Source organism: Bacillus sp. FSL K6-3431 (genome assembly GCF_038002605.1).
GTDB lineage: Bacteria > Bacillota > Bacilli > Bacillales > Bacillaceae_C > Lederbergia.
In genome coordinates, this window is sequence record NZ_JBBOCT010000001.1 from 2,246,714 (window position 1) to 2,304,384 (window position 57,671).

Annotated in this window: 56 protein-coding genes and 5 pseudogenes (2 of these 61 running past the window's edge); 17 read left to right on the forward strand and 44 right to left on the reverse strand. The window is 36.1% G+C overall.

Annotated elements, in window-relative coordinates:
* The 5 genes from MHB53_RS11550 to MHB53_RS11570 all read right to left on the reverse strand — a co-directional run.
* Positions 1–75 carry the start of a DegV family protein gene (locus tag MHB53_RS11550; protein WP_340918346.1) on the reverse strand. Its footprint begins 771 nt before the window's first position, so only the first 75 of its 846 coding nucleotides appear in the window; its start codon is at positions 73–75; its stop codon lies off the left edge, out of view.
* Positions 76–596: 521 nt separating this feature from the next.
* Entirely contained in the window at positions 597–1,277 is a 681-nt protein-coding gene (locus MHB53_RS11555) for a response regulator transcription factor (RefSeq protein WP_340918349.1), read from the reverse strand.
* 252 nt (positions 1,278–1,529) lie between these two features.
* A complete protein-coding gene (locus MHB53_RS11560; RefSeq protein WP_340918352.1) occupies positions 1,530–2,678 on the reverse strand; it encodes a sensor histidine kinase in 1,149 nt (382 codons plus the stop codon).
* A 659-nt stretch (positions 2,679–3,337) separates the two neighbouring features.
* Complete coding sequence (locus tag MHB53_RS11565) at positions 3,338–3,673, reverse strand: YolD-like family protein (RefSeq protein ID WP_340918354.1); 336 nt, start codon at positions 3,671–3,673, stop codon at positions 3,338–3,340.
* 1,518 nt (positions 3,674–5,191) lie between these two features.
* Positions 5,192–5,698 carry a GNAT family N-acetyltransferase gene (locus MHB53_RS11570; RefSeq protein WP_445661512.1) on the reverse strand — a complete coding sequence of 169 codons (507 nt, stop codon included), beginning with the start codon at positions 5,696–5,698 and terminating at the stop codon, positions 5,192–5,194.
* Positions 5,699–5,994: 296 nt separating this feature from the next.
* On the opposite strand from MHB53_RS11570, the gene MHB53_RS11575 reads away from it, so the two are divergent.
* The 8 genes and pseudogenes from MHB53_RS11575 to MHB53_RS11610 all read left to right on the forward strand — a co-directional run bounded on the left by MHB53_RS11575 (position 5,995) and on the right by MHB53_RS11610 (position 11,782).
* Complete coding sequence (locus tag MHB53_RS11575) at positions 5,995–6,501, forward strand: hypothetical protein (protein ID WP_340918356.1); 507 nt, start codon at positions 5,995–5,997, stop codon at positions 6,499–6,501.
* Between the two features lie 243 nt (positions 6,502–6,744).
* Positions 6,745–7,248, forward strand: coding sequence for a GNAT family N-acetyltransferase (locus MHB53_RS11580; protein ID WP_340918358.1), 504 nt, complete (start codon positions 6,745–6,747; stop codon positions 7,246–7,248).
* A gap of 406 nt (positions 7,249–7,654) precedes the next feature.
* Entirely contained in the window at positions 7,655–8,200 is a 546-nt protein-coding gene (locus tag MHB53_RS11585; protein ID WP_340918361.1) for a GNAT family N-acetyltransferase, read from the forward strand.
* Positions 8,201–8,628: 428 nt separating this feature from the next.
* Entirely contained in the window at positions 8,629–9,156 is a 528-nt protein-coding gene (locus MHB53_RS11590) for a nucleotidyltransferase family protein (protein ID WP_340924448.1), read from the forward strand.
* Between the two features lie 122 nt (positions 9,157–9,278).
* Positions 9,279–9,734, forward strand: a complete 456-nt coding sequence (locus tag MHB53_RS11595; RefSeq protein ID WP_340918363.1) for a GNAT family N-acetyltransferase — start codon at positions 9,279–9,281, stop codon at positions 9,732–9,734.
* Positions 9,735–9,940: 206 nt separating this feature from the next.
* Complete coding sequence (locus MHB53_RS11600; protein WP_340924643.1) at positions 9,941–10,222, forward strand: HAD-IIIA family hydrolase; 282 nt, start codon at positions 9,941–9,943, stop codon at positions 10,220–10,222.
* A pseudogene (locus MHB53_RS11605) lies at positions 10,207–10,302 on the forward strand (HAD hydrolase-like protein); the annotation flags it as partial. The gene MHB53_RS11600 and the pseudogene MHB53_RS11605, both read left to right, overlap by 16 nt.
* Positions 10,303–10,617: 315 nt before the next feature.
* A pseudogene (locus MHB53_RS11610) lies at positions 10,618–11,782 on the forward strand (IS3 family transposase).
* Between the two features lie 102 nt (positions 11,783–11,884).
* Here MHB53_RS11610 and MHB53_RS11615 read toward each other — a convergent pair.
* Positions 11,885–12,073, reverse strand: coding sequence for a hypothetical protein (locus tag MHB53_RS11615; protein ID WP_340918365.1), 189 nt, complete (start codon positions 12,071–12,073; stop codon positions 11,885–11,887).
* Positions 12,074–12,471: 398 nt separating this feature from the next.
* On the opposite strand from MHB53_RS11615, the gene MHB53_RS11620 reads away from it, so the two are divergent.
* Positions 12,472–13,158: a hypothetical protein gene (locus MHB53_RS11620; protein WP_340918371.1), complete on the forward strand. Its 687-nt coding sequence runs from the start codon at positions 12,472–12,474 to the stop codon at positions 13,156–13,158.
* Positions 13,159–13,364: 206 nt separating this feature from the next.
* Here the strand turns inward: MHB53_RS11620 and MHB53_RS11625 are convergent, their stop codons facing one another.
* Positions 13,365–13,751: a hypothetical protein gene (locus MHB53_RS11625; protein ID WP_340918373.1), complete on the reverse strand. Its 387-nt coding sequence runs from the start codon at positions 13,749–13,751 to the stop codon at positions 13,365–13,367.
* Positions 13,752–14,436: 685 nt separating this feature from the next.
* Positions 14,437–14,993 (reverse strand): annotated as a pseudogene (locus MHB53_RS11630) (histidine phosphatase family protein).
* 386 nt (positions 14,994–15,379) lie between these two features.
* Between MHB53_RS11630 and map the strand changes: the two are divergent.
* From map to MHB53_RS11645, 3 genes and pseudogenes are all read left to right on the forward strand, one after another.
* Complete coding sequence (gene map / locus MHB53_RS11635; protein ID WP_340918376.1) at positions 15,380–16,120, forward strand: type I methionyl aminopeptidase; 741 nt, start codon at positions 15,380–15,382, stop codon at positions 16,118–16,120.
* A gap of 254 nt (positions 16,121–16,374) precedes the next feature.
* Positions 16,375–17,004 carry a DUF1349 domain-containing protein gene (locus MHB53_RS11640; protein ID WP_340918379.1) on the forward strand — a complete coding sequence of 210 codons (630 nt, stop codon included), beginning with the start codon at positions 16,375–16,377 and terminating at the stop codon, positions 17,002–17,004.
* Positions 17,005–17,279: 275 nt separating this feature from the next.
* Positions 17,280–18,483 (forward strand): annotated as a pseudogene (locus MHB53_RS11645) (IS110 family transposase).
* 388 nt (positions 18,484–18,871) lie between these two features.
* On the opposite strand, the gene MHB53_RS11650 reads toward MHB53_RS11645, so the two are convergent.
* From MHB53_RS11650 to MHB53_RS11715, 13 genes are all read right to left on the reverse strand, one after another.
* Positions 18,872–19,105 (reverse strand): hypothetical protein, encoded by a 234-nt coding sequence (locus MHB53_RS11650; RefSeq protein ID WP_340918380.1) that lies wholly within the window; start codon positions 19,103–19,105, stop codon positions 18,872–18,874.
* A gap of 127 nt (positions 19,106–19,232) precedes the next feature.
* Positions 19,233–19,499: a hypothetical protein gene (locus MHB53_RS11655; RefSeq protein ID WP_340918383.1), complete on the reverse strand. Its 267-nt coding sequence runs from the start codon at positions 19,497–19,499 to the stop codon at positions 19,233–19,235.
* A 204-nt stretch (positions 19,500–19,703) separates the two neighbouring features.
* Entirely contained in the window at positions 19,704–20,000 is a 297-nt protein-coding gene (locus tag MHB53_RS11660; protein WP_340918386.1) for a hypothetical protein, read from the reverse strand.
* Positions 20,001–20,841: 841 nt separating this feature from the next.
* Entirely contained in the window at positions 20,842–22,398 is a 1,557-nt protein-coding gene (locus MHB53_RS11665; RefSeq protein ID WP_340918388.1) for a multicopper oxidase family protein, read from the reverse strand.
* A gap of 139 nt (positions 22,399–22,537) precedes the next feature.
* On the reverse strand, positions 22,538–22,912 hold the full coding sequence (locus tag MHB53_RS11670; protein ID WP_340925023.1) for a hypothetical protein: 375 nt from the start codon (positions 22,910–22,912) through the stop codon (positions 22,538–22,540).
* A gap of 194 nt (positions 22,913–23,106) precedes the next feature.
* Positions 23,107–23,715 carry a peptidoglycan recognition protein family protein gene (locus MHB53_RS11680; protein WP_340918392.1) on the reverse strand — a complete coding sequence of 203 codons (609 nt, stop codon included), beginning with the start codon at positions 23,713–23,715 and terminating at the stop codon, positions 23,107–23,109.
* A gap of 43 nt (positions 23,716–23,758) precedes the next feature.
* On the reverse strand, positions 23,759–24,241 hold the full coding sequence (locus MHB53_RS11685) for a phage holin family protein (protein ID WP_340918395.1): 483 nt from the start codon (positions 24,239–24,241) through the stop codon (positions 23,759–23,761).
* A gap of 201 nt (positions 24,242–24,442) precedes the next feature.
* Positions 24,443–24,577: a hypothetical protein gene (locus MHB53_RS11690; protein ID WP_340918397.1), complete on the reverse strand. Its 135-nt coding sequence runs from the start codon at positions 24,575–24,577 to the stop codon at positions 24,443–24,445.
* Positions 24,577–25,131, reverse strand: coding sequence for a hypothetical protein (locus tag MHB53_RS11695; RefSeq protein WP_340918400.1), 555 nt, complete (start codon positions 25,129–25,131; stop codon positions 24,577–24,579). Before MHB53_RS11695 ends, MHB53_RS11690 begins: the two co-directional genes overlap by 1 nt.
* 32 nt (positions 25,132–25,163) lie before the next feature.
* Positions 25,164–25,391, reverse strand: coding sequence for a hypothetical protein (locus MHB53_RS11700; protein ID WP_340918403.1), 228 nt, complete (start codon positions 25,389–25,391; stop codon positions 25,164–25,166).
* 310 nt (positions 25,392–25,701) lie between these two features.
* Positions 25,702–25,866, reverse strand: coding sequence for a hypothetical protein (locus MHB53_RS11705; protein WP_340918406.1), 165 nt, complete (start codon positions 25,864–25,866; stop codon positions 25,702–25,704).
* Between the two features lie 89 nt (positions 25,867–25,955).
* Positions 25,956–26,168 (reverse strand): hypothetical protein, encoded by a 213-nt coding sequence (locus MHB53_RS11710; protein WP_340918408.1) that lies wholly within the window; start codon positions 26,166–26,168, stop codon positions 25,956–25,958.
* 17 nt (positions 26,169–26,185) lie between these two features.
* Positions 26,186–26,437 (reverse strand): hypothetical protein, encoded by a 252-nt coding sequence (locus MHB53_RS11715; RefSeq protein WP_340918410.1) that lies wholly within the window; start codon positions 26,435–26,437, stop codon positions 26,186–26,188.
* Between the two features lie 106 nt (positions 26,438–26,543).
* Between MHB53_RS11715 and MHB53_RS11720 the strand changes: the two genes are divergently transcribed.
* Positions 26,544–27,275 (forward strand): ATP-dependent DNA ligase, encoded by a 732-nt coding sequence (locus MHB53_RS11720; RefSeq protein ID WP_340918413.1) that lies wholly within the window; start codon positions 26,544–26,546, stop codon positions 27,273–27,275.
* Positions 27,276–27,544: 269 nt separating this feature from the next.
* Here the strand turns inward: MHB53_RS11720 and MHB53_RS11725 are convergent, their stop codons facing one another.
* Positions 27,545–27,736, reverse strand: a complete 192-nt coding sequence (locus MHB53_RS11725; RefSeq protein WP_340918415.1) for a hypothetical protein — start codon at positions 27,734–27,736, stop codon at positions 27,545–27,547.
* Positions 27,737–28,049: 313 nt separating this feature from the next.
* On the reverse strand, positions 28,050–28,208 hold the full coding sequence (locus MHB53_RS11730) for a hypothetical protein (RefSeq protein WP_340918417.1): 159 nt from the start codon (positions 28,206–28,208) through the stop codon (positions 28,050–28,052).
* Positions 28,209–28,337: 129 nt separating this feature from the next.
* Between MHB53_RS11730 and MHB53_RS11735 the strand changes: the two genes are divergently transcribed.
* The gene (locus tag MHB53_RS11735; RefSeq protein ID WP_340918420.1) at positions 28,338–28,619 is read left to right on the forward strand and encodes a hydrolase; all 282 of its coding nucleotides are present in this window, start codon (positions 28,338–28,340) and stop codon (positions 28,617–28,619) included.
* Between the two features lie 75 nt (positions 28,620–28,694).
* Here MHB53_RS11735 and MHB53_RS11740 read toward each other — a convergent pair whose 3' ends face one another.
* Positions 28,695–29,138, reverse strand: a complete 444-nt coding sequence (locus tag MHB53_RS11740) for a DUF1064 domain-containing protein (RefSeq protein ID WP_340918422.1) — start codon at positions 29,136–29,138, stop codon at positions 28,695–28,697.
* Positions 29,139–29,248: 110 nt separating this feature from the next.
* On the opposite strand from MHB53_RS11740, the gene MHB53_RS11745 reads away from it, so the two are divergent.
* A complete protein-coding gene (locus MHB53_RS11745) occupies positions 29,249–29,377 on the forward strand; it encodes a YjcZ family sporulation protein (RefSeq protein WP_340918425.1) in 129 nt (42 codons plus the stop codon).
* Between the two features lie 100 nt (positions 29,378–29,477).
* Here the strand turns inward: MHB53_RS11745 and MHB53_RS26380 are convergent.
* Together MHB53_RS26380 and MHB53_RS26385 are read right to left on the reverse strand one after the other, a co-directional pair.
* Positions 29,478–29,957 (reverse strand): annotated as a pseudogene (locus MHB53_RS26380) (dUTP diphosphatase).
* 154 nt (positions 29,958–30,111) lie between these two features.
* On the reverse strand, positions 30,112–30,420 hold the full coding sequence (locus MHB53_RS26385) for a DNA methyltransferase (protein WP_445661430.1): 309 nt from the start codon (positions 30,418–30,420) through the stop codon (positions 30,112–30,114).
* 69 nt (positions 30,421–30,489) lie between these two features.
* Here MHB53_RS26385 and MHB53_RS11765 point away from each other — a divergent pair, with 69 nt between their 5' ends.
* Together MHB53_RS11765 and MHB53_RS11770 are read left to right on the forward strand one after the other, a co-directional pair.
* A complete protein-coding gene (locus MHB53_RS11765; RefSeq protein WP_340918429.1) occupies positions 30,490–31,383 on the forward strand; it encodes a tyrosine-type recombinase/integrase in 894 nt (297 codons plus the stop codon).
* Between the two features lie 221 nt (positions 31,384–31,604).
* Positions 31,605–32,237 (forward strand): YigZ family protein, encoded by a 633-nt coding sequence (locus MHB53_RS11770; RefSeq protein WP_340918432.1) that lies wholly within the window; start codon positions 31,605–31,607, stop codon positions 32,235–32,237.
* 129 nt (positions 32,238–32,366) lie between these two features.
* On the opposite strand, the gene MHB53_RS11775 is transcribed toward MHB53_RS11770, so the two are convergent.
* The 18 genes from MHB53_RS11775 to MHB53_RS11860 all read right to left on the reverse strand — a co-directional run.
* Positions 32,367–33,245, reverse strand: a complete 879-nt coding sequence (locus MHB53_RS11775; protein WP_340918435.1) for an ROK family protein — start codon at positions 33,243–33,245, stop codon at positions 32,367–32,369.
* Positions 33,246–33,845: 600 nt separating this feature from the next.
* Positions 33,846–34,736, reverse strand: coding sequence for an ROK family protein (locus MHB53_RS11780; protein ID WP_340918437.1), 891 nt, complete (start codon positions 34,734–34,736; stop codon positions 33,846–33,848).
* A complete protein-coding gene (locus MHB53_RS11785; RefSeq protein ID WP_340918440.1) occupies positions 34,733–36,148 on the reverse strand; it encodes a glycoside hydrolase family 1 protein in 1,416 nt (471 codons plus the stop codon). Before MHB53_RS11785 ends, MHB53_RS11780 begins: the two co-directional genes overlap by 4 nt.
* A 464-nt stretch (positions 36,149–36,612) precedes the next feature.
* Complete coding sequence (locus MHB53_RS11790; protein WP_340918443.1) at positions 36,613–38,118, reverse strand: response regulator transcription factor; 1,506 nt, start codon at positions 38,116–38,118, stop codon at positions 36,613–36,615.
* Positions 38,111–39,913, reverse strand: a complete 1,803-nt coding sequence (locus MHB53_RS11795) for a sensor histidine kinase (RefSeq protein WP_340918446.1) — start codon at positions 39,911–39,913, stop codon at positions 38,111–38,113. Before MHB53_RS11795 ends, MHB53_RS11790 begins: the two co-directional genes overlap by 8 nt.
* A gap of 211 nt (positions 39,914–40,124) precedes the next feature.
* Positions 40,125–41,573 (reverse strand): ABC transporter substrate-binding protein, encoded by a 1,449-nt coding sequence (locus MHB53_RS11800; protein ID WP_340918449.1) that lies wholly within the window; start codon positions 41,571–41,573, stop codon positions 40,125–40,127.
* A gap of 30 nt (positions 41,574–41,603) precedes the next feature.
* A complete protein-coding gene (locus MHB53_RS11805; protein ID WP_445661513.1) occupies positions 41,604–42,521 on the reverse strand; it encodes a carbohydrate ABC transporter permease in 918 nt (305 codons plus the stop codon).
* A gap of 122 nt (positions 42,522–42,643) precedes the next feature.
* Positions 42,644–43,573, reverse strand: a complete 930-nt coding sequence (locus MHB53_RS11810; protein WP_340918454.1) for an ABC transporter permease — start codon at positions 43,571–43,573, stop codon at positions 42,644–42,646.
* A gap of 229 nt (positions 43,574–43,802) precedes the next feature.
* Positions 43,803–45,023: an MFS transporter gene (locus MHB53_RS11815; protein ID WP_340918457.1), complete on the reverse strand. Its 1,221-nt coding sequence runs from the start codon at positions 45,021–45,023 to the stop codon at positions 43,803–43,805.
* Between the two features lie 370 nt (positions 45,024–45,393).
* Entirely contained in the window at positions 45,394–46,179 is a 786-nt protein-coding gene (locus MHB53_RS11820; RefSeq protein WP_340918460.1) for a DeoR/GlpR family DNA-binding transcription regulator, read from the reverse strand.
* A gap of 281 nt (positions 46,180–46,460) precedes the next feature.
* A complete protein-coding gene (locus MHB53_RS11825) occupies positions 46,461–47,483 on the reverse strand; it encodes a histidinol phosphate phosphatase domain-containing protein (protein WP_340918461.1) in 1,023 nt (340 codons plus the stop codon).
* Positions 47,484–47,519: 36 nt separating this feature from the next.
* Positions 47,520–48,440, reverse strand: a complete 921-nt coding sequence (locus MHB53_RS11830; protein WP_340918463.1) for a metallophosphoesterase family protein — start codon at positions 48,438–48,440, stop codon at positions 47,520–47,522.
* A gap of 14 nt (positions 48,441–48,454) precedes the next feature.
* Positions 48,455–49,363 (reverse strand): carbohydrate ABC transporter permease, encoded by a 909-nt coding sequence (locus MHB53_RS11835; RefSeq protein ID WP_340918466.1) that lies wholly within the window; start codon positions 49,361–49,363, stop codon positions 48,455–48,457.
* Between the two features lie 246 nt (positions 49,364–49,609).
* Complete coding sequence (locus MHB53_RS11840) at positions 49,610–51,322, reverse strand: extracellular solute-binding protein (protein ID WP_340918468.1); 1,713 nt, start codon at positions 51,320–51,322, stop codon at positions 49,610–49,612.
* Between the two features lie 22 nt (positions 51,323–51,344).
* The gene (locus tag MHB53_RS11845) at positions 51,345–52,310 is read right to left on the reverse strand and encodes an ABC transporter permease (RefSeq protein ID WP_340924646.1); all 966 of its coding nucleotides are present in this window, start codon (positions 52,308–52,310) and stop codon (positions 51,345–51,347) included.
* 697 nt (positions 52,311–53,007) lie between these two features.
* Entirely contained in the window at positions 53,008–53,997 is a 990-nt protein-coding gene (locus tag MHB53_RS11850; protein WP_340918470.1) for a CehA/McbA family metallohydrolase, read from the reverse strand.
* Positions 53,990–54,439: a hypothetical protein gene (locus tag MHB53_RS11855; protein WP_340918472.1), complete on the reverse strand. Its 450-nt coding sequence runs from the start codon at positions 54,437–54,439 to the stop codon at positions 53,990–53,992. The genes MHB53_RS11850 and MHB53_RS11855 overlap by 8 nt, the downstream gene beginning before the upstream one ends.
* Before the next feature lie 313 nt (positions 54,440–54,752).
* Positions 54,753–57,671 carry the 3' portion of an alpha-mannosidase gene (locus MHB53_RS11860; RefSeq protein ID WP_340918474.1) on the reverse strand. 195 nt of this gene lie beyond the right edge of the window, so only the last 2,919 of its 3,114 coding nucleotides appear in the window; its start codon lies beyond the right edge, outside the window — the gene reads right to left on this strand; it ends in the stop codon at positions 54,753–54,755.

Consider the following 57,671-nt stretch of genomic DNA (forward strand, 5'->3'; position numbering starts at 1 on the left):
CATATGTATATTTAATTCTTCCCGTATATGCTTCGGTATATATGAAGTGCTATCTGTTACAATTGCAGTCTTCATTCACTATCATCCTTACTCATTATTTAATATGTTCGACCTTATCATTCTATCTAATAAACAAAGTTTTGAAAAGGGGGACTAATAACACGGGTGTTACGAAGTTTGTCGAATGATGCGAGTGGTGGTATTAAGTAAGATAAAGAACTTTCTGAACTAATTGTGAAAATGTCCACGTTCCACAGGACAAATGTTTTTAACAAAAAGAGGGAGAGGATTTTTTCATTGTCGAAAAATGGATCAAATCTTTTTTCACCACCATTTCCCTTCAAGCTTCCTAAAGTAATGTTTCCTTCTATAAACTAATCATACATGATTTTCAATGTTCTCACAAAAAAGAGATTATTATTTTTCCTGGCTTTCACTCGTCTGACCCTCCCAATATTTTCAAGGACAAAAGAGCGGTTAACTTTATCGTGATTTACTGTTAAGTATTGAATCGCGTAATCTTAGTTTTGTCTGGAAATTTTGCAATCAAAAAAGCGTTCCAAGATGGTTTCTCTTGGGACGCTTTTAATATATTATTATCGTACTTCCACCCAGCCATTTTTAATTGCGGTAATGACTGCCTGCGTGCGATCTTTGACGTTCATTTTTTGTAAAATATTGCTGACATGGTTTTTGACTGTTTTTTCACTAATAAAAAGAGAGTCGCCAATTCCTCGATTACTTTTTCCGTCAGCTAGTAATTGTAATACTTCACATTCTCTGCTTGTTAGCAAATGAAGCGGAACATGTACTTCAGGCTGTTGATATCCGCGACCTTGATTGCTTTGGTTCGCTAGACGACGATACTCGTTCACAAGTTTATCTGTAACTTTTGGATGAATATATGAACCGCCATCTGCAACACTCTTAACCGCTTCAATCAATTCACTTGAATCCATTTCCTTTAACATATATCCCGATGCACCTGTTTTTAGAGCATGTGTTACATATGCTTCATCATCATGAATGGACAGGATCATCACTTTTATTGTTGGAAATGCATCAATTAGTTGCCGTGTTGCTTCAATTCCATTTGTTTTCTTCATATTTATATCAAGTAAAACTACATCTGGTGAAAATTCTTCTACAAGACGAAGAGCATCCTCTCCATCTTCCCCTTCCGCTACAATCGTAAAAGATTGTTCAAATTCGAGAATTCGCTTCACACCTTCTCGAAAAAGCTGGTGGTCATCTATTATTACAATCTTGGTTTTCACGAACCATTCCCCCTTAAAATCTCTATCTGCTATTTTTAGTGCATGTTCAAAAAGGTGCCAAATTAGAAACAAGAGGTTCGAGGCAGAAGGTTTTGAGGATCGGACTTGCACAGGATGTGCTGTCTTCTGTGTTGCTCATAGGGTGAGCGAACTTAACAGAAGAGCCTTCCTATACTAAGTAAGAACCTGAAAAACCGAGCAACGAAGAAATTCGCCGTTTATCATTTGGTGACCTTTTGAACATCCTTTTTGCTATTCTTTATCAAGCAACGGTATTTTTATCGTAATAACAGTACCGGAACCTGGATTAGAGTCAATAGTTATTTCTCCCTCTAAAATCACAACTCGTTCTTTCATACCTAAAAGGCCAAATGAATCATTTTTCCTATCCGTAAGATCAAAACCTATACCATTATCTTTAATAATCAAAAAAACACTATCTTCTCGTATTTCAATTTTAACTTGTATTTGTTCTGCTTGTGCATGTTTAAGTGCATTTTGGACAGCTTCCTGGATAAGTCGAAAGAGCGCCACTTCATATTTTGAAGAAAGTCTTTTATCTTTTCCAAGATGAACAAACCGAATAACAATATTCTTATTATAATCTTCGGTCGATGCTAGGTATTTTTTGAGGGTCGGGATCAATCCTAGATCATCAAGTGCCATAGGTCGTAAATCATAAATGATTCTACGTACATCATACAATGCCGATCGGATCATTTCCTTTAGGCTTCTAATTTCTAGAAGTGATTGCTCCGGTCCTTGTTCCTTATGTACTCTTTCTGCCAAATCTGATCGAATCAACACGTTGGCTAATAGTTGTGCAGGCCCATCATGGATTTCTCGAGATAAGCGCCGTCTTTCTTCTTCCTGCGCTTCAATGATCCTTAGACCAAAGTCCTGTTTCATTTTGGCATCTTCCAACACTTCGCCAATTTCTTTAATATCACTCACTAAATAATTAGCAACAATGGTAACCTGTGATACTAGTGTTTCTGCACGCACAATTGTTTCTTGCAACGCCACCAGCTGTCTTTCCAACTCATCACGTCGTAATCTCAATTGTTTTTCAGATTGTTGACTAACTAACAATCTAGCATGTAACGCATGTGCATTTTCATATACCTCACGGACCTGAGATTCTGTAAAGTTGTTAAAATTCTTACTCACTTGCGATAAACGCTTCCGTGCCAACCTCGTCTTAATTTCTAAACTATCACCCTCATCAATATGCTTATTCACTTGTTCCTTAATTACCTTTAATTCAGCAACTAATGATTGATGGTCTGCGCGGCATTGCTCACCAATTCGAAAGATCTCATCTTTACTTTGATCGACAGTTGTGATCATTGTATCCACTATATAATCTAATGTTTTTACGTCGATTTTTCTTAAAGGCATCTTTTCCTCCTAGGATACCCTATTTTTGGATTCATTTTATTTTATAATATAATGAAAAGTATATACGATATTTAATTATATCTTCAACCAATCGCATCCTTTTATACTAAATAAACTTATAAGTTATATCCGCACTAACTTTATACCCATAAACACGAATGTAAATCCTCATTTTTAAACAATTAATCTTAAAGGATGAGATTTTCACAGTATAGAGTCCATTTTGATTCTGTATAGTAATTATATCATGTATAGTAATGAGTGTTGATAAACATTGAGCTTTCGTATTGTTTTGTATATTGTTGTTCATTACCGGCAAATTGGCATACGATCGAATGGAACGTTTGTGCACTTAATTAGCTGTATGGTTTATTATATATCTAGATTTGAAAATAAAAAAGTCTAGTCTCAAAAACGAGATATGATTGAAATCAAATAGTAATAATAGATATACTATTTGATTTCATTTCAAAGGTATTTATTTTGTACCCGTTAGAAATACCTAGTGTACAATTAACATTAAAATCCCCGCTCTTTTTGAACGGGGGGGTTTCTAATTCACATTAACAATTATATTAACGCAAATTTTAACACGATCAATCTCTCCTATATCAAGATCAATCATTTTTATCCTAGCGTTCATCCTTCTTGAAGGGGTTTTAATCCGTTATAAAGTCTAAATTACTTATGCTTTGGTATTTGATCTTGTGTAAATCATTTGTCCTGTCCCTGATCCACAATAATTTATTTATTTCATCAACCCTTTCGAGCATGCCTTCTACCTCTTCAAAAAAGCCATCAAACCAGAGTTTAAATTTTAAAGGTAAATGAAATTCTAGTGCAGTGTGAATCTTCTCATCGATCTCCTCTAGCTGATATTCATCAAGTGAAAGCATACTCATTTTATAGTAGTCGTTATTCATTTCTTTTAACATGGCTACATGCTCAGGCAGCATCAAGCCTTGCCATTTTTTGTTTCCGCGATCTTTAATCATCATGCACCCTTCTTTTGTCGTAGAGGTCCGACTGAAAGGGTGTTATCCAACTTAAACGTGCGGAATTTCTTCCTGTAGTAGCAATATGCTTTAAAAGATACTTCATTAACATCGAGTACATTGATGATCCTTTGTGAAATAATTCCTTCATTATTAATATAAATCATTTCAACTTGTTATTTATTAGCTGCAGCACCATTAAGCAATCCTTCCATGTCAAAACTTCCCGAACGTTCGTTTGTATTATATATATAGCATAAGGTAACGTGTGTTTTATCACAACTGGGGAATTATTCAAATAAACAAACAAAAAAAGCCCTTCTCGAAGGGTTTAAAATGAATACAAAATATAAATATGTGTTAGGCCTACTTACTGCAAATGTGTTACTCAACTCCCCATTAATTGATCCGTTGTCCAGTTCAATAGAGAATTTTTGCTGACCTATGTTATTTATTTTTATATAAAAACTATATTTAATAAACTTTTCATCTATCTTAGTGACTAATGGATTTATTAATATATACTCATATTTCCCAGCATAGTTTTTTCCAAATTGACGTTAAGAGGATACAAATATTTCCCATTTAGTATCCGTCTTCAGCTTAATGTCAGGTACTGCTGTAATTGGGACTGAAGAGGTAACGAACAAAAAAAGCGTCCCTATTAACTATCACTTTACTCTCGGAGAATATCGACATTTGTATTGTGTTTATGCCATTTCCTTTAAGCATTGTTAATGCTTTAACTTTACTTTTAGCTTTTTCCTCGGTGCTATTATCAAATTTTAGAATCAAATCGCTATCTTCAGTTATAATAATGCGTGTCTTTGAATAAAAACTATACTGTGTTTCTGTAGTTGTCATAGCATCATTCTGAAATGTAGTATCAAAATAATTACCTAGGTTTACAAGATCAGTACCATACGCTTCCAATACTTCTATACCGTTTCTATTTTCAAAAACTGGATTTAAGAAGTCCCACTGATCCTTCCATCAGTACCAATTGTAGCAACTTTCTCACTCATGGCTCTTCTGACTTCTTCTAATTTCAATTTATGCCCCTCACTCACCACATCCGCATAAGGTCTGTCTAGTATCTCATACGTCAAACCACCAAACGCACTAAGACGCTGTTTTACTTTACTGGCTGCAGCTCATTTTGTACGTTCTCCAAGTTCTAGAGGCTGCCGCTAATCATTTAGTCCGGTCAACACGCCAGGCTATTTTTATAGAATAAAAAAACCTCCTCAGTTACGAGGAGGTTACTGCAAATATGAACTAGAAGGTTACATCTATTGTTGCTCATGCTATTTTTCTTATACCCAGGCTTTGCTTATGAGATAATAATGTGTAAAAATATCTTTGTTCAACTAACGTGGCAGGTTAGTTCAACAAGGTATTCCAATCTTTGAGATATTTTTAGGAAAAGCCCAAAAGGAATATACTCCTTTTGGGCTTTGAAGGTAGTTTATCTAATATGGTTAAATAGGCTATCAAATTTCGTCACTAATTTAGTCTTCACTTTTCACCAACTGCTAATACCCAGTCATTACATCGTATGAAACTACCAATGGGATATTCAAAATCACATTCACCAATAAGCGAGAAACCGAGCTTGCGACAAATTACATTAGAAGCGGGGTTGGTGATTTTTGGGAAAGCGTGAACAAAACTATGCTTCTTTTCAGAATTAATATTAGCAATGGCTGTGGCTGTTGCATTTGTCGCTATCCCTTTACCTTGAAATGCAGCTAAAACACTCCAACCTATCTCATAAACAGGTTCTCCTTGCCAAATCGTATCCCAATAGCCGACACTACCAACGGTTTCAAGATTTGGAAGCAAGAGAATCTTGAACATACGTCCAGTTCCCTTTTCCGAGATCTCACAATACCGTTTATGACGAGCCAGGACTTTTTCCTCTGTCTCTGGACCTCCAAAGTGTACTGTCATCTCAGGAGCATTTAGAAGATGAAGTAAATTAAGATCGCCTTCACTCCAAGGTTCAATCCTTATTTCTGGCATATTTCTTTGTTCCAAAATGTCACTCACCCCTTGTTTGTATTTCTGACTGTACTGCGGCGGAGAACAATTATCTAATAATTAAAAATAATTATAAATTATATTTTATACATACATATATTTTGGGTCAATTTATTTTTGAACTCTAGATATCCATACTTAGAAGGAATTACGTATATGGGGAACATTAGCAATTAGAATTAAATATTTAAGGCGAGTTACTTCACTAACGGGTGCGTTACTTTAAGATCCAGCTGGCTTATCGGCAGCTTTTTTTATTGAACTATAGTGGCAGGTTAGTGAAAGAGCGCAGTTTAACTTGTGTTCAACAATCGGGACATATTGTTGAACACATCATGTTAAAATTAAATCAAGAAAAGGTAAAACAAGGAAGGAGAAAGTATATGGGTCATGAGTTGAGCAAAAAAGGGGTAATTATAGGCAATATTGTAACAATCGTCGTAGGTCTATGCTTATTTGGAATCACAATTTTTTTTAATTTTATTCCTTATATTACTAGTCCGTCTATTGCTATCCTAGGCATGTTTCTTATAGTTGGTGGCATTATTGGATTATTAATAGATATTAGGACTACTGATAAACAAAAGAAACCTCCCCCGTGGTTGCCAAATTTGCTTTCTGTGTTGGGCATTTTTCTCATTATTTCTGGCACATTCTATGTTTTTTTGAATTCATCACACAATCTTCCCTCCGTTCCTTATGTAATTGCCTCAACTAGCATGGGAAGTGTATTGTTGATATTTTCTTTTGGCAATGACATTTGGAGAAAGTACAATTGGATTTGAAAAATGATTAGGATAGGGAAGCAAATTAGAGGTAACGGAAGGCAACGAATGAAACAAGAGCGTGTGTAATTATTAAGCAAACTGGTGTGATAGTTAAGCAAGGTGATCACCAAAACGATTGTCTTTTTTTGAAATATATTTTTGAATATTATGGTAACGTTGGATAGAGTTATTTAACTAATGTGGCAGGATAGTTCAATAACTTGATAAAAGGAAAACAAAAGGAATTTAGGAGAGTAGCTAATGAATATTCGTATCTTAAATGAGTCTGACGCACTGTTGTACCAAGAAATACGATTGAGTGCATTAAAAATCAACCCGGAGGCATTTGGTTCAACATATGAGAGAGAAGTGAAATTCTCACTAGAAACTGTTGTAGCGAGATTAAAACCAGCTAAAGACAAATTTGTTCTAGGTGCTTTTGATGACGGTGTTTCGTTAGTTGGAATCGTTACTTTTATGCGTGAAAGCAGTCTTAAAACCGGTCATAAAGGGAATATTTTCGGGATGTATGTAACACCAGAAGGTCGAGGGCAGGGTTTAGGGAAATCACTAATGTTCGAACTAATAAGGATGGTAAAAAATTATGATGGTTTGGAACAAATAAACTTAACTGTTGTATCTGAAAATGACTCTGCAAAGAAGCTATACAACTCCGTAGGATTCGAGGTCTATGGCGTAGAAAGAAAGGCTCTTAAATTTAATGGGCGTTATTTTGACGAGGATTTAATGGTTCTGTATATCTAATTATTGAGCTAAATGGTCCGGTTTGTGGAAGTATCTCCCTGCAACTCCCTTCTTCCCTCAAGTTAGTTCGTATTCTAATGGTAAAGAATAAAGGGTCGGGAGAAATTAGTGGAAATCCTATTCCGATGGTTTTTCAAACACCATTCAATCACAAATCAATAAAATTCAGGCTGGACCCAATAACATGAATGACTAACGGGTCCTTTTCTTCAGAAAGAAGATGTCACCTTTATTATTGAAGTATATGGCGGGATTGTTGAATATAATTTGTCGATGTATCGTATGAATTTATATTGAAAATATATTCATTCATTAAAAAATGAAAGGAATATGCTATATGAAATCCGAAGGTAATAAGTTTCTAATTGTAAAAGCCGATGAAGTTGATTTAGATGTAAGGACGCAAATGTCTGAAATTTTTGCGGAAGGCTTTACACAATGGCTTGTCTTTTTTTCTAAAGATAAAAACGTTATCGCAAAGGCTTTTGCTCATATGTTTATTTTAGATCAATTTTTTGTAGCTATAGCAAATGGAGAAATTGCTGGAGTTATTGCATGTACAGATGGAACAAAAAAATCGGTAAGATTAAATAAAAAAGAGTTGAGAAAGCACTTAGGTTTCTTCAAGGGAAGCATGGCAGGAATCTTTTTAAAAAAGGAATTTGAAGCTCCTTATGAAAACTTCCCTCCAAATACTGGATCAGTTGAGTTTGTTGGAACAGCTCCTGAATTCAGAGGACAGGGCGTAGCATCTCAAATCATCCAGCATATTTTCCAAAATACAACGTACAACAATTACGTTATTGAAGAAGTTGCTGATACGAATACTCCGGCAATGAATTTATATAAAAAAATGGGTTTTGAGGAGTATAAACGGAAGGCTGTTCCACAAAAGGTAGCGAAAAAAATTGGAATCAATAATTTTTTGGCTTTGAAATATGTGAAAAAATAAGGCCTTATTATAAAAGTAACTCCATTTTAATCAATCTTTTTTATACACAGCCTTTTAACTGGGCAGCATTCCAGTTATGAATGAAAGTAATGGTTCATTATTTCATATGGAAAATAAACTTTGTGAAAGAATGTACTTAAACTATCTGGTGCTTTAGTTTAATAAGAAGAGATCGACAATTAAAAGCTAAAGCGACCCATCCACATATGGATAGGTCGCTTATATAATTATAAGCCCGGCCAACGCCTGGCATTTTTTATGCGATAATAATGTGTAAAAATATCTTTGTTCAACTAACGCGGCAGTTTAGTTGAAGAATGATTTGCATCCGAAGTTAAAGAATAACTAATGAAATACATTTTACAAGGAGTAATTTTAAAGTGATTAATGAGGAAGAAATCGTTTCGCTTATTAGAGAAGATAAATGGATGATGGAAATTTTAGAATCTGCCAAATCATTGAATTTGCCTGATTGGTGGATATGTGCTGGATTTATCCGATCAAAGGTCTGGGATGTGTTACACGATTTTAGCGAAAGAACAACTATTCCAGATATTGATGTGATCTATTTTGATTCAACAAATATTGACAAATTAGAAGAAAAGAAAATCGAAAAAAAACTAAAATCCCTTATACCCAATATCCCTTGGTCGGTAAAGAATGAAGCGAGAATGCATGTTAAAAGTAATATGCCTCCTTATTCTTCGTCTGTTGATGCTATATCGAAGTTTCCAGAAACAGCAACAGCTTTAGGAGTAAAGTTAGATGAAAATGACAATGTAATATTAACAGCCCCTTGTGGAATTAGTGATGTAATTAATTTAGAGGTAAAACCAACACCTTATTTTAAAGAGACTAAAGAGCGAGTGGAAATTTACGAAGATCGCATAACAAAAAAGAATTGGAAATCAACTTGGAATAAGATAAAAGTTAACCACATTAAAATCCATTATTAAGCTCACGGGCAGATACTTGAGTAGAAATATTGAAATACTTTTATGAAATGCCACTCAAAAAACGGAAATAGAACGTTATATGAAAGATCAGCAAACTCATAAAAATAAGGGGGAGGAATACGATGCCAATTGAAAGAGTTACATCGCTCGAACAGTATGAGTTGGATTTACTCATAGACGATAGCTTATCTGAGGGATATAAATTTATAAAGAGATTAGTGGATGAATATGCAACGGGGAGTAACAGATTTGATAAAAGTGGTGAATCACTTTATGTTGCGAAAATAAATGATGAAGTTATTGGAATTGGAGGGCTAAATATTGATCCATATCTTAGCCTTCCCAATGTAGGACGAGTGAGACATCTATATGTTTTACGTCAGAACAGAGGTACTGGTGTAGGTAAGAAACTTTTAAACACAATAATTGATGAAGCAAGGAAGCATTTTCGGACACTAAGGTTATCATCTACTGATAACCTAGTTGCCGAAAATTTGTATATAAAATGTGGCTTCTCTAAAGTGGAAGGAATTCATAAAGCTAGTCACATATTGGAAATATCAAAAGCTGATAATTAGGGATTGGTGTTAAACAAAAAGGTGCTATTGTGGAATAAGGGGCTGCTGCAACTGTTTTCATCTTCAACTAACAGGTGTTTTCCTTAAGGAGCTGGCCGTTAATAAAATGCAGCCTTTTCCTTTGAACTAAAGGGCAGAATACTTGAAGAAGAATATCCTAAAATACACAGGAATTCTTTTGAATATTACAGAATATTTTATTATGAATAAACAGTGATTTTGGAGGTAATCCTGGGGAGTTTGAACTTTTCCCCGATGTTGCAGAGTCATTACAGCAATTGAAAAAGTCTGGTATATTAATTTGTTCTTTTACGAATCAACCTGGAATTTCTCAGGGAGAAGCCTCCTTTCAAAGTTTTGAAAAAGAACTCAAAGATATTGGTTTTGATAGAATTTATCTCTGCCCACACCAGCATAATGACGGTTGTCAATGTAGAAAACCTTCTCCCGAAATGCTAAAAAAAAGGCTGCTAAAGATAATAACTTGAATTTAAACCAATGTGTTGTAGTTGGGGATAGATGGACAGATTTATTAGCTGCCGATGAAGTGGATGCAAGAAAATTTTAGTAAAAACAGGTAGTGGTAAAGAAACCTTTGAAAAATTCATAAACAATGAGTTTTTTGGTCAGTGGGGAGAAGTTAAACCCGATTATATAGCTCAAAATATAAATGATGCTATTAAATGGTTAATGGCAGACTAATACTATTTATAACTAATTGGTGCTTTAGTTTTAGAAGAAGGACAGTCTTACAAGCTAAAAAGCGACCCGTCCACATATAAAATGTACCCTATAGAATAGACACTTTGAAAAAAGGAATACTCTATAGGGTGCTTTTTTGTATAATTAATTTATAAGAAAAAGATCGAATCGGGGAATCAAGATGACTAAAGAGTATTTTTCAGAAAAAGAAGTAATCGAGCTGCTTATAAAGCCTAATGTAAAATCTGTAAGTACGAAAGCAATTACCTATACAGATGAATTTAGGAGATTATTCATTTCAGAGAGTGAAAAGGGAAAAATTTCGCGTGAAATTTTTGAGGAGAATGGTTTTGATATTAAAGTCATAGGTACAAATAGAGTAAAAAAAACGGCTTATAGATGGCGTACTGCTTATAAAAAATCTGGAGTATTAGGGCTGGATGATTCACGCTCAAACACTTCAGGAAGAACACACAAGAAAGAACTTACGTTAGAAGTAAAAAATGTTAGAATAGAAGCTCAGGTTCAATTGTTAAAAGCTGAAAATGAGTTTTTAAAAAAGTTAGATATGATCGAAAGGGGGCTGAGATGAAAGCAATAGGTATCGCTGAAATGAAATTTCTATTAATACGTTTTACCATTGAAAAGTATAATCTGCGAAACATGGTGAGTTTTCTATGTAATCTTTCTGGGGTCTCACGGTCTGGCTATAATAATTATTTCTCGTTAAAATCCCAGGAACGGAGAAATGAACGAGAGAAACAAGATAAACTTTTTAAAAAGAATATATTAAAGGCCTTTAACTTTAAAAAGCGTAAAAAGGGAGCCCGTCAAATTAAAATGACGTTAATGGGCCAATTTAACCTTAACTATAACCTTAAACGTATCAGTAGAATCATGAAAAAATACAATATTTTTTGCCCGATAAGAAAAACCAATCCATATCGAAGGATGGCGAAAGCGACGAAAGAGCATACTGCCTTGCCTAACTCACTAAATCGTCAATTCAAGCAGAGTATACCAGGTAAAAGTATTGTTAACCGATATCACATATTTATTCTATGGGAAGGGAAAGAAAGCTTATTTATCTTCGATTAAAGATGGTTAAGAAATTTGGATTAGGCCAATCCATGTCTAGACGAGGAATTTGTTGGGATAATGCACCACAGGAATCATTTTTTGGGCATTTCAAAGATGAAGCATATATTAAATCCTGTGAAACATTGAATGAACTAAAACGCGAAGTTAAGAGATATATGATTTACTATAATAACAACAGATACCAGTGGAATTTAAAGAAGATGACCCCAGTTCAATATAGGAATCATCTTCTCGATATAGCTTAAAGTCTTTTTTAAAATGTCCTTTACAAAGGGTACACTTTAATAATGGATAGGTCGCTTTTAGTTATTAATCCAGGTCAGCGCAGGCTTCTTCTTACTCATTCCTTAGTAGCGATCGTCTCTACGTTCTCTGCATCGACATTCGAACTCACGGTCACGGTCTCTATCACGATCATGGTCACAATGATGTTCACGTTCTCCTCTTACTTCTCTACATTCACAAATTAACCTTACCCGTCGTCTACGTCTACGATCTTCTCTTTCTCCGCCAATAAAATCATCTTCAAAACACATACACTCATCGCCCCTTATTATTATTAAAATCGGCCGACCTTAATAAATAATATATTGTTAAATGGTATGTGATGATTGGACAATCTGTCTGGTAAAAACGAACATTTTCATTTTCTGCAATAAAAAAATCCTCCTCAGTTATGAGAAGGTTATTGCAAATGTGAACTAGAAGGTTACATCTATTATTACTTATACTATTTTTCTTAAACCTGTCCAGGCTATTTTTATGCGATAATAAAGTGTGAAAATATCTTTGTTCAACTGAGGGGGCAGGTTAGTTGAAGAGTGTTGTTTAACTTGTGTTCAACAATCGGGCCATATAGTCGATAAATAGCAGGAAAAACATTAACTTTGACAGACGTAAAAATGTGTTTCTAAATCCAGAAGGAAGGTTAACTATGAGTGTATTTTTAAAATTTAATGGAATACGTCCTAATAATGAAATAGGCAAAAAGCAGAAAACATATTCTGTTTTATTTTCTTTCATTTTTGGATTTGCATCAGGTCTTATTGCTAAAATACTTGATTCGACTTTATTTCCTAATGAACTTTCACTCTTAGGGTTAATTGGAAGTAACTTAGGTGTATGGATATTTATTCTTTCCTTGGTAGCTGCCTATTCTTACACGCCCAAATTAGCCGCAACACGTGTTTTTGTATTCCTTATTTCAATGCTATTTTCGTATTACATGTATACGATCTTAATTCTTAACCTTTTTCCATTAAAGTATATTGTTTTTTGGTCCTTGGCTGCATTACTATCAATAATTCCAGCCTACATAATGTGGTTTTCTCGTGCTGACCACTTAATTTCTAGTATTATTACGGCTTTACCAATCTCTGCAATTGCATTTGAAGGTTATAAAATCTATCTTTCCACAGTGGAATATTATGAAAGATTTTCGAACGTCGAAAATGCTCTTGTAAGTGATGGAAACTATTTTTATATGCTTGGCACTGAAATAGTATACGCTTTAATGATAATTATAATTTTGCTTCTTGTACCGAAAAGAAAAAAGCAATGTTTATATATTATTCCATTTTCCGTAGTCGTATTTTTTGCCTTAGTGACAGTATTACCTTGATTATTAGGATATCCCGATGGGGTAATCTTCAAGAATCGGGCGCGATTGTTTAATAAGCGTCTCTGTTCTTATTAAACTAACGGGTGTTTAGTTCAAAAGATAAGACCGCCAATTACAATCTAAAAAGTGACCCGTCCACATTAATGGATAGGTCGCTTTTAACCATTAGACCCAGTCAACGCCGGGCTCCTTCTTACTCAAATTCCTTAGTAGCGATCGTCTCTACGTTCTCTGCATCGACATTCGAACTCACGGTCACGGTCACGGTCACGGTCACGGTCACGGTCACGGTCACGGTCACGGTCACGGTCACGGTCACGGTCTCTATCACGATCATGGTCACAATGATGTTTACGTTCTCTGCATCGACATTCGAACTCACGGTCACGGTCTCTATCACGATCATGGTCACAATGATGTTTACGTTCTCTGCATCGACATTCGAACTCACGGTCACGGTCTCTATCACGATCATGGTCACAATGATGTTCACGTTCTCCTCTTACTTCTCTACATTCACAAATTAACCTTACCCGTCGTCTACGTCTACGATCTTCTCTTTCTCCGCCAATAAAATCATCTTCAAAACACATACACTCATCGCCCCTTATTATTATTAAAATCGGCCGACCTTAATAAATAATATATTGTTAAATGGTATGTGATGATTGGACAATCTGTCTGGTAAAAACGAACATTTTCATTTTCTGCAATAAAAAAATCCTCCTCAGTTACGAGGAGGTTATTGCAAATGTGGTCACGAATTGATTACATCTATTTTTGCTCATTATTTTTTCATTATACCTATCAGGCTATTTTTATGAATAAAAAAGCTCCTCGATTTGAGGAGGCCCAAATGGATACGAGGTTACATTTAATATTACGCATAATATTTATTCTTATGACCCTTTAATAGATAATTATATATCCGATCTTTTCACCCAAGAATAAATCTCTTTTAGCAACACCCTATCCGATTTAACTTGCTGGATCGTGTACGTTTTATTTTTTACAAAAAAGGCCTCCAAAATTAAGAGGAGGCTCGCTCAAATGTGAGAAAAAAGGAGGATTGGTATCAGTATTGCTCATTACGTTTTTCTTAAACCTGTCCAGGCTATTATTATGCGATATAAAGGCGGAAATATATCTTTGTTCAACTAACGAAGCAGTTTAATTTAAGAAGGGATTTAAATACTTATATGGAATTTAATAAAGATGTAACATAAAGGAGTGAATAAAAATTACCATAATATGTTTGATAAGACGTTTATCCCCTTTTTAATTGTACTTAGAAAGATGAGAAATTTGATTGAAGTCTTTTATTATCCATTTATCTTGATGCAAATAAATATTACTGATACAAGCATTTATTAACTTCGTTTTCCCCGAACCTATATCACCATTAGATAAAACAGATAAAATAGAATTGATTACTGCACCATGTGCTACAAGCAATACTTTTTTGTCTACATATCTTTTATTTATCTTCTCGATACCTTCCATTATTCTCTTATTAAGGGATGTTCTTTCTTCCTGATTTGGATATGTACTATCTGGAAACTTAGATGATCTTTCAGCATATGCCATCCCCTCAGCATCCCATAATCTCTTTCTAAAAACTCTTCCATTTCAATAACAGGTACATTGACATTTTTATTTATAATTTTTGCAGTTTGTTTTGCCCTTTTTAGTGGACTTGTTATGATTACATCCCATTGTGATTTAAGGAACTCGCTACATTCCTCAGCCTGTAAAATACCAGTTTCATTTAATAGTATATCAGTTCTTCCCTGAAGCTTTCCTATTGCATTCCAATCCGTTTCTCCGACCCTTATTCAACTAGCGTTTGTATTAGTTCTATACTGAGTGATTCTTTTTCTTCTTCAACAAGGGTAAAGCTTTTATTAAAAGTCAAGGGATAGCATGCTCTTCTTGATATACCAGCATTCTTTATACAATGTGCAACATTATATGAGCTATATTAATTGAACAACAGGAGATCGTCAATGACGATCTCCTTTTATGTCGTATCGGGACCATAACGTGTGGCAGAAATATCTGATACGTAGAACTTTTTAATACCTCCTAAATGGACAAATGTGTACAATATATAGATAGCTCTTCAACAAACGGGCCGATTGTTGAAGAAAAACCCGTTCCATTTATACTTGAAACTAAATGGAATACTAATCATAAAATACTTTAAAAAGTGGGGATATCAATGGTTGCAAAGAATAAAGAGGATTATAATGGATTAAAAGTAATTGGTGAAATCTGTGGGGCGATTCGAGATGAATTAGTCCATAGTACGAAACCTGGAATTACCACAAAAGAACTCGATGAAATTGCAAGAGAGATGTTTGAAAAAGCAGGAGCTCAATCTGCCCCAAAAGGAGAATACGGTTTTCCTGGATATACGTGTATTAGCATAAATAAAGAAGTAGCGCACGGGATTCCGGGGAAACGGACCATTCAAAAAGGGGACATTGTAAATATTGATGTTTCAGGTTCAAAAAACGGGTATTTCGCAGATACCGGAATTTCCTTTGTAGTAGGAGAAGGAGATACAACTTTACAGAAAATATGTGACGTTGCTAAAGAAGCATTCGATGCTGGACTTAAGAAAGCAAAGCCAGGTTCAAAAAAAAGCGCGCTCGGAAAAGCTGCACACAATGTAGCAAAACAGCATGGCTTAACAGTCATAAAAAATCTTACTGGACACGGTATTGGGCGTTCGATTCATGAAGAACCAACACACATTTTCAATTACTTCTCCCACTGGGATGACGAAATTTTAAAAGATGGTATGGTAATTGCCTTTGAGCCTATGATCTCTACATTTGAAGAGGAAGTTTTCCAATCCGAAGATGGATGGACCTTCCTAACCAATGAAAGCTTTGTGGCTCAATACGAACATACGGTTATTCTTACCAAGGAAGGACCGCTTATCACTACATTGTAAGAGCACTAACACCACGACTGGCTGTCCTAATAATACGATAGGGTGCTTTACTTGAAGATCGTTGAGCTGTTTGACGGCTCTTTTTTCTTATTGAACTAAGAGGCAGGTTAGATTAACAAGGCTATGATATTATTGTTATTATCAAAACACTTATTTTTGATAAGGAGATTCAAAAAAAGAAAACTGAAAAAGAAAAAATGTTCCACAAAGACTTACATTCCGAAAAAATTAATAATAGTAAGGTGGCAACGATTATGAGTGATAGTATCATACTGATAGAGGAGTTCAACAATACCGAAATAGATAAAAATTTAAAATGGTTTTCCCCACCTAAAGAGTGGAATCATAATTGCGAGAGCTCGAACTTAATTATTAAAACTGATAAGCAAACAGATTTTTGGCAAAAAACACATTATGGTTTTCAAGCTGATAATGGACATTTTTTGTACTATGAAGTAAACAGAGACTTTAGATTAACTACTAAAGTAAAATCTAAACCAGGGAATAGATACGACCAAGCTGGCTTAATGGTGAGATTTTCAAGTAATACTTGGTTAAAGACTTCTGTTGAATATATACCCGATGGCAATAGTAAATTAGGTGTTGTTGTAACAAATCAAGGTTATTCTGATTGGTCTAGTCAGGAATTTTCAGAAGACCAGAATTCACTTTTTTATCGAATAACCAGAAGAGAAAACAATTACTATGTTGAATATTCATTAGATGGTATTTTGTGGAGACAAATAAGAATGACGCACCTCGTTAAAGAGACAGATAATATTAAAGTTGGCATCTATGCTTGCAGCCCACAAGGAGTAGGTTACGAAGCAGAGTTCGACTTTATTAAAATTGAAAATATAAATAATGATACAAAAGTTTATTAGGATTACCTTAATGTCTTATTCTATCGGGTGCTTCGTATTATAAGGTTAACCAGTTTTTACTGGTTGACCTTATTTTTATAGGATTTAATATATCAATAGCCAGGGTAGGACGTACGGGTGCGTGGGACAATGATCCCGTGAACTAAACTGTCCACCCCCTACTTGTAGAAACATGTTTGAGGCTGGTTGGGACATAGATCTCGTATAACAAGCGAAGCTATGATACTGCATGGAGGAATAGGGATACTGGTGAGTGAGTCAGAGGAGGAAGCTAAATGAACCCAGTAGTTGGTCTGGATGTGGCAAAAGGAGAGAGCCAAGTTCAGGCATTTTTAGATAAATCGAAGCCGTTTGGAAAGAGTTATTCGATGAAGCATACAAGAGAGGAATTAGACCGTTTTATAGGCTTTTTAAATGAGCTAGAAGTGATGACCGGGCAAATGCCTATGGTCATTTTAGAATCAACAGGTCATTATCATTCTCCTGTTATTCAATACTTGGAGGTGCACGAGATTTTATATATCTTGCTTAATCCTATCATTTCTTATCAGGCTAAGAGATCCAGTTTAAAGAAAGGTAAAAACAGACGCAATTGATGCGTATCAGTTGTGTGTGCTTTATTACAAAGAAGATTTTGAACCTAATAAAAACAGAGGAATTCAACTATTAAATCTTAGAAATCTTTCCAGACAACAGGAGATTGTGACGAATATGTATGTGGAGGCTAAGCTGCAGTTTCACACTATTTTAGATCAAGTGTTTCCTGAATACCGCAAGGTTTTTGGTGATCTATATTCGAAGGTTTCTTTACTGAAGTTAAAGAAATATCCTACATCAGAAGATGTAATAGCGGCTGGAGAAAGTAAGCTAGCGGAGTGTGTTATGGAGTTTTGTCCAAGACGATCTAGTCAATGGGCATTGGATAAAGCAAAAAAATTAATGGATTCCGCATCTCGAAATCCATTTCAAAAAGTGGTGTATGACAGTCATTTAATCAATCTTCAAATGTATATTGAGTTGCTTTTTCAGTACCAGGGACACCTTTCAGAGCTAGAAAATCGTATTGTGACGATGGCAAATGAATTAGAAGAATACAAAGTTGTACAATCGATTCCTGGAATCGGAGAAAAAATCGCTGCCACGATTATCTCAGAGATTGGTGAAATCGATCGGTTTAGTCATCCGAAAAAACTAGTTGCATTTGCAGGAGTGGATCCAAGTGTTCACTCATCAGGAAAGTTTACTGCGACAACCAATCGCATTACTAAAAGAGGCTCAAGTAGATTACGCCATGCCTTGTATCTTGCCGTATTGTGCGGTATCAGAAGTTCAAGAAACAAAAAACTGAAAGAATTCTATGATAAAAAGAAATCGGAAGGAAAGCCTTCCAAAGTGGCTTTAGTAGCCTGCATTAACAAACTGCTTCACTGGATTTATGCTTTATTAAATAGCAAAGAAACTTTCCTGGATATAGCATAATTAACGGTAATAAGTAATAAAGAGAAAACCTTCCAAAAGGTTTTTGGAGGGCTATTTGTCATGCACAAAATAATATAACATAGGATTAATTATAATTTTAAAGAATAATATTGACATCCTATTAGCTGGTTTAGTTCAATAAGATAAGACCGCCAATTACAATCTAAAAAAGTGACCCGTCCACATAATAGATAGATCGCTTATATAATTATAAGCCCGGCCAACGCCTGGCTATTTTTTATGAGATACTTAACAATGTGGATAATCAAGGGTTAGTTACTTTAAATCCAAACACTAATGAACTGGTTTATTATACTAATTAAAAAAGCACCTAAAAAGATGCTAAGCGTAAAGAAAAATAGCTTATCCTAGTTAAAATAATAATTCTCTAACTCTTTTTGCTTAATTTTTCAAGTTCAGTCTTTAAATAGTTAATCTGTTTCTGCATCTTGTTTATTTCATTTCTTTTTTGAGACTCTTCAAGAGAATGTAATAATACATCCGCGGTAATAGAATCAGTCACTTTAATCAATTTTTTACCAATTTCAATAAGCTCATCTAATTGAGCATCGGTTTCGTGATTTGAATCATTATGTTCAAAATTATTATCATTTAATTTCAAAATTCTAGCCTCCTATGCAAAAGAATTTTCATATTAATTTATGCATTATTTATTTTTAAGTGACGTGTTGAATTACCTGACAACTAATAAATATAATAAGTCTAACAGACAACAGACTAATAGAACCCTAAGAACGCCGAGGATTTACGTTGTTCATTTGTTTTTTTAATTGTTTCACTTCATTGGTCAAATAATCAATCTGTTTTTGCATATTATTATTACTAATTTGTTCTTGTTGTTGTTCTTGTTGTTCTTTTTGTTCTTCTTCCAACGCTTGAACTGCTGCGATGGTAGATACCACATCGCCAAGTGTAGATAACAATTCACCCCAAACAGCAAGCTCTAATGTACTAATTGCTTGATCTTTTTGATTATCATTTCCACTACTTGTCATAAAGAAGCCTCCAATAATTTAAATAAAAACAAACAATTTTTAACTTAACTAGGTGTATAAAGAGGTTGCTAAAAAAATGGTTTAACTTACAAGATTTAATTTTTTCTTATACCTATAAGTATTTTTTATGAGATAGTAATGCGTAAAATATCTTTGTTCAACTGAATGAGCAGTTTAATTAAATAAAATGTTTGATATTATTTATCAACCATTTAAATTCATACGCTTCACCATTATTTTCCTGACAACCTCCTCAGATGCAACATTTACCTTTTTCTCAATTTTTTTTAAATTTATAATTTCCTTTTCCAAATCTACTTCCTTTATCGTTAACACCATCTTTAATTCAATGCTACGTAACAAATATTCAAGTGCATCAACCAATCCTTTAATAGATTCTACTAACAGCTGATGTTCTTTCATAATGTATTTTGGAGGAATTAATGTTTCTAGAGATTGTAAGCTACTTTTACTTACACTAATTGAATTTTGTAGGTCCATACAGACCTGATCCTTATTTTTTATTTTTCCATCTAAAAAATCTGGATACATCCTATTAGAAATATAAATTAAAGTCCCGCCTACCAGTTGAAGTGTTTGACCATATTTAACTAATACATTATCGATGTTATTTCCCTCCTAGCGAGTCACTACATTTAGTACTCGTTCCTTTAATGCTATGGTATGCGGCCCAAAGTGGATTGTTAATGCCCTTTTATAAAATCACTAAATTCATTCATTGGTATTGAGCAAAAAACCTTTTTGAACTTGGAGTGCCTTAGTTTAGTATGAAGGTCCTTCAATAACAAAAAAGCCATAACGAAAAAATAAAAAAGGCTCCTCAATTAAGAGGAGGTGCCAATGGATACGAAGATTACATTTATTAGTACGCATAATATTTTTTCTTATGACTCTTTAATCAATAATTATATATCTGATCTTTTCACCCAAGAGTAAATCTCCTTGAGTAATACCCGATCTGATTTAACTTGCTGGATCATGTATATTTTTTTCAATAAAAAAGACCTCCCCAATTAAGAGGAGGTTATTGCAATGTGAAAAAAAGAAGAAAATACTAGAGTTATAATTTACCCTTGATTTATTATGCGTTCTTATTATATATATGAAATACTTAACAATGTGGATAATCAAGGGTTAGTTACTTTAAATCCAAACACTAATGAACAGGTGCTTATTATACAAATTAAAAAAGCACCTAAAAAGATGCTAAGCGTAAAGAAAAATAGCTTATCCTAGGTTCAATAGGGATTCTTCATAAATCCTTGGTTTTTAATTTTCTCTTATTGTTCTTTTATCAAGATAAGCCACCTATTGTTAGCTTTTACCCCTTACCATTTTTTTCAGTCCGGTTCTTAAAAATCTCCATGGGGCGCATCATTTCGTGATCTTCATGCTCCAACATGTGACAATGCCACACATAACGCCCGGTGAAGGGGCCAAAACGGGCTATAATGGATGTGACGTAACCGAAGGGGGTCCGAACTGTATCTTTTAATCCCATTTCATAGGGATCAGGAGGAGTGGGAGGTCCTGTAAAAATTAGGTTTCCGTTTTTTTGAAATTGAGCAACATCAAAAGGCTGGCGATCAAGAATTTGAAAGTCAACCAAATGGAGATGAATGGGATGAGGATCATCATCGATTATATTAATGATTCGCCAAGTTTCAACGGTATTTACTTCAATTCTTTCGGAAACTCTGTCTATCCACATTTTTCCGTCCAATAAATTCAAGGATCTACCATATTGGTCCTTGATTCTAACGAGTGTTAAATCTCTTGTTTTCTTTGCCATACTTCTTGGAAGTTGTTCGATGGGCCCTAAATAGTAAGGAATGGCGCTGGTATCTGGACTTTTTAACGGAACGTTTACTCTGAATTGTAAGACGTCAGTTGTTTCGGGGGATGCACTCTTGGTGACGTTTTTGAGAGTAATGGTTTGACCGTAGTATTGAGAAAAATCAATGATCACATCTACGCGCTCGGCACTCAGAAGTATAAACTCATTTAGTAAAACACTTGTCTCAAGAAAGCCTCCATCTGTGCCAATTTGATAAAAAGACTGATTGGAATTCATCATTAATGTAAGAATTCGACTATTGGATGCATTTAAAATTCGAAATCGGTATCTTCTTGGTTCAACGTTCAAGAATGGATAGACCTTCCCGTTTACTAGAATCGTATCCGCATCAAAAGGAGGGACCAGAGAAGGACGCGGAAGGCTTGCGTCGTTTTGATCCGATGTGCTAGGGTAGTAAAGTGATCCGTCTGGATTGAACGAGCGGTCCACAATTAAAAGAGGGATTTCATATATACCTCTCGGAAGATTAAGGGATTGTTCATGCGCGTCACGAATGAGATAAAAGCCCGAGAGTCCGGCGTAGTTGTTCAATCTCGTAATTCCTACTGTGTGGTCGTGATACCACAATGTTGTGGCTCGCTCAATGTTCGGATACGTATAAACCTCTTGTTGAAATAAAGGCCCCGTTTCTTGAAAGTTTCGCGTAAACCATGCTTCGGGGTAACCATCACTATGGGCAGGCGTTCTTCCTCCGTGTAAATGGACAACGCTTCTACCCTCTGGAAGCGTCATTTCGGAACCATGAATGGTTGTATCAACGGGAAGAAAGTGTTTAGTGGGCAGATCATTGATCCATTTAACGTACACTGTTTCATTCTTCATCACTTCGAATGTAGGACCCGGAAATGTTCCATCATAACCCCATAAACGGGTTGGTCCAAGGTCCCTGTGCAGCTTCTGAGAAAATTCCTTCATTGTCACTTCGTAATAGGAGTGTTTATTATTTCGCATCTTAGGAGATAAAGTGTTTAGAATAGGCAGTTCATCCACGAATTTTTGAAGCTTTATCTTTTCAGGCATAAGAATGGAAGACCTCCTCTCTGTTAATATCTACAGAGTAAGTTTATGAGCATGAACTTGTCCATTATGTCTATTGAGTCCGTCAACAATAAATATAAAACCGACCCACTCTCAATTTGAGTAGGTCGGTTTTCCTTATTTACTGAACATCTGATATTTTCACCCAAGAATAAATCTCTTTAAGTAAAACTCTATCCGATTTAACTTGCTGGATCGTGTATGTCTTATTTTTAATCGATGCAGAAATCTTTTGTCCTGTTGCATATTTTGATGCACTCGACTTTAACTTTACTCGTTGGCCAACTTTTAATGTTGTCGGTGCAGCAGATGCGGATCCCGAACCATTATCTGTAGGATTGATCCAGCTACCTGGAGTTCCATTTTTGGTTGTAACGTTTATCATGTCACCAGACGTGTTGAAAAGAAAATATACCCCCGCCTTCACTGTCGTCTTTTTATTCTTACCTGACTTGGCATCAGCTGCTGTGGCATACCCTCCAACTGATTTGTTCAACTTATACGTCCCTCCGATTTTATTATCAGTGGCGGCAGGCGTGTTTGCAGATTTAGATGTTACTGGTTTTGATTCGCTCACTATTAAAACTTGACCAACATAAATTAAGTTAGCGTTCTTGATATTGTTATCTTTTTGCAACTGCTGGATAGTCGCTTTATATTTTTTCGCAATAGCGCCAAGAGTGTCTCCCCTTACCACTGTGTACATGTAGATGTGGAGTTGGTTGGTTCTTGAGCAGGTTTTCCTAGCGATTGTTGATATGCCGCGTCAATTCTTTTTCTATATGGGTTAAAGCTACCATCCCTCTTTAGGATTACAGCAGGGCAATATTTACCTGACCAAGATTGGTGAGGAACCACCTTTCCAGAAGAGAAGCCAAAAGCTTTCATCAAGTAGGCATGCAGTGCAATCGCATTTTCTTCAGTCTTCGTTCTATTCCCATCAACGTTCATACACTTCTCGACCCCAATCGATACCCGGTTTCCTGACTTTGTATTGGATCCATCTCCACAATGCCATGCGTTTTCGTCAAATGGCAAGTGTTGATAGATAAAGTTTCCATCAACCGATAAATGCCAAGAAACATGCGACGTGTCTTTAGGCTGATAGCTCGCCATGTTATGAATGTAGCGATTATGCATTTCAGCATTTGCCCCGCGCCCCGCATTTCCTGTGTCGTGGTCGGTAATGTGTGTAGGCTTCATTGAATACCCAGGTCGAATTTTAGGGTTATTTTTAGATATAATATCCACAATGACTATAGCATTTCCAATTTTTGAACCGTGCTTTAGAAGTTTCATATTAATCATCCTTTCAAATTTAAAATAAAAAAAGAGCAACGATTTACTCGCCGCCCTCTAACTCATTTTTCCTATTTGCTGCCCGTTTCAATTTTGACTCCAATTCTTCTTTAACCCAATCTGTTATTCTTGTAAGTATCCAGTCTGGAAAAGAATCTCCCCATCCTGCACGTATTGCATTTGCTGTCATCGATTGCAAGGTGTGATATAAAACGCCAAATGCCAACATTCCGAAAATGACATCTGGTGCACCGAGTACTACATCTAATAAATGACCACCTGCCGGTAATGCCAAAACAAAAAACGTGCGGAATATACCGTCGATACCGTATTTACTCACATACGTATTATCTTTCTTTGCTGCTCTCGTTCCTGATATCCAATCCATCACGATAAAAAATATCAACGCCGTCATGACCGATCCAACAACATGACTATCACCGTATAAAAATTTAAAGCTTGGTCCTACAATCGCACCAATAATGCCTGATATGATTGCTCCTGTTTGTGTATATATTTTATCCATTTCAACTCTCCTCTTCTAATTCAAAATAAAAAAGGACTGAATATCAGCCCTTGAGTAACAAAATAAAAAAGCCTACGCTTCGTATGGCTCTTCCTGTTCATCTCTCGCTTTTTGTTCTGCTATTTCTTGTTCCACAATATTTGTGATAACTGTGATCATATCCTCCTCAGAAGCTTCTAAACCTAAAACATCTGGAGTTAGTCATAATAGCCTCTCTTCTCCTTCAACACTTGCAGTGATATTCCTGCCGAAGAAATGTTCCGGTATTGCCTTCGATGCTTTACCTATCTGCGGGTTCTTAAATTGAATGCGTGTACTTTTAATGATAATATTCATCATATTGCCTCCTCAGAAATTTCAGTCACTTCCACGATTTCGTCTAGTTCGAACACATAAGTTTCGCCTGTCCACGATTCTCCGATCTCACGCTCTACACCTTTTATGTGCCAGTTCTGTACGCTATCGTGCTTGTCGTTCCTTGTGCCAATAACCAGCACTTTGTATTCCCCAGCTAGCTCACAGGTTACTTTCAGTGTATCGCCTTCTACTTCACCAAACGCTCTTCCAAAGTGACGGTGCCCATTTACCCAAACATCGACGTCCTTGTTAAGGTACTGGAAGTAGTCAGGCAACTCCAGCACTACTGTTTCATTAGGCGAGGTTGCTTCAATGGTGAAACGGTATAAAGTATCCCCCGCTGTTGGACTCTCTACTGCACCATGCCTAAGTACGTGCGTATCTTCTTTATCAGGATGTGGATGAGGTATTTCAAAGTTCTTAGTCCCTGCTACAGAAAACGCTCCAGGCACCTTCCAATTATTAGTTTCTTCAGCTGCACCCAATACTCTCTCATTATCATTCAATGCTTTTGCTCCGACACCTATAGCCACTGATGATCTTCTGCTGGCCTCAGCTTCCGAACCTAGAGCAACAATTCGAATCTCTCCCAGTTTCTGCGTACACCTAAAGCAATTGCATTGTTACCTGCTCCATCGGCATAACGACCTATTCCTATACCATTACTATTCGAACCCGATCCTCCTCGAGCCTCCTGTCCGATGGCGATGCCGTAGGCAGTAAATGAAGTGTATGCATTAGCATCTTTTCCGAACGCTACAGAAGTTCCAGTCAATCCATGAACGTTGGTCAATGCCGCATGCGTTGCTATCGCAGTGCTCTGTTCGATCAGAGATGGAGCTGATTGCCAGGAAGCCCATACATTGCCAGCTGCTCCACGTATGATCAAACGACCTGAGCGCGTTACATACAGCTGTGCGGCGCCTTCAGCAGTAAGTATATGATATACCGCCCCGAATCTGTTGACGTTACCTGTAGGGACTTTTAAGGCATTATCAGAAGCGTAGTACATACCCGACTCGGAAATAGTGTTTAAGTCTTCAGATACCTTAGCAATACCTCCTAGTCCAAAGGAGCGCACCCAGTTAACGACACTCTCAGTATCACGATCCGTCTCTGTTTATTACTTCGGAGGCGTTAAGCATTGCCACCTTGTCTTCAAGACGATCCCAGTTCTCATTTAGTATTGTATCAATGTTGAATGTCTGGTTGCCGTCTGTCTGTGGGTTAATCTTAAGTAAATCTAACCTCTCTGTATTACTAGCCAACATTACCACCACTGTTTCCCAAGGTAAGCGAACTGCTGTTGTCGCATATTTGATATCTGAGAACTTCGGTTTCCCGCGGTACCCATCATCTACGTTTTCAGTTTTCCCTCGTAGAATACGAGAATCAATACCGATTTATCAATTTCACCTGTTTTCGCCTTACGCATTTCTTTACGAATTAAACCACCTAGCGCTGTTTTTTCAAACGTTTGTTGAATAAATTTACTAGCTTGCTCTGGCGCTAATAATCCAGATGTAACATCACCTGTCACAATTGTTTTCATGATTTGTTGATTTCTCATGTGTCAAATTCCTCCTTTTATAGAAACCCGTCTAAATAATGTTTTTGAACCGTTACTTGCTCTTGTCCTTCCTCATCTGCTTGCTTCGAAATACCTCGCGCTTTCTCAACCGCATTAAGACGTTCATTGAGTGGCGTTAGCTTTTCTTCAAGAACCTCACCAAACTGCTTTATGAGTGTTTCTTCTGGAGTTGGATCATCAGCATCGTCTCCAACTTCTTCTTTCTCGAATTCACTAAATTTATTAGTAATTGGTTCTAATTGTTTCATCTAGCATTTTTTCGATATCTTCTTTTTTCATATCCTTTTCACCCTTTCTAATAGACTCCGGTTTGTCCTCCAGCACCTTTTGAATATCTCTAGAACCCTTAATTTCTTGAAGGATTCCCAAAAATTATTTTGCAGCTTCTATTCGTTCGAAATCTGCAACGTCCGGCGTACGTTTGTCCCAAAACAACGAAATCACTTCCCAGACGGAACAGTCTTAGATGGTGAGATTGTCGTTTCGGACGATCAAGGCAAACCCGATTTTGAAGCTGTAATGCAACGATTTAAATCGAAGAAGTCTCCTCACCAGATAACCTATGGTGTATTCGATATCGTTTACTACGCTAATGAAAATTTGTCTTCTAAGCCTTTACTAGAGAGAAAAGAAATTCTAAATCAATCTATCCCAGTTGATACCAATTTACTAACTAAAGTTAACTGGACCAATGGCAATGGTATGGCCTATTTCGACTCCGTTAAGCAACTAGACCTAGAAGGCCTTGTACTAAAAAGAGCCGATTCAGGTTATCAGGTCAATAAACACTCTAAAGATTGGTTAAAAGTTATTAACTACAAATATGAGAATGTTTATATTGCTGGTTTGCGTAAAGATAAATTTGGATTACTTTTAAACTATGAAAATGGGACTTATGCTGGATTACTAGAATTCATGCCTCCCCAAAATAGAAAAGAATTCTATAATGTTTACTCTGATTTTGTTATTAAAGAAAATGATAAATTTTTCTATTTAAATCCTAACCTGAAGGCATCTGTAAAATTTCGTAATTTTACTAGCAAAGGATTACTTAGGATTCCAAGCTTTGTGGAGCGGGTATCTTAATTTACCTTCTCCACACTTTGTTCGAACTATGAATTAGTATTTATATAGTTTTCTTTTATTACAGTCACAGTTAAACTTATTTGAAACCTTTTGTGACCTACAACGTAATTATTTATAAATAATCATTGGAGGTACCAAACTTATGTGGATAGTATCATTAGCCATTGCAGCCTGTGCTCTTGCTTTAATCAGTAATGCAGAATCTAAAATTAAAAAGCTTGAAAAAAGAATTACAGAACTAGAGAAAAGACAATAACATCTATGGGACCTCAGTAATTCTCTGGGGTTTCTCTTCCTATTTTTATTGAACAAAATGTGTCAATATCCCAACGTTGATGAGGATAGTCCACCCTACTTATAAATCTGATTTCCATTGCTTTTTTCCGAACATTCATAGTAGGTTCGTACTCCCAGCCCCATACTTCTTTATAATCATTTAGATGCCCTTGTTCACTAAACATAATAAATCTGCCTAACTGACGAATGATTTCTTGCCCTGTACCACCCTCAGTACATTTTCTGCGTAAGTCTTTACTACGAGGATGTAGTGATACTAACTCTTTGGTATAGGGATCAACATAGCGCAGTTGGTCTTTGGCATTGAATAAAAAATAGCCAGCTATCAGTGAACCCTCATCTGTTTTATGACCGAAAAATGGATTGTGTCTGTCTCCATCAGTTTTAACAATGAAGGCAAGTAATTCATTTGATTTATTTAATCGTTTTACACGTTCTTCTGTTACGACTCACTCCTTCCTTCGCTCTTTCTGTCCACTACCTACCAATCAAAATCAATTCCCTACGATACGACCACTGCTTATTTTTTTGTTTAACAGCTTCCTTGTTCTCACCAGGAGCGTATACCTCCACGACTTGCAGCAACTCATTGTCCAGTGACTTCGCCTTGCGCTCGATCGACCACCTAACTGACATGTCCTCACCTTCTTTTCAGTTTTTAAAGATGTATATTTACACTGCATTGTTTGTCCAATCGATTTCACTTCAGAATCATAAATTATTAATGTAAGACAGCCTTACAAAACAAGAAAGGAGGTCCTAAAAATGACTCGTAGAAAATGTAACGGGTACGACTCTTGGAATGAAAATCATGAAAAAGATGACAATCACTGCCAAGGATGTATTTGTAATCAATTAAGAAGATTACAAACACAGACTGAAGTTGATGTATTTTTATCCGGTGGTCAAGTGTTAGAAGATGTTGTTTTCATCTCTTTCAACCGTAAAGATTGCTGTGCATTCTTTACAGATCCAATGACAGAGCCAGGTTCAACACTTATTGTTGACTGTGAAAAAATCGACGCTATCCGTATAGAAGCAGACTGAGTTGTGAGAGGGTTTCTTTCTTAGCGAAGGAGACCCTCTTCAATAAAATCCGCATTCTGCGCTTAACAAATCGCTTCATTCTTTCAACCTTTTCAGTTCTTTAAGCTTGTCCAACTCAATCCACCCAAACACTGGATCCAACGTAACCACCGACAACTTATGGGGATACTTGATATGGAACATCTTCTCTTTCATCTTGAATACGTCCGTCTCAACGCCCTTCACATCAATCACTTCAATGCTCTCGTCCTTCTGGTGTACTTCAAAATCGGCTACATACTCTATCTTTCTATGAGTCTTGCCATCCTTTTCAAAAGCTTCTTGCAAGAGATACCGTGGCTGCGTCCGAAAGAACAATATTTCTTTGCATTCCTGCAGCCATTTTAATTGCTCGTAATATTTCGCTTCTGCTTTGCTATCAAAAACAATGCCGTCCAATGTTGTTTTCTTATTGCCGTACTTAGATCGTTTAGGTTTCTTGATATTCTGATATTCCTGTACTGACATGCGTTGTCTCATACTGAACTCCTTTTGCTAAATCTAGTTAATTCACCCATTTTTTCTTGACCTAGCTCGCTTCGCCACAACCCGCATATGCTGAAGTAACCTTTAAGAAGGCGGTGAAGTTTATGGGATTCTGCGGTGGTTATGGTAGCGGTGGTTATGACGGCGGCGGCTATGGAAACTGCAATTCTTTCGCTTTAATTGTTGTCCTTTTCATTCTGCTGATTATTGTCGGCGCAGCATTTATCTGTTAGTTGCCAGTTAGCCTCCGCACACATACAGGCAGTAAAAAAACCGATTCGTTCAGTTTAATCTTTACTCACCTCATGAAGAGCGCTTTCGCCAGGCGCTCTTTTAATATCCACTCGCCTGACGTTCGTGATTGATTTCATTTTTACTGATGTAAGCTTCCTCGATCTGCTCCCAATCAAAGCCAAGCATGGCACCAAGACCAATGAATAAGTCAAAGATCACTTGATAATTCCCAACTGTTTTATAATGGCTGAAATCCCCGACTTTTCTAAACAACCCATTAAATTGGTTCGTAAGGTTTTCTGTTCATATCATCCAGGAAGTATCGTATTTTTTCCAAACTTCTAAATCAATGGAGTTACCGAACGACAAGATAAAATGCAGACAGTCCACATATTCCTTTAACGCCTTATCATAATCATTCTTCTTATTACTCCAAAACTTGAAAACTACCGGTAATTCATTAGCCATTTCTCCCAGCTCAACCTGTAAAGCAAGAATCTTTTTATCTAGCAAATCCTGACCTTCTAAACCTTTTTCTTTTACGATCCGATCATCGAGCACCTTCTGCGTTTCAAACAATTAACAAGCTTCACACCATCCACATCCTTATCACTTTGTCGAAGCAAGTAGAGCAAAAACTACTGCGTTTTTTCTTGAATGACTTTTCGTATTTCAGGCATTTATTCATTGGGTTACCTCCGTTGTGGGGGTTTATGGTCGCACTGTGTAGCAACTACATTTCATTTATTAGTTCCAGTTGCACATCGCTTAATCGATTTTCCGCATTTTTTATATATTCCGGATTCAATTCGACACCAACAAAATTACGGCCATGTTTTAATGCAACTAACCCTGTTGTTCCGGATCCGAAGAATGGGTCTAATACAATTCCATTTGCAGGAGCGCCAGCCAATTTATTAGGTAGATCAAATAGTGAAAGATCTTTAAACAAGGTAACTGTAGCTGGTAAAGATCTTTCTATAGAAGAACTAAAACTTTTTGAAGAACTGAAAAAACATCCTATTCTATTCCATGACCTCACCACTGATCCAGAAGCTAAGGTGAAAGAACTAATAAATATTATGCAAAACGTGAAGAAGCTATGAATGCCTTGGCTGAATATAATAAAAACCCTTTCGATTTATCAGCTGCAAAAATTTCATTTACAGACTTGTATCATATATTCATGAAACAAAGATTCCCTAACTGGGATGAGAAAACAACCGAAGAAAAGGATACGTTAGTGTCATCTTATAATAGCTATGCAATGGCATATAATCATTCAGAAACCTTATATGACATAAAATTTGTTGAAGTACGAAAAGCTCACTTGCAAGAAGTGATAGACAATTGCCCCAAAGGTCAGACGAAAATTAAAATTAAAACACTTTATAGCCAGATGTATAAAGTAGCGATGGAAAATGATATTGTTGATAAAGACTATGAGGAATTTGTTGATATTGCTAGTGATGACACCAAAAGTAGTAGAAAACCTTTTACAGCTGCTGAAATAAAGCTTCTTAGGGATAATATTGATAAAATACCTGATGTTGATGTAATCTCAATATTGATCTATACAGGAATGAGACCGGCTGAACTTCTTAAAATGGAGAATGCTAACATAAATATCGAGGAAAGGTATATGAGGGGCGACGTCAAAAACAAGCACAGTAAAAACAGGGTCATTCCTTTAAATAAGAACATTGTTGGTTTTGTTGAAAAAAGAATGACAGCTAATCAGTATTTATTGGTCGGGTCCAGAAACAAGAAAATGGATTATCAGAGTTTCCGTAATCGTATATGGAACAAGGTGATGAAGGAGCTTGAACTCGTTCATTTACCACACGACAGTCGACACACGTTTGCAACGATCATAGATCGTGCTGGAGCTGACAAACTATCAATAAAAAGAATCATGGGGCATGCTTCGAAAGATATTACGGATGGCGTATATACTCATAAGGACATAGAAGATTTATTAAAAGCAGTCGATTTGTTAGAATGATAGTAAATAGTATTGTATATTGTGTGTATACTTTTTGTATATTACGCGCAAATTTTCAAGGGAACACATATGTTCTTAACTCCCGACAAACCTTGTTACACCAATCACCCCAACACCTTAAAAAACACTCATTATTATATCATGTATAATTTTCCTTAACATTAAGATTTATTTACAATCATATGTTAAGTAAATTTCTGATCTGAGAGGAGATTGATGTGATGCTTCCGCACTATTTTACAATCAAGGAAAAGGGAGAACATGAAATCATTATTCAAAAATCAAGATTTATTACCTATATTAGCCGAGCGGAATCAGAACAAAATGCTCAGGAGTTTATCCAAATAATCAAAAAAAAGCATTGGGATGCCACGCATAATTGCTCCGCTTATTTAATTGGAGAACAAAATCAGATTCAAAAAGCGAATGATGATGGCGAGCCGAGTGGCACTGCAGGTGTTCCGATGCTGGAAGTGCTGAAAAAGCGTGATTTAAAAGACGTGGTAGTAGTTGTGACAAGATATTTTGGTGGTATTAAGCTTGGGGCTGGAGGGCTAATCCGTGCCTATGGTAAATCTGTATCAGAAGCGATTAATGCTGTTGGTGTTGTAGAATGCAAGTTAACGGTTGTAATGCGCGTCAAAGTGGACTATTCATGGCTAGGTAAATTAGAAAACGAACTGCGCACTTCGGTCTACCAATTGAAGGAAATCCATTACTCTGAACAGGTAGAGGTTGAAGCATATGTCGAAGAGGCACAGATAGATAACTTCAGCGCATGGATGACAGATATCACGAATGGACAAGCGGTTATTATGGCAGGAGAAAAGTTATATTTGGAAATAGATATCTAAAAATGCCTTCTAAGAGCTAGACAAAGATAACATTTCCTTTAAAAAGCATCTCTGAAAACCAATACTTTCTTATCAAAAAAAAAGATTGACTTTAGAATCTACGATTCTAGTCAATCTTTTTTTCGTTTATCATACAGTTGTTTCAGATGCCTGCTTCGCCAACATAAGTGCCCCAGTAATTCCAGCATCATCACCAAGTGCAGGTGGTACAATATACTCATCAATTGACTCTGTAATTTGCGGAACTGCCACATATCCATTCAATAACTTTTGTACTTGTTGCTGAACGAGTGAGAAAATTTGCGCCTGTTTCATGACGCCTCCACCCATAATTATTTTTTTCGGCGTTACGATTAAAATATACTGCATCAGCGCTTGCGCTAAATAATAAGCTTCTAACTCCCATACTTCCTGACGATCAGCGAGCTGAACCCCCTTCGCACCCCAACGTTCTTCAATAGCAGGTCCCGCGGCCATTCCTTCCACGCAATCACCGTGATATGGACAGCGGCCTTTATACGTATCTTCTGGATGTCTACGAACTGGTACATGCCCCATTTCTGGATGAGAGAGCCCTTGTAACAACTTACCTTGAACAACAGCGCCCGCACCAATGCCTGTCCCAACAGTGATATATAAGCAACTATCAAGTCCTTGAGCTGCTCCATGCATTAACTCACCTAAGGCAGCCGCATTTACATCAGTATTAAATTCAATCGGAACATTCAAGGCTGCTTTCATCGTTTCAACAAATGGGTAATTTCCCCATCCAGGCTTAGGTGTAGAAGTAATATTTCCGTATGTATTACTTGTCTTTTCAATATCAATCGGTCCAAATGAACCAATTCCTAGTGCTTTGATCGGATGCTTTTGAAAAAAAGCAATCACTTTCGGCATTGTTTGTTCAGGAGTCTCAGTATCAACTTGTATCCTTTCGATCAGTTCTCCCTCTTTCGTACCAACCGCGCACACAAATTTCGTTCCCCCTGCTTCAATTGCTCCTAACATAAGAAACACTCCATCTCTACTATAATTTATTATGTTAATAGTTTACCATGTTTATGGAGGTATGACATCGCTTAAATAAAAGCCCAAAACCCAAGTCACATACGTTATTATTACAGGTAACTTGGGCAAACTTACAGGATAGTCAACTAGATTAGAACGGCTCACTATGATTTACTGGCCACTAGGACAGTTTATGAGCCACTCAACATGTTTTACTGGCTGCTCAGACGATTTATGACCCACTCAACTTACTGACCACTCGGACAATTTATAAGCCACTCAACATGTTTTACTGGCTGCTCAGACGATTTATGACCCACTCAACATGTTTTACTGGCCGCTCGGACGATTTATGACCCACTCAACATGTTTTACTGGCTGCTCAGACGATTTATAAGCCACTCAACATGTTTTACCTGCCACTCGGACGATTTATGAACCACTCAACATAATCACATAAAGTCTAGGTCTAGCAACGCTCCTTAGCATGCCAATGATAAAAGAAACACGAAGACCTTTAGCTTGTTCGTGTTTCTTTATCGTAAAACACATTTATATGCCACATCCTGTGTATCGTAGCTAGGCCAATTTTCACATCTTTTAATTTCCCTTTAAAAAATGATACAAGGCACCGATTAGCCCCGCTTGATTTCCTTGTTTGCAAGCCTCGATTTTTACTTTTTTTGCAATTGGTGTAGGTACTAATGCCACTTGCTTTCGAACAAATTGGATTAGATCTTCTCGCTCGCTAATGCCACCACCGACCATTATTTTTTCTGGGGCAAAAATGTGCATTAAATTGATAATTCCAAGTGACAATCGATAATAAAATTTTTCCACGATTGCACCTACTTCTTTGTCACCACTATCATACAACGCAAACCACTCTTCTCCGGTTCGCGTCGTGTGGAAATTTCTGTTTAAATGATCAATCATATTCCATGTAGAAGAAACACGACTAAACGACCACTTTGCGAATAAATCATCCATCTCCCCTGTGTGATTTAAAAGCATCAACCCAAATTCTCCAGCCATTCCTTCCTGCCCATGTAAAATTCCATCATGTAAGTAAATCGCCCCACCTATTCCCGTTCCCACCGTGACACATAAAAATGATTCCGCATCTTGCGCATTGCCTTTCCATTTCTCAGCAAGTGCTGCACAATTCGCATCATTTTCTACTTCAACAGGTATTCCTAGATCGGCAAGTTCGGTTTTTATTTGGGTACCAATTAAATCTGTAACGGAGCCAGCATATGAAACAAAGCCGTTATCAACATTCACAGCTGCTGGAACACTCAAAGCAAGACCGGAAATAGCTGGATGTTCGTTCATATGTTTGTGCACTATGCTGCGTATTAGCTTATATGTCTCACCATTACCTTGCTCTGGAGTTGGTATTCTTTCCTCTGATATGACAACTCCTGCTTGATTCATCACAGCCGCCTTCACGAACGTTCCACCAATATCCATTACTGAGTAAAGCTTCATCTTGTTGAATCCTTATCATAAAAACCATTTTGGACAGATAGCTCTCGATACCATTCTCCACTCTTTTTAATTGTCCGCTTGTAGCCATTTTCTAAATCGAGTGATACTAAACCATAACGGTTTTTGTATGCATTTAACCACGACCAATTATCTATAAACGTCCAGACATGATATCCTTTTAAATCGACGCCTTCTTCCAATGCTTTATGCATCCATTTCAAATGGTTTTTATAAAAATCAATGCGATAATCATCCTGAATTTGACCTTCATCATTAAGAAATCTATCTTCGTTTTCGACGCCCATACCATTTTCTGAAATGAAGCATGGAATATTTCCATAATTCTCTTTCACATTTACTAAAATATCATAAATACCTTTTTCATAAATCTCCCATCCGCGATATGGATTCATTTTTCTTCCGGGCATTTCATAATAATCAAAGTAACGTTCAGGCAAAAATGGAGCATTTAGATTAGGCATATTTTCCTTCGCCTTCACCCGCCTAGGCTGGTAATAATTGATTCCTAATAAATCAACGGTATTATTTGCAATGAGCTCTAAATCTCCCGCTTCGATATCTGGCATGAAGCCTTCTGTCTTTATTAAATCGACAAGCTCTGTTGGAAACTCGCCTTTTACAAATGGATCTAAGAACGATCGGTTAAAAAATAAGTCAGCGATAGTTGCGGCTTTGACATCTTCTGGATGATTGCTACGTGGGTAGGATGGCGTCAAATTTAAAATAACACCAATTTCACCTTTATGTCCTTTCGCCTTAAATTCTTTCACAGCTTTTGCACTTGCTAGAATGGAATGGAAACCAGCTTGTACAGCTTTCGAAAAATCACATTCAGCAGGGTAATGAGCACCATATAAATATTGTTGTTCTACAGGAACAACCGGTTCGTTATGTGTAAACCACTTGTTCACCATCTCGCCAAAAAGCTCAAAGCAAATAGAAGCATAACGCACATAGGCATCAACTACTTCGCGGCTTTCCCACCCACCTTTTCTTTGCATCACCATCGGCATATCGAAGTGATAAAGATTTACAAAAGGTTCCAAATTTTGATCAACCATCTCTTTTAACACATTTTTATAAAATGTAACAGCCTTTTCGTTGACCGCACCATCACCAGTCGGAATAAGTCTCGACCAAGAGATAGACAGACGGAAGCTATTGTGACCAAGTTCTTTCATTAAAGATATATCCTCTTTATATCGCTCATAAAAATTAGATGTATTTCCGGGACCAACGCCATTAAAAAAACGATTAGATTCCTCCTGAAACCAATAATCCCAAATATTCTCTCCTTTTCCCTCTAGCGTCGATGCTCCTTCCATTTGCGTCGCAGATGAAGCAGACCCCCACCAAAAACCGTTTGGAAACTGATAAAATTCTTTATTCATATCAATCAAATCCTTTCTATTCATCATATAAAAGGCGATGGAAGCTAATTTGCGTGCTGCAATAACCCTATCGCCTTTCTAATCTTCCGAAATAACTTTTATATTAATAGATTACTAACTTATAGTGCGTGTTCAAAAAGCTGCCAAATTAAAAACAAGAAGTTCGAGGCGGCATAGGATGAGGACCAGACTTGCACACGATGTGCTGACCTCTGTGTTTCTCACAGGACGAGAGAGAGATCTTAACAGAGGTTCCTTACCTTAGTAGAAGTACCTAATTGCCAACGAAGAAATTCGCCATTTATCATTTGGTGACTTTTTGAGTATTCCTTTATAGAAAACCCTTACAATTCTATTATATAAATAAGAAACTGACCATCAAAGTGAACAATACTAAGTTTTACTGTTAAAACTTAAGAAGGGAAGAAGCCCCCTGTCGAAAAACAACTGAGGGCTTCCATTTATTAAATATTTCTCCACTCGGTTGGTGTTGCTCCGACACTTTTCTTGAATTGCTTATAGAAATAGGTTGTATCAGAATAACCAACTTGCTTGCCAATATCCCCGGCACGTAAATGTGTATTTTTCAATAATTCCTTCGCTTTTTCCAATCTGTAATGATTAATATACTCGGAAAATACGATTCCTAGTTCTTTTTGAAATAACTGTCCCAGATAAATAGGATTCACGTGAAAACGTTGACTTAATGTCTTTAATGAAAGTTCTTGATCATAATTTGCGTGCATATACTCCAGAACATTTTGCACAATTGGGCTCCGTGTATCGTTTTGGTTATTAATCGTATGGAGCAGCTCCTCACAGTAATCCTGAAGAACCTCGGCGATTTGCGTTATATTTGATGCATAAACAAGCTTTTCAATCGATGTTGTATGTCTATAATATTTATCTATTTGCACAGAATAATGGATGTAAGATATTAAATCGATCGTATATTTTCTAATAACAATATGTGATTTATAATCTTTATTCACGTTTAATCGGTCAAAATATAGTTCGATACCTTTTTCCACATCTTCTTTAGATGTCATTACACGTTTAGCCATATCAGCCTTATACTCTTGTTGCATCTTTAGTAGTTGCTGCTTATCGATATTCACTTTATCCGAAATCAGCATATTAGGTGGTAGACACACTTCATACAAGGTTAATTCTCTTGCCTGAATATAACTGTCTTCTAGCTTCTCCATAGATGTGATCGGTTTCCCGGTCGCTAAGTAATAATCTCCAGTTTCATCATATGCATGATTTAAATCCTCAGCGAGTTGGCGATTATTATCGGTTAATTCCTCTTCACTCTCTGCTTCAAAAATAATGATCAATTCTTGATCTGGATTGTAAAGACATGTCGCTGGATAGTTTACTTCAATATATCTGCGCATTTTTTTGCTCTGTGTTGCATCTGCATCCTTTTTAAAATGAAGAATCGAAACACTATAATACGGTTTATCCAATCTCATATCATATAGTGCTAGTCTTTCTTGCCATTCGCTTTTTTCAATTTCTCCATTTAAGAGACGCCATAGTGTATTATCTTTAAGTGTCGTAAATTCCGGATTATGCCGTTCACCGATAAATGTATATAATTTTTGACTAACCGCTTGAATTGTTTTTAATAATTCTTCTTCATCGACGGGCTTTAGTAAGTAATTTTCAATTCCGAGCCTCATACCTTGTCTTACATATTCGAATTCTTGATAGCCTGATAAAATAATACATGTAATCTGCGATTGAATTTTTTTAGCATGCTCAATTAATCCAAGGCCGGTCATCTTCGGCATCATAATATCCGTCACGAGTAAATGCACAGTATTTTCTTTTATATATGAGAGGGCTTCCTCTCCATCCTGAGCGATAAAAACTACTTCAAAGCCGTAATCTTCCCAATTTATTAAAGCTTGTAATCCTTGTGTTATGATCGGTTCATCATCTACAAGTAATACTTTATACATGCCTGTTTCCCCCTATAGGAATAAAAATCGTTACGATGGTTTCTATCATTTCCGTACTTTGAATCGATAGGCCAAATGGTGGTCCATATTTCAATTTTAAACGTTGATGTACATTTTTCAGACCAATTGATTGTATCACATCACCTTCATCATTAAGGTGGGTCATAATTTCTTTTAACCTATCCACCGAAATACCTAAACCATTATCCTTTACATATATCTCGATTTTCCCATCCACTTCCGAGACCTTGATTTCTAAACGATTATCCGTTTGATCTTTTCTAAATCCATGGACCATATAATTTTCAATGATTGGTTGAAGGATTAATTTTTGAATAGGTACATTCTCGATATCATTAGGAATATCAATGATAACTTCTAACTTATTTGGATGATGAAGCTGCATCAATTGTAAATATTGATTAGTATGCTCCAACTCAATGTGTAACGGAACAGTTTCTTTTGATTCAAGCGTATATCTAAATAATCTTGATAAATGATAAATCATTTTACTAGAAGTTTTTGACCCTTCTATTACTGCAGCCATCCGAATAACTTCTAATGTATTAAATAAAAAGTGTGGATTAATCTGCGATTGCAACGCTTTCAATTCAGCTTGTTGCTGTTTAATATTTAGTACATAAAACCGATCAATATAATTATTTAATTCATCAAGCATCGAGTTGAAGCTTAATGCAATCGTGGAAAGTTCATCTTTTTGTTTGAATTCTGGTATACGTACATCTAGATTGCCCCGTTCCACTTCTCGTATCGAGGAGTCTATTTTATTGATTCTCGACGAGTAATTGCGCATAAATGAATAGGTGATTAATATTGCAATCAGTGTTGAAACTGCGATCATTAGCCACATTGTCCCTCTGACAATCGTTAATTTATTCAGTTCTTTTTCAGGGATTATACCGATGTATGTAAAATCTTTGTTGCCAGCGACCGAGTTCACATAATAGGTTTCTCCCTCCCATTTCTCAACACTTTCATTCGTTTCCTGTGGGAAACCTTGTATCATTTTCAAAGGAATATTCTTATCATTGGAGGCATATATCACTTTTCTATCATTATTCAATATAAAAATGGAGGGTTTTGCCTCTGTTTTTCTTTTATTAATAATATTATCTAATCCTTCGGTCGTATAATAAACAGATATCTCTCCGACTTTATCAAGTGTACTAGGATTATTAATATTGCGTTCAATAGTAAATGTATCTTGTACTTCCCTTAAAGTAGGCCCAACAGATGGAAATGCATCTACCCTGTCATGAAAATGAGCGATCGTTGAATAGTCGATAGATTCGTTAACAATGGATTTACTCCAGCGTAGAAAGTTATAAATATATAAATATTCTATCGATGGCGTTTCATCAGAACGCAAGCTAACTGCATTCACATCATTACGTTGATCAAAATAAGTATTAAAAAAAGTATTCATATCGCTTGGAACAAAAGAAGGACTATCTGCATATCGATCTAATCGATACTTGAGATAATCTTGATATCCATTTTGGAGAGCATAGGCCATATCATTAATTAGTTCATTTTTTCCATAAAGCTCTCTGATCATAGTCGTTACATCTATTTCTCTTTCATTGAAATAATCATGCACTCTTTCTAATATTCGGGAGTTCAAATCCATTTCTCTTTGGATAATACCGTCTGAATAGTAATTTGTAATCGTAACGAACAAGACAGAAACTGTCGCTATAATCGTAATCGAGGAAGTTAATAGTAATTTATTAAATATTTTATGCTTATATGCAAGTTTTCGCTTGAAGTCCACGTTCGTTGCTCCTCATTAAAGTTTGATTAACAATATAATTATTATATCACGTATGAAGTAACGTTGGACTAAGAACACTTGTGCCGTGCAAACATTTTTTACTGATTTATAGTTCCTATCATTCTTACCTTTTGCATACATTTGTATATCGTTGCTCATTATTACACAAGAAAGCAAGCCGGAAATTCACTCCGGCTTGACATCCAATATATTAATTATTCTTTTTCCACTCGTCATATTGCTTTTGAATTTCTTCCATTACCTTATCCAAACCTGCTTCTTTGAATTTTTTGTTTGCTTTAGGCAAATATTCTTCTGGGTCTACTGTTCCAGTTGCCAATGCAGGATAAAATTCTTCTGCTACGTTTGAAATAGAGGCGATTTCAGATCTTACTGCACTGCTATCAAAATGGAAACCTAAAGTTGGTGCTGGTTTTGATGACTCATTAAATGCTTTGAATGCTTCCCACTTATCTGCAGGATCTTCTTCATATAAATAAAGATTGAAGTGATTTCCTAACGAATAAGTTGGCATATTATATCTTTCTACACGAGCTGGAAGGTCTTTAATTGTACCATTTTCATTTTTTTCATAGTGAACATCTTCAATACCTTTATCTACTAAATTACGTAGGTACTCATCTGTATTCAATAGATTCACGAATTCCATTACTTTTTCAGGATTTTCCGATGTAGATGAAATAGCTTGAATCGCTCCTGTTACTGAACTGTTGAAAGTAGTTGGTTCTTCTGCAGGTGTTGAAACTACTTCATATTTTGCGGAACGTGTCCATAATAAATCAGCATACGGCTGTGAATCTCCCATACGAACGAACCAATTTTCTACATCCATAGGCCATGAATCTTTACTTGTTGCTGCATCAGCCTTAATATATCCGGCTTTATAATAGTTATGCATTGTTTTATATGTTTGCATTGCTAGATCAGACTCAAAGAAATTGATTACTTTGCTTGTATCTCCTTCAATTGGGAATGCAAATGGCAGTTTACCAGTCATGACATAGTCAAATGGAAGATACGCATTAAATGTTGCGATCGGAGTAATGTCAGATTCTTTTTCTTTGATTGTTTTAAGCATCGGCTCTAAATCTTCCAAAGTCTTTACTTTACTGATATCGAAATTATATTTATCAACTAAGCGTTTATTAAAAGTATAAACAGTTTGTCGGCCTGCTTCTTTATTGGAAGGAATTCCATATAATTCACCATTTACTTTTGCGCCAGCAAGTAAAGCTGGATCAAGCACTTCTTTTAATTCCTTTCCATGACTATCAAGCAATTTGTCCAATGGTTCAAAAGCACCTTTTTGTGCATCTTGTACATATTTACCACCGCTTGTATATGCCAAGTCGAAAGGTTCACCGGAAGCAATAATTACTTGCATTTTTTGCTCATAATCGCCCCAGTCAATCTGAGTTAGTTTTACAGTTGCATTAATTTTTTCTTTCGTGTATTTATTTACTTCCTCAAATACTTTATCCGTATCTTTTTGCGGCGTTCCAATCGTATACCATAAAATTTCATACGGTTTTTCTCCGCCACCTTTGCTTGTTTCTTTTTTCTCGTCTTTACCGCAAGCAGCTAGGATCGTACCAATTCCTAATACCATTACAATAAAGAGCATTAATTTCTTCTTCATCATTTTCTCCCCTTTTTACTTTTATTCTAATTATTCTTTCACGCCACCGATAGTTAACCCACTAATGAAGTATTTTTGGAAAAATGGATAGGATACAGCTATCGGTAAAGTGGCGATTACAACCATGGCCATTTTTGCAGTATCTGCAGGAATCGATGAGAATAAACTCGACTGTGTAGCACTAATTTCGATATTTTGCCTCATGAACTCAAGATTACTTTCAATTTTCATCAACAAAGATTGTAACGGTACTAGAGTTGGTTTATCGATAAACAGCAAGGCATTAAACCAATCATTCCAATAACCGAGTGTGCTAAATAACGCAATTGTCGCAATCCCTGGTAAAGATAAAGGAAAAACAATTTGGAAAAAAGTTCTTAATTCACTGGCCCCGTCAATCCTCGCTGATTCCAAAATGGATTCTGGAACAGATCTCATAAAGAATGTTCTCATAATGATAATATAGAAGGCATTCATGGAAAGAGGTAAAATTAATGCCCATATGGAATCTTTCAAGCCTAGAAACTGTGTAGCTACAATATAGAATGGAACCATGCCGCCACCAAAAAGCATTGTAAAGAAGGCAAAGAATGTAAAGAACCTTCTATATTTAAATTGTTTTCTTGAAATCGCATAAGCATAAAATGCAATCATCATTACGCTTATGACCGTTCCAACAACAGTAATAAAAATTGTTACACCATATGATTGTAGCAATTGCTCTTTCATATGCCATAAATATTTGTAAGCCTCAAGACTCCATTTTTCAGGAATAAGCTGATACCCTTTTTTCGCAATTGTCGCTTCATCCGTAAATGAAATCATGATGACGTAGAAAAATGGAAACAAGCACATGAAAGTAAATATTGCCAAGGCTATATTCATTCCCCAGTTTGTCACTGGATGAAATCCATGTGGATCAAATTTCTTTTTTCGTTTACGATTCATTTCACCATTTAATTCACTAGTAGAAAGAGATACTGCTTCAGTAGATGTATTATTCGTTTTTTTACTTTCCATACGTCTCAGCCGCTATGCGACCTGCCCCCTTTCGTAAATAGGTGATAATATTAAAATAATGCATTTTCTTCGTCTATTTTCTTAACGATATAGTTTGTCAGAAGGACGAGAACCAATCCTACAAATGACTGATATAACCCTGCTGCCGTACTCATGCCTATATCGCCCAACGTCATAAGACCGCGATAGACAAAGGTATCAATTGTGTTTGTAACAGAATATAGCGCCCCCGAATCTCTAGGTAATTGATAGAATAGCCCGAAATCGGAGTTGAAAATTTTCCCTACGTTTAATATTGTCAGTATCACAATTAGTGGGGTAATCATCGGAAGGGTTACGTGGCGAATTTGCTGCCACTTTGTCGCACCATCTATCATTGCTGCCTCATAATACGTTTTATCAATTCCGACAATTGCGGCTAGATAAACGATACTCCCGTATCCGACACCTTTCCACATACTCATAAATATAATGATGAATGGCCAATATTTAGGTTCGTTATACCAGGAGATAGCTTCAATGCCGAACCAATCCAAGATGTTATTCATTAATCCTCTGTCGGCACTCAAGAAGGTGAAAACAAAATAACTGACGATAACCCAAGAAAGAAAATGGGGAAATAACATTCCTGTTTGGTATACTTTCGCTAGTTTCTTATTAGCCAGTTCACTTAAAATGATTGCTACTGCGACTGCCAAAACCAGTCCTATGACAATGAATACTAGATTGTACAATATTGTATTTCTTGTAATTACAAATGCACTATCTGTGCTAAATAGATATTTGAAATTGTCAAATCCAACCCATTCACTATTAAATACACTGGCGAAAAATCCATCTCGTGATATACGAAAATCCTTAAATGCGATGACTGTACCAAACATCGGCAAATAGGAAAATAGTAGAAACCAAATAGTACCAGGAAGTACCATAAGGAGCCATATACGATTATTTATTAGGTCTTTTAATATCTTCTTCAATTTCCTTGTCGACCTCCTTTGCATATATTGTAAACACTTTCATACTCTTATTATAAAAAACGTGTAAGCCTATTCATAGTTGACTTATTTGAGTTTAACTGGACAAATTAAATGAGCCTTGTAATAACGAAGGAGCCAGCTCAAATTTAAGCTAGCTCCTTCGTATTAATTATTTGTGTATAGTAATAAAGAATGCACTTCCTATGGACTATTGTAAATAGCAAGCTATTTATCCTGCATAACTTTTTGCACGTTGTTGTTGAGGCCCTTTATACCAGAAAACTAGTAAAAAAAACATTAGAATACCAGTAGCCCAAAATAACCATTGAAGACCAATGAAATCAATGACTAAGTAACCAATTAATGGCCCAAGTGCTGAACCAAGATCGACAAATAAAGTGTAATACGTCATTGTTTTTACGGATGAAATGTCACCCGATAAATCTGCCGCCATAGAATCACTAGTCGTAATTAATAATGTAGCTACTAATTGAAAAACAAGAATTACAAGAATAAAAACGATAAATGGGATATTAAGTGGGATGATAAACAAGCAAATGGTTCCAAGTAATAGAGCAAACATTAATAAAGGGATTCTTCCAAATTTTTGATCCGACCATTTCCCGACAAGTGGTGCTAAAAAAGGATCTAACCCCATTCGAAAGGCTTGTAAAATCCCTGCAACAGCTACCGCTCCAACTGTAAAAGATAGAAATACAAGATTTTCACCGATTTGATGTTCAATCACTTTGCTTAATGTCGATGTAAATATTCCGTATACAACAAAGGCAACCAATAAACCATTCAATAATACAGGTAAAAGTTTTTTTCGATTAACTAAACTGGAAGGATGATCCTCTCTTTTCTCTATCCCCGCATCACTTACCGTATTAGGAACATAACGGATAACAAATGGGATACTACATATACCCAAAATTGCAAACACTGTTGTGATTGTTGGGATTCCTACAATTTCGGTAAAAATGCCACCTATTAACATACCAAATAAAGTACCTAAGCCCCAAAGACCATTATATAAACCAATAAAATGGCCTCTTGTTTGACGATCACTACACGAAATCACGGTTAAGTATCCCCCTAAACGTAGAAAGGACCAAGCGATCCCCCATAGAATACGCATAGCAAGCAATAACCAAAAACCTTTTAAAGTACCATAAGAGTAGGTAGAAATAATGGCAAGAATAACAGCTAGCAGTAATCCCGTTCTTTTATTCATATTTTGATAACACCAACCTACTAATGAATTGATAGGAAGGCGAATGATTCTATTCGCAGATAGTAGAACACCAATCTGCCACATTGATGTTAATCCAAAAAACTTCCAATATATCGGCATAACAATAAACAGCATTTCGTTACCTAATACACTGATCGCAGTTATTAAAGCGATAATTACAACAGATTTTTTACCCGTATTTTCTATTTCCATAAGGTTCAATATATATCCTTTCGAAAAGTATTTGAAGTATTGAGTTAAGCCTACTTTTTTATCCTATAGTTGTGGCCTGTTATTATGCTTTTCAAGGCATAGAAAGGCATCTTTCCATTTCTGTGGGCTGGTTTTCATCAAGTGAAAACTAACAGATGAGAAATATGCCTTAATATCTATCAATATGATAAGCCAATAAATGTCATAAGCAAATTTTTTTTATTGTTCTTTGGTCCTTCTTTAGGAGAAAGCGTAGGTGAGAGTTACCAATTAGGTGGGGCTCTCCCCCACCTGATTCCCCGATGTTTCAGCTTACTGAAACGAGTTCACTTATGACATTCATCTATAATAGATTGAATTTATTAGCGGACTACTTAGCTGCTATCCATTCTACACTTTTTTGTTCCAGTATCGACGTCCACGAAGTCGGTGGTTCTTTGTCACTAATAATAACGTCTATCTTATCTAAAGTGATAATGCTGCTAAATGACTGAACACCTATTTTACTATGATCAGCTAAGACAATGACTTCATTGGAATAAGAAGTCACTATTTTCGATATAGCAGATTCATTTAAGTCATAGTCGCTTATACCTGTTTTAACAGAAACGCCTCCAACTGAGAGAAAAGCTTTATCTACATAAAAATTCTTTAACATTTCTTCACATAGATAACCACTTACAGACTGTTGATCGGGCGATACTTCCCCACCCAAAATGATTAACTTCCCTCTAAATAATCCTTGAGATAGCGAGTCTTTCAAGAAGTTTGCTGTAGGCAAAGAATTGGTGATGATAGTAAGTCGCTTAAAGCCTTCAATAAACTTTGCAGCCTCTAATACCGTTGTTCCAGTATCTAAAAAAATAGTATCTCCATCATTAATAAGCAACGAAGCTTGTTTTCCAATGGATATTTTCTCTTCTCGATTGATAATCTGACGTTGTTGATATGGAGGCTCTCCATCTTCATATGAACTTTTCACAGCTCCACCGTAAACCCTTTTTAGCTTTTCAGTCTTCTCTAGCGCTTCCAAATCCCTTCGAATTGTTTCATTGGAAACTTGTAATTGCTCTGCTAACGAAACAACACGAACTTTGCCCCGTATGTCTATTTCATCCATAATAATCTTTTTTCTTTCCTCTGATAAAAGTGACAATTTACTCCGCCCCTTACTAAGGATCATTATTTTCCATCTAAAATAAATTGTTTTTGTTTTTCAATAACAACACGGCGGAATTTTCATTATTGATATCCGCAACAACTTCATTTCACCTAGAATCCTATTCAACTGGTTCATTTTTCAGAAAGCAGTTTGATATATAGCAATCTAAATCAATTATATTTTAATCTATCCATAGATGATATATTTCCCATCGTATTTACTTGGTATATTACTACACCATATCCGGCATGGCTAACGATAGAGCTACCAAAAATCTAATATGTATTTAGTATGTCACCAATTTCAATTTTTTGTTTTATTTTTTTTCTTTGTTTAAACGTTGTTATTTGTTTGACTCCTAAGGACTGCAACATACCCAACTGCTCCAGAGCGTAGTTTCCTAGATCATCGGGAAAATGAGCATCAGAAGAAATAGTCATGCATACATGATGGTCAGCTAATACCTTCAGAAATGCTGGACTAGGGCACATTTCTTTAACTGGATAACGATAATAGAGTCCCGCATTAACTTCAGTAGCTGTATTAGTATCTAACAACTTTTTAGCAATCTGATGATAATAAGGAATTAACTTTTCTTCGTCCGGACGGTTACCAAATACTTTTAAATTATCAAGATGTGCAATATAATCAAAAATCCTTGAAGAAACAGCATTTTCAACAATATGAAAAAAATCTCTATATAGTTCTAGTAAATCGTATTGCATAAACAAGTGCTGAGTCTCCGGATTATCAAATCCCCATCCATAGATGAAATGCACAGATCCGATGATATAGTCATATTGCTTTTCATGAAGAATATTTGTTAATTCTTCTTCTCCATTAAGAAAATAATCTGCTTCCATTCCTAATCGAAGCTCTATCCCTTCATTTTTCCACTTTTGTTTCGCATTCTCAATTAGCTGGATAAATGGATCAATTGATTCCACAGATACTTGATCTAACCACTTTTTCTGAATAGTTCCTAAGTGATCATTTTCTATATATATATGTTTTTCATAGTAAGATTTGTATTCTTTGAAACGATAAAGATGGTCAACTATTCCTACTTCTCTTAGCCCTAATCGCTTTGCTTGCATTAAATATAAATCAAGCCATTCCATAGTATATGGACCGCTTTCTATTCGTTTTCCCAATAGCTCTGATGCTTCTACCATCCATTCGCGTGTATGTGCTTTATACTGTGAATCCCTTATATTTTTTATAGCATCAAATGTTCTTTTTAACCAATTCGAGGAATACGGACCTTCTTCTAGATGAATATGATAATCAACTTTCAATTTGTCCACCCTTTTTTTAGATTTTTAAATAGATTCTTATACTTTATTATGAGTATAGAAAGAGGTAATTTCTCCGTTATCAAGGCGAATCCATGATTCAAATCGGCGTTCACCTTCAAAGAGACGAATCACTCTTGCTCCACGTTGCAACTCACCATAAGTGTTATACCCACTTACACGGCCATAACATAAGGATATACCGTATAGCTCCCCACAATAATCATTATCATGATCGTGTCCCACAAACGTTCCCATAACGTCCCCGGATTCAAGGAGTGCTGTAAATAATCCACTATTAATCTTAGGGGCACAAACCTTTTCCATTCTAATTCCTGATACTTTTCCTACCTGTAAGACTTCATTATACTCAGGTATTGGAATATGAAAAAAGGCTAAAGCAGGAGCTGGTTTTTCTTTTACTTTTGCATATTTCTGTGACTCCGAAACAAACCAATTCACTTGATCGGAATGGATCCATTCATACCCACCAATATCCTCTGGAGCCAATGCTCCTGAATCTAAAAAGTATAGTAACGCTTCATTTTCTTCGCCTGTCGCTGATTGAATTGCTAGAGAGTAATTGCCCACACCATGTATATTTTCTGGACCAGTTATAGACACAGAACTATGATATCCCTCTTGAATTAGATGCAGTTCTTTCCTCGTTATTCCCTCTTCGGTATCATGATTTCCATAAACAATAGCAAATGGAATATCCCATTGAGAGATATGGTCCAATACTTTCCGATACGAATTATCTGGGCGATTAACACCTTCACTCCAGATAAGATCTCCTGTAATTACGATTAAATCAGGCTGTTCTTGCTGGATAGATTCACTAATTAAAGTGAACGTCCGTGCATCATCTTTATGATCATCTTCACCGCTTACGTGCAAATCTGTAAACTGAATGATTTTAAATGACCGATCTTTACGAAACATTAGTTTTGATTCCATATGTTCATCTCCTTTTATTCTTTTACAGAGCCGATATTGACCCCTTTGATGAAATGTTTTTGCAAGAGAGGATATACAAGAATAATTGGTGTTACGACAATGACAATTGTCGCCATTTTTAACGATTCACCGGTAATAAGAACTTTATCTACTAGATCATAATTTGTACCTGATGAACGCAGCAATGCATTTTGCAATGCTTCTTGCCTCGTAAGCATTTCCTGAAGCAATGTGGACAAAGGCTTTAATGATTGGTCACGCACATAGAAGGCACCTGAAAACCAGTCATTCCAATGTCCTACTGCGTTAAACAATCCAATTGCAGCGACAACCGGTATACTCATGGGCAATATAATTTTAAAGAAGATAGCAAAATCTCCACACCCATCAATTTTCGCCGCTTCTTCCACACTCTCTGGAATTTGATAAAAAAAAGTCCTCATAATAATGATATTCCAGACGCTATATAATGAAGGAATAATATATACCCATATACTGTTAGTTAGTTGTAGTTCTTTTAACACCATATAATAAGGCACAATCCCACCACTAAATAACATGGTAAAGAAAATAAAAAACGTAATTTGTTTTCTCCATGGCAATGTTTTACTTTTTAAAGCGTATGCAGCCATTGCCGTAAGAAAAACACTTATCAAGGTACCTAAAATTGTTCTGAATAATGATATATAAAAACCACCTAAAATACTTGATTGTGAAAATACTTCTTTAAAGTTGTCAAATGTCCATTCTCTCGGCCAGAAATAAACTCCACCTTTTTGTGCATCTACACCGCTATTAAACGATAATGCAAATATGTTAATGAAAGGAAGTATGACTGTTAAACAAAAAGCAATAATAATAAAATAGTTAATATATGAAAAAACTTTTTCACCTTTGGAAGTTTGATAGTAATTATTTCCCACGATTTTGTCTCTCCTTGGTTAAGAGATGTTTTAGTTAGCTCCTCTTTTTAAAGATAACTTCCTTCTTTATATGCAATGAAGAAGGAAGTTTCTCATTTAAGAGATTAAGAACGATTAATACTGGATAACTTCCATGCCCTTCGACTAGTATTGCTCCTTCATTTTGTACAAGATAAGTTATTGTTATCCTACACATAAATCTATGGGCAAGAGTGAGTGCCTTCGCTTTGCTTAGAAACTTAACAATTAATACTTTAATTTAGTTTCTTCATTTTTATCTTTTTCTTCCAAGTACTTAATATATTTGTCAAGTCCTGCTCTATCCAATTGCTTTGCTGCCTCGTCCATAATATCTTGTGCTTCCTTCATATTTTTGCTATAAAATGCCCGTAGTAAGCTTTCGTTATAATTCTTAAGCGCGATATCCAAATCTTCCCCTCCATCTACTTCATAAATAAAAGATGTTGGTGTATATCCATCCAACACTTTAGCGTTCGCAAGCTTTTCATCATATTTCCACATTTTTATAATATCCATTGCCGCTTTGTTTGTCTCACTAGATACCGCTTGTCCATATTCAGCTTCACCAAAATCTTCTTCAGGATGAAGGTCTGTATACCCTAAATGCTCAGCCCAATAGGAGCGTACTCCCCTAAAGCCTAGTTCTTTTGCTGCTGCTGGATCTTCTTCTAGTAAATCAAGCACTTCCTGTTTAACTAATGGATTCCCATGCTCATCGAGCGTGTAATCCCGCCCTTCTAACCCATACCATGAAAGCAATTTCCCTTCACGGGATGCCAGATAATCCGCAAATTTCACAATTTCTTCAGGATTCTTTGTAGTTGCCGGGATAGACCATCCAGAATATCCAGATTTATACGGGAGCTCCATTTGGTATTCACCTTCGATAGAGTTCAAAGGGCCTAGAGGGATATACTTCATGTCACTATTTGCAGATTCAAAATTATGCATATCTGCAACGATTCCAAATGATCGATTTACAACTCCTTCTTTTGCCCGATTTTCCTCCATTGTATAGAATTCTGGGTGCATTAATTTTTCTTTCAGTAGTTTCTGAACAAAATCTACTCTTTTAATGCCGTAATCTGTTTGACTTTCATGCTTGATTTTATCGTCTTTCGGATCACGGAAGAATTTCTCCCCACTATTACCTGTCCAGATCATATCCCTGTATAAATGATCACGGTCTGAACCACCCCAAATTGTCGGACCAATCGGACTAATAGCTTTTCCATTATCATCCTTAAATTTTCCTGCTTGTATTTTTTTAGCGAGGTCATACATTTTTTCGGATGTATTAATTTCACTTGGGGTTATTGCCAATTCATCTGCAATATCTTTACGGATATATGGTCCTCCTACATACTTTCTAGACTCATAGCCTGGTTCTCTCGTAATAGACATGTGAACTAGGTATGCTGCATCATCAAATTCCGGACGAAACATAATATTATTTTTCGTGTCTAATGGCAAATAGCCTTCTTCAAAATATTTACTATATACTTTCGATTCTTTTAAGTAGGGATTCAAATCCGTAAACATTCCTTCTCTTGCCGCTTTTAATAGTACTTGCATTTCGGGACGTCCACTATTATTTAGGTAATAAGCGATGAAGTCAGGCAAGTCTCCTGCTGCAATTCCTGCTGTAAGTGCCTGCAAAGAACTATCCGAGGAAACAGTTTGTAGTTCTAACGTAATTCCAGTTCTTTTCTTTAGTTCAGCAGCAATTTCAGGATTCATTTCTTTTGATGCATCACCATCACTCATGAATACTAAACCAGTAATTTTTCTATCTGCAATCCATGTTGCCGGTTTATCCCCGTTGTCCTTTTCTACTTCACTACCAGCATCTTTTTTGAAGTTACAACCTGATATAAATAAAACTGTTATTAATGAAAGAATAAATAGTTTTCCTGCATTCCAATTAGATAATTTCATATTCATCCCCCATTTCAAATGATCACCATAGTGAGGTATCAAACTTGCGCTTTGAAATTGCATTTACGACTAATACAAGCATTAATCCAATTACTCCCTGTAACATCCCCACTGCTGTTGCATAACCAAACTGACCGCCTTGGAGACCTACTCGTATAACATAAGTATCAATAATCTCAGCTACATCAGCATTTCCTGGTGTTTTTAATAAATAAATTTGATCAAATCCCGCAGACAATATATTACCAAGAGATAGAATAAATAAAATGATAATTGTAGGTCTGATACATGGCAGGGTTACATGCCAAATTTGTCTCAATTTACTGGCACCATCTATTTTTGCTGCTTCGTAAAATTCCGGATTGATCCCTGCAATGGCTGCAAAATAAATAATAGAGTTCCAGCCTATTTCTTTCCAAACATGACTCCAAAACATAACAGGATAAAAATAATCTCTTTCCATTAAAAAGAATGTATCACCCTTTCCCCCAAAAAGTTGAATTACTTGATTTAATAAACCTGTATCAGGTGCTAAAACCCTTTGTAAAAGTCCCACAATGATAACCCAAGACAAAAAGTGTGGAAGATACGTTATACCTTGGAGTAAATTCCTTATTTTATTATTGGATATTTCTTTAAACATCAACGCTAAAAGTATAGGAAATGGCAATCCTAAAAATAATTTCATGGAGCTGATGATTAATGTGTTTTTTATAAACACCCAACTTTGAGGATCCTTAAAAAATCTCTCAAAATAGGTAAAGCCAACCCATTCTCCACCCCAGATTCCTGTATTAAATTTAAACTCTTTGAAAGCTAACACTAATCCCGCCATAGGCATATAAGAAAAAAGAATAAAAAAGATAAGACATGGCAAAAGCATAATATATAGTTGTTTGTGACGCCATAATTCTTTCCAACTATTACGTTGTTTACTGGTACGTAGTGCTCCGTTTTTATTTGCTCCTAGAGGATGTTTTTCGCTAATTGCTTTCAAGTTCATCACCTTTCTAGAATTGCATTACTTTTTTGTAACAGAATTATGTTCTTGTTGTTTATTGTGGTTTTATGTAATTTATATAATCATTTGTAACTTCTTTTATGGAAATATAAACACTAGCAATACTCTTACACTAGTTCTCCCTTATAATCTGTAGGTTAATAATCCTACTATTTGTTCGCTATTTTTTATGAAACCGCCTACGTTTTCTATTCATCTTAATCTAGGATCCTTTTATTGCTCCCTCCTTTACATTATTTATCAATTTGTGGTTTTATGAATTTCTTTGTTGTTTGTTTTTTATTGTTGTTGTTATTATATCCACTTACTAATGAAGTTGTCAATTTAAATTTTTATATAATTTCAACTACTTTGTCTTTATTGAATACGTTATATAAACATAGGAATTGTCAGTATTTTGGCCGAGAATACCTTAGGACCTGATACATTGTAACAAGTGTGACCGGCGTGCATGCTACTGTTACATATGTAAATAAAACTTATTAGAAAGCATCCTCCTTTCAAATTAAAAGGAAATAGAGTTAACTTCTACTCTATTTCCTCTTAATATTTTTGGACATAACTCTTCAGTCATCTAATTCAAGTAGTCCGGCTTGATCCAGACTGTCAAAAAAAGGCTGCGGGGACCTTCATCCTGTTCAACAGTCCGAAAACTTCCTTTCTATTATTTTAAATAAATAGGATTAGTAAATCCGATCATAGTATAGACGCCCTCTATTACACCATGTAACTCGGCAATCACCCACGAAACATTCTCTAATTTCGTATTACATTTGAGCGTATTATTCCTTAGTCTACTCTCTTCTAAAATCCCACAATTGCTCCTTACTCTAATTTTCAAATCTTGTTTATCTAGTTTCCATTGATTTTTCCTTACCGAAAAATCAACGTTTATCTTCAGCTTAAAATGATTTTCAAATGGTGCTTTTTCTATTTCATCACCTATAGAATAGGATTTTCCTTGTTCATCAACTATATCCAACGTTATTAAAGGCCCCATAGTAATGGATAACCTACCTTTTTTTAGCGCATCTATCATACTCTTATCATTCACATCATTCTTCTCCAGAATATTGAGATAGGTGAGAGCAATCGTTTCCTTATTTTTTGATGATACATGCCAATCCCTTCCGCTCGTACCTGAAATTCGATAACCATCATTTAATTTATCGATCCATAAATCATACGCCCGTTTATTCTTTTTTCTAATCGAAGGAAAAGTCTCTGACCAAACCTCTATATAGTCAACATCATTCCAATCTGATATTTGATATTCCCAAAAACATCCCGTACAAATTGGGCTACCAATTTCGAATGGGTGGGCAATCCCCGCTAGCCCGCCTTGTTTATGTACATTGGCAATTCCTTTATGTATATCTAAAGGTGATAAATTTCTCCAATCCGCATAACCACTAATTCCTAATGTGACCATATGACCATAAAATGTTGTCCATTCCAGTCCAGACAAGATATAAACACCTGTCTTTGCCATTACTTCCTCTTTATCCATAAGCCCCGACATTGTATTATGGTCCGTTAATGCAATGCCCGTAATTTCAAGTTCCCTTGCTTTTTCTGCCATTTCTAATAAGGTATGCTTACCATCACTATGTACAGTGTGGGTATGCAGTTCAAAAGGAAGCCACTTATTCATTTTGTTCGCCCCAAACTTTTAATTGATATTGGCAATTTTCCGTAACTAGAGAATGTATATCAAGACTCACTTTCCATAGTCCTCGTGGATTTTTTTTAGATATCATTCCTAGTGACGATTTCGTTTGGCTCAAAGTTAATTCAATTTGTGAGAAATGTCGATGTGTTGCACCTCTACATGTATCAGGATCATCAATGGAAAGGGTTATATGGTTCAACAAAGGTAACATTGACTTCCAATTATCGAACTTCTCATACCCGTATTTATCTATGCAGTTCAATATGAGATCTTTTGACAGCTCTTCGTCTTTTAATTGTTTAGGATTGTATTCGAACGCTACCTTCAACAAATCATATTCCTTGTCAATAAAGAATGAATAGGTAATATGGCTTTTGGAACAAGTCGGATTTATCGTTCCTTCTCCCTGGTATATCACTTTCACTTCATCTCCTCCTAAGTATTCAGATAACTTCCCACCTTGTTAACAACAGGAATATCAAACAACAAAAACCACAAAGTAATTACAAAATTCACAAAACCAATATACACCTGGCAGAAATTTCAGTCAACAAAAACTGTTCTAATAATTAAAGATAAGCGCAGCCTACTATTAAGCGATCTATAAGCTACACCAGCCTACTTTGCCACTAGCACATCGAGTACGTCGAAGCTTGGGCAGATACATCTTTTAGAAATTGGATCTAAAGAAAGAGTCAGTCCCCGTGGCATTGTATGCCCGTTGAACTGACCCCATCTTATTTCATATACAGTTTAATAGTTTTCACTTCATATGGCGTGATTGAAAAAGTAATTTGTGAATTACTTTGCTCTTTTCCAATGGCTTGTTCCATTAAATTAGTCTCTACCCACGATGAAATATTTTGCTGCACATCTAACGATACTTTCCCTCTACGCCCTTCATATTCATGGAGGCGAATAATCAGTCCATTGCCGTCTTGAGCAGGTTTAACCGCGTCAATCCACACATGGTCAGAATCGATATCCAGGAAAGAAGTTTCTTTATCCCATTTTCCATGGAGAGTTGCTATTGGGTCATTTAGATCCCATGCCTTTTCAACTGTTTTTGCTTTTCTCCAATCCCCAATATGTGGGTATAGTGAATAAACAAATGCATGTTCACCTTGGTCAGCCAGTGGATCTGGATAAATTGCCGATTTTAGTAGTGTTAATCTCATATTACTTTCTTTAATATCATAGCCATACTTAGAATCATTTAGTAGACTTACACCGTAATCGGCTTCGGATAAATCTGCCCACTGATGGCCTACCGTTTCAAATCTCGCCATATCCCAACTCGTATTCCAATGTGTCGGTCTTTTTACATTACCAAATTGAATATCATATGTTGCTTCTGTTGCACGGATATCAACGGGGAATGCGACCTTTAACATTTTTCGTTTTTCATGCCAATTCACTTCAGTGGCAAAGTCAACTCGTCTATCATTTGCATAAAAAGTGGATTTTTGCGAGATTTCGGAGTGATGATATTTCCATTTCATCTGGATACTAAAGCTAAGTTCGCCATTTTCTATTACATCAAACTCAAGAAGCTCTCGCACTTCCTCCATCTTTTCTTGATAAAAAATATCAATATCCCATGCATCATGAGCAAGTGGCTTATCTTCAAAAATTTGCAGTACATTGCCATTTTCATGATCGGATAATATATTTCGGTCCGCTTCTTTATCGTATAAGCTTGATATCTGTCCCAATTCATTCCATTCTACAATATAAAATGGCGTTTCCAATCGCTTTTCATTGTAACGAAAGCTTGATATTGTTTCTGAAACTACTGATTGGTCAAAATGAAGTGTTTTCGCACCAAAAGAAGGAAGAGCATCCACTTCAACTAGCCAGCCTTCTCTGTTTTTCTGTGTTTTTAGCGCCATTCCATCACTTGTTCTCCAAATGCCATCCTCATGATTTTCCATTCCAGGGATCACTACATTACGCGATCCTTGTATGTGAGAAACATTTAATAAAGCAACAGTATTCGTTTCATTTATTATAGATTTGCTTATAATCTCTGACTCAACATCATTAACAATTTGAAAAGCCTCTGCGTATTCCAGCTTCGCATCATCATAAACCTCCGTAATCGAAGATCCCGGAATTATGTCATGAAATTGATTTCTAAGAATGATTTTCCAACCTGATTTTAAGTCGTCATTGCCAATCCAATCTTTCTTGCCAGATAACCAAGTAGAAAGAAATTCCGCTCTACGGTATTGTAATTCCAATTGTCGATTCATTTTTTTCATAAACGCTTGGCTCGTATATGTACCACGATGGTATTCCAAATATAACTCGCCATCCCATTTATGAATATATCCATCAGATTCGCTTACATTCTGATGTAGTTTGTCAAAAAACTCTCCTGCCGTAGATGTCTTGACATTCGGCATTCCAGGCAGTTGATCAAATCTACGTCTCATCTCAAGCATGTGGCGGTTTACACCACCTCCGCCATCTCCATATCCATATGAAAGAAGAAGATCCTTTGACAAGTCTTTATCCCGATATCCATCCCAAGATCCTTTGACCGTTTTCGCTGAAATAAAGCCGTTATATGTATAAAACCATGAGTCAGGCCCATTCCACGGTTCCGGTGTTGTAATAAAATGAGTGAGGATTTCAGAACCATCGATACCTTTCCAATTAAACGTATCATGTGGCATCCGATTATATTGATTCCAGCTAATTTTCGTTGTCATCATCGTTTTAATGCCTGATTTTTTCAAAATTTGCGGAAGTGCCCAACTGTAACCAAATACGTCTGGTAGCCATAAATAATCACAGTCTACGCCAAATTCTTTTTTGTAAAACTCTTTACCATACAGTATTTGTCGTACGAGAGATTCACCGCTTGGAATATTACAGTCTGCTTCCAACCACATCGCTCCGCCAGCTTCCCATTGACCTTCTGCAATCCGATCCTGCATTTCCGTATAAATCTCTGGATAATCATCTTTGATATATTCATAAAGTTGCGGCTGCGTTTGTAAAAATAAATAATCAGGAAATCTCTTCATCAATTGCAGGACTGTAGAAAATGAACGTGCTGATTTTTCCCTTGTATGTTTTAATCTCCATAACCAAGCAACATCAATATGTGTATGCCCAACTGTATGAATCGTAATTTCCGATGTTTTATCGATCGCGCTAATTGTTTCTGTCAACAGCTTTTCAGCTTGATAGCAAGATTGATAAAAAGCTTCACTTCCTGGCTCTGTCCAATCAATAATAACAAGTGCGTCGGAGATCATTTTTTTCAATGAAACAAAAGCAGGATCTGCTTCATTCGTTTCCATTAATACTTCATAGGCAGCCAAAAGCGTAAAATATAAGTTATCCACTTTTGTATCGAGCCAGCCAATTTTTGCAGTTTCTAGCTTATACTCCTGCTCCTTCGGCTCGCCACCGCCTTCAAGTCCTGACCAAAGTCGAAAATCTAAACGCAATGATCCGTTACTGACCGTATCATCAAAAAGGACTTCCTCATGATTAGAATCCACCCCTTGATATGGTTTACCATTTACAAATAACAATGACTCAAATCCAGAGTTATTGCCACCACCAGTTCTTCCGAAGGAGAACAGTCCAACAATTTGACGATTGGCAAGTTGAATATGAGTGTCTATTTTTGAATGGAG

Excerpts from the sequence above, each read along its gene's own strand:
- MHB53_RS11560 (WP_340918352.1), bottom strand. The coding sequence starts at position 2,678 with ATGCCTTTAAGAAAAATCGACGTAAAAACATTAGATTATATAGTGGAT.
- MHB53_RS11565 (WP_340918354.1), bottom strand. The coding sequence starts at position 3,673 with ATGATTAAAGATCGCGGAAACAAAAAATGGCAAGGCTTGATGCTGCCT.
- MHB53_RS11570 (WP_445661512.1), bottom strand. The coding sequence starts at position 5,698 with ATGCCAGAAATAAGGATTGAACCTTGGAGTGAAGGCGATCTTAATTTA.
- MHB53_RS11580 (WP_340918358.1), top strand. The coding sequence starts at position 6,745 with ATGAATATTCGTATCTTAAATGAGTCTGACGCACTGTTGTACCAAGAA.
- MHB53_RS11585 (WP_340918361.1), top strand. The coding sequence starts at position 7,655 with ATGTCTGAAATTTTTGCGGAAGGCTTTACACAATGGCTTGTCTTTTTT.
- MHB53_RS11590 (WP_340924448.1), top strand. The coding sequence starts at position 8,629 with ATGATGGAAATTTTAGAATCTGCCAAATCATTGAATTTGCCTGATTGG.
- MHB53_RS11595 (WP_340918363.1), top strand. The coding sequence starts at position 9,279 with ATGCCAATTGAAAGAGTTACATCGCTCGAACAGTATGAGTTGGATTTA.
- MHB53_RS11615 (WP_340918365.1), bottom strand. The coding sequence starts at position 12,073 with ATGTGTTTTGAAGATGATTTTATTGGCGGAGAAAGAGAAGATCGTAGA.
- MHB53_RS11620 (WP_340918371.1), top strand. The coding sequence starts at position 12,472 with ATGAGTGTATTTTTAAAATTTAATGGAATACGTCCTAATAATGAAATA.
- MHB53_RS11625 (WP_340918373.1), bottom strand. The coding sequence starts at position 13,751 with ATGTGTTTTGAAGATGATTTTATTGGCGGAGAAAGAGAAGATCGTAGA.
- map (WP_340918376.1), top strand. The coding sequence starts at position 15,380 with ATGGTTGCAAAGAATAAAGAGGATTATAATGGATTAAAAGTAATTGGT.
- MHB53_RS11640 (WP_340918379.1), top strand. The coding sequence starts at position 16,375 with ATGAGTGATAGTATCATACTGATAGAGGAGTTCAACAATACCGAAATA.
- MHB53_RS11655 (WP_340918383.1), bottom strand. The coding sequence starts at position 19,499 with ATGACAAGTAGTGGAAATGATAATCAAAAAGATCAAGCAATTAGTACA.
- MHB53_RS11660 (WP_340918386.1), bottom strand. The coding sequence starts at position 20,000 with ATGGACCTACAAAATTCAATTAGTGTAAGTAAAAGTAGCTTACAATCT.
- MHB53_RS11665 (WP_340918388.1), bottom strand. The coding sequence starts at position 22,398 with ATGCCTGAAAAGATAAAGCTTCAAAAATTCGTGGATGAACTGCCTATT.
- MHB53_RS11680 (WP_340918392.1), bottom strand. The coding sequence starts at position 23,715 with ATGAAACTTCTAAAGCACGGTTCAAAAATTGGAAATGCTATAGTCATT.
- MHB53_RS11685 (WP_340918395.1), bottom strand. The coding sequence starts at position 24,241 with ATGGATAAAATATATACACAAACAGGAGCAATCATATCAGGCATTATT.
- MHB53_RS11690 (WP_340918397.1), bottom strand. The coding sequence starts at position 24,577 with ATGAATATTATCATTAAAAGTACACGCATTCAATTTAAGAACCCGCAG.
- MHB53_RS11710 (WP_340918408.1), bottom strand. The coding sequence starts at position 26,168 with ATGAGAAATCAACAAATCATGAAAACAATTGTGACAGGTGATGTTACA.
- MHB53_RS11715 (WP_340918410.1), bottom strand. The coding sequence starts at position 26,437 with ATGAAACAATTAGAACCAATTACTAATAAATTTAGTGAATTCGAGAAA.
- MHB53_RS11725 (WP_340918415.1), bottom strand. The coding sequence starts at position 27,736 with ATGTTTAGTGAACAAGGGCATCTAAATGATTATAAAGAAGTATGGGGC.
- MHB53_RS11730 (WP_340918417.1), bottom strand. The coding sequence starts at position 28,208 with ATGTCAGTTAGGTGGTCGATCGAGCGCAAGGCGAAGTCACTGGACAAT.
- MHB53_RS11735 (WP_340918420.1), top strand. The coding sequence starts at position 28,338 with ATGACTCGTAGAAAATGTAACGGGTACGACTCTTGGAATGAAAATCAT.
- MHB53_RS11740 (WP_340918422.1), bottom strand. The coding sequence starts at position 29,138 with ATGAGACAACGCATGTCAGTACAGGAATATCAGAATATCAAGAAACCT.
- MHB53_RS11745 (WP_340918425.1), top strand. The coding sequence starts at position 29,249 with ATGGGATTCTGCGGTGGTTATGGTAGCGGTGGTTATGACGGCGGCGGC.
- MHB53_RS11770 (WP_340918432.1), top strand. The coding sequence starts at position 31,605 with ATGCTTCCGCACTATTTTACAATCAAGGAAAAGGGAGAACATGAAATC.
- MHB53_RS11775 (WP_340918435.1), bottom strand. The coding sequence starts at position 33,245 with ATGTTAGGAGCAATTGAAGCAGGGGGAACGAAATTTGTGTGCGCGGTT.
- MHB53_RS11780 (WP_340918437.1), bottom strand. The coding sequence starts at position 34,736 with ATGAAGCTTTACTCAGTAATGGATATTGGTGGAACGTTCGTGAAGGCG.
- MHB53_RS11785 (WP_340918440.1), bottom strand. The coding sequence starts at position 36,148 with ATGAATAAAGAATTTTATCAGTTTCCAAACGGTTTTTGGTGGGGGTCT.
- MHB53_RS11790 (WP_340918443.1), bottom strand. The coding sequence starts at position 38,118 with ATGTATAAAGTATTACTTGTAGATGATGAACCGATCATAACACAAGGA.
- MHB53_RS11800 (WP_340918449.1), bottom strand. The coding sequence starts at position 41,573 with ATGAAGAAGAAATTAATGCTCTTTATTGTAATGGTATTAGGAATTGGT.
- MHB53_RS11805 (WP_445661513.1), bottom strand. The coding sequence starts at position 42,521 with ATGAATCGTAAACGAAAAAAGAAATTTGATCCACATGGATTTCATCCA.
- MHB53_RS11815 (WP_340918457.1), bottom strand. The coding sequence starts at position 45,023 with ATGGAAATAGAAAATACGGGTAAAAAATCTGTTGTAATTATCGCTTTA.
- MHB53_RS11830 (WP_340918463.1), bottom strand. The coding sequence starts at position 48,440 with ATGGAATCAAAACTAATGTTTCGTAAAGATCGGTCATTTAAAATCATT.
- MHB53_RS11840 (WP_340918468.1), bottom strand. The coding sequence starts at position 51,322 with ATGAAATTATCTAATTGGAATGCAGGAAAACTATTTATTCTTTCATTA.
- MHB53_RS11850 (WP_340918470.1), bottom strand. The coding sequence starts at position 53,997 with ATGAATAAGTGGCTTCCTTTTGAACTGCATACCCACACTGTACATAGT.